Origin of the sequence: Streptomyces sp. NBC_00358 (genome assembly GCF_036099295.1) — a bacterium.
In the GTDB taxonomy this organism is placed as follows: domain Bacteria; phylum Actinomycetota; class Actinomycetes; order Streptomycetales; family Streptomycetaceae; genus Streptomyces.
Genome location: NZ_CP107976.1, coordinates 3,966,681 through 4,021,471 on the forward strand (window position 1 = coordinate 3,966,681; position 54,791 = coordinate 4,021,471).

The 54,791-nt window shown below is 69.9% G+C and carries 63 protein-coding genes (1 of these 63 only partly in view); 9 read left to right on the forward strand and 54 right to left on the reverse strand.

What is annotated here, in order from left to right; all coding sequences use genetic code 11:
* Positions 1-256: 256 nt before the first annotated feature.
* Positions 257-1,009 (reverse strand): polysaccharide deacetylase family protein, encoded by a 753-nt coding sequence (locus tag OHT01_RS16515; protein ID WP_328553924.1) that lies wholly within the window; start codon positions 1,007-1,009, stop codon positions 257-259.
* On the reverse strand, positions 1,006-1,953 hold the full coding sequence (locus tag OHT01_RS16520) for a polysaccharide deacetylase family protein (protein WP_328553925.1): 948 nt from the start codon (positions 1,951-1,953) through the stop codon (positions 1,006-1,008). Before OHT01_RS16520 ends, OHT01_RS16515 begins: the two co-directional genes overlap by 4 nt.
* Positions 1,954-2,044: 91 nt before the next feature.
* On the opposite strand from OHT01_RS16520, the gene OHT01_RS16525 reads away from it, so the two are divergent.
* Complete coding sequence (locus OHT01_RS16525) at positions 2,045-3,241, forward strand: class I SAM-dependent methyltransferase (protein ID WP_328553926.1); 1,197 nt, start codon at positions 2,045-2,047, stop codon at positions 3,239-3,241.
* Between the two features lie 13 nt (positions 3,242-3,254).
* Here OHT01_RS16525 and OHT01_RS16530 read toward each other — a convergent pair whose 3' ends face one another.
* From OHT01_RS16530 to OHT01_RS16565, 8 genes are all read right to left on the reverse strand, one after another.
* On the reverse strand, positions 3,255-5,288 hold the full coding sequence (locus tag OHT01_RS16530) for a cell wall-binding repeat-containing protein (protein ID WP_328553927.1): 2,034 nt from the start codon (positions 5,286-5,288) through the stop codon (positions 3,255-3,257).
* 151 nt (positions 5,289-5,439) lie between these two features.
* A complete protein-coding gene (locus OHT01_RS16535; RefSeq protein ID WP_328553928.1) occupies positions 5,440-6,723 on the reverse strand; it encodes an RNA polymerase sigma factor in 1,284 nt (427 codons plus the stop codon).
* A gap of 82 nt (positions 6,724-6,805) precedes the next feature.
* Positions 6,806-7,162: a YciI family protein gene (locus OHT01_RS16540; protein WP_328553929.1), complete on the reverse strand. Its 357-nt coding sequence runs from the start codon at positions 7,160-7,162 to the stop codon at positions 6,806-6,808.
* 168 nt (positions 7,163-7,330) lie between these two features.
* On the reverse strand, positions 7,331-7,909 hold the full coding sequence (locus OHT01_RS16545; protein WP_328553930.1) for a Uma2 family endonuclease: 579 nt from the start codon (positions 7,907-7,909) through the stop codon (positions 7,331-7,333).
* Between the two features lie 59 nt (positions 7,910-7,968).
* A complete protein-coding gene (locus OHT01_RS16550; RefSeq protein ID WP_328553931.1) occupies positions 7,969-8,835 on the reverse strand; it encodes a hypothetical protein in 867 nt (288 codons plus the stop codon).
* Positions 8,836-9,118: 283 nt separating this feature from the next.
* The gene (locus OHT01_RS16555; RefSeq protein ID WP_443043530.1) at positions 9,119-10,180 is read right to left on the reverse strand and encodes an LCP family protein; all 1,062 of its coding nucleotides are present in this window, start codon (positions 10,178-10,180) and stop codon (positions 9,119-9,121) included.
* Positions 10,181-10,335: 155 nt separating this feature from the next.
* Positions 10,336-11,715, reverse strand: a complete 1,380-nt coding sequence (locus OHT01_RS16560; protein WP_328553932.1) for an endo-1,4-beta-xylanase — start codon at positions 11,713-11,715, stop codon at positions 10,336-10,338.
* A 389-nt stretch (positions 11,716-12,104) separates the two neighbouring features.
* A complete protein-coding gene (locus OHT01_RS16565) occupies positions 12,105-13,133 on the reverse strand; it encodes a LacI family DNA-binding transcriptional regulator (protein WP_328553933.1) in 1,029 nt (342 codons plus the stop codon).
* Positions 13,134-13,271: 138 nt separating this feature from the next.
* Here OHT01_RS16565 and OHT01_RS16570 point away from each other — a divergent pair, with 138 nt between their 5' ends.
* The 4 genes from OHT01_RS16570 to OHT01_RS16585 are packed head-to-tail and all read left to right on the forward strand — an operon-like array spanning position 13,272 to position 18,751.
* Positions 13,272-14,579, forward strand: coding sequence for an ABC transporter substrate-binding protein (locus OHT01_RS16570; RefSeq protein ID WP_328553934.1), 1,308 nt, complete (start codon positions 13,272-13,274; stop codon positions 14,577-14,579).
* Positions 14,576-15,490, forward strand: coding sequence for a carbohydrate ABC transporter permease (locus OHT01_RS16575; protein ID WP_443043407.1), 915 nt, complete (start codon positions 14,576-14,578; stop codon positions 15,488-15,490). The genes OHT01_RS16570 and OHT01_RS16575 overlap by 4 nt, the downstream gene beginning before the upstream one ends.
* 4 nt (positions 15,491-15,494) lie before the next feature.
* Positions 15,495-16,394: a carbohydrate ABC transporter permease gene (locus OHT01_RS16580; RefSeq protein WP_328553935.1), complete on the forward strand. Its 900-nt coding sequence runs from the start codon at positions 15,495-15,497 to the stop codon at positions 16,392-16,394.
* 50 nt (positions 16,395-16,444) lie between these two features.
* A complete protein-coding gene (locus tag OHT01_RS16585; RefSeq protein ID WP_328553936.1) occupies positions 16,445-18,751 on the forward strand; it encodes a glycoside hydrolase family 3 N-terminal domain-containing protein in 2,307 nt (768 codons plus the stop codon).
* A 167-nt stretch (positions 18,752-18,918) separates the two neighbouring features.
* Here the strand turns inward: OHT01_RS16585 and OHT01_RS16590 are convergent, their stop codons facing one another.
* Genes OHT01_RS16590 through tsaB form a run of 4 tightly spaced genes read right to left on the reverse strand, consistent with a single transcriptional unit; the run spans position 18,919 to position 21,425 of the window.
* The gene (locus tag OHT01_RS16590) at positions 18,919-19,176 is read right to left on the reverse strand and encodes a hypothetical protein (RefSeq protein WP_328553937.1); all 258 of its coding nucleotides are present in this window, start codon (positions 19,174-19,176) and stop codon (positions 18,919-18,921) included.
* Positions 19,173-20,288, reverse strand: coding sequence for a tRNA (adenosine(37)-N6)-threonylcarbamoyltransferase complex transferase subunit TsaD (gene tsaD, locus OHT01_RS16595; RefSeq protein ID WP_328553938.1), 1,116 nt, complete (start codon positions 20,286-20,288; stop codon positions 19,173-19,175). The genes OHT01_RS16590 and tsaD overlap by 4 nt, the downstream gene beginning before the upstream one ends.
* Complete coding sequence (gene rimI / locus OHT01_RS16600) at positions 20,281-20,754, reverse strand: ribosomal protein S18-alanine N-acetyltransferase (RefSeq protein ID WP_328558148.1); 474 nt, start codon at positions 20,752-20,754, stop codon at positions 20,281-20,283. The genes tsaD and rimI overlap by 8 nt, the downstream gene beginning before the upstream one ends.
* Before the next feature lie 17 nt (positions 20,755-20,771).
* Positions 20,772-21,425 (reverse strand): tRNA (adenosine(37)-N6)-threonylcarbamoyltransferase complex dimerization subunit type 1 TsaB, encoded by a 654-nt coding sequence (tsaB, locus tag OHT01_RS16605; protein WP_328553939.1) that lies wholly within the window; start codon positions 21,423-21,425, stop codon positions 20,772-20,774.
* A gap of 110 nt (positions 21,426-21,535) precedes the next feature.
* On the opposite strand from tsaB, the gene OHT01_RS16610 reads away from it, so the two are divergent.
* Positions 21,536-22,090, forward strand: a complete 555-nt coding sequence (locus OHT01_RS16610; RefSeq protein ID WP_328553940.1) for a hypothetical protein — start codon at positions 21,536-21,538, stop codon at positions 22,088-22,090.
* Positions 22,091-22,535: 445 nt separating this feature from the next.
* Here the strand turns inward: OHT01_RS16610 and tsaE are convergent, their stop codons facing one another.
* The 7 genes from tsaE to glmS all read right to left on the reverse strand — a co-directional run bounded on the left by tsaE (position 22,536) and on the right by glmS (position 31,264).
* A complete protein-coding gene (gene tsaE / locus OHT01_RS16620; protein WP_328553942.1) occupies positions 22,536-23,069 on the reverse strand; it encodes a tRNA (adenosine(37)-N6)-threonylcarbamoyltransferase complex ATPase subunit type 1 TsaE in 534 nt (177 codons plus the stop codon).
* Complete coding sequence (locus tag OHT01_RS16625) at positions 23,035-24,270, reverse strand: alpha/beta fold hydrolase (protein WP_328553943.1); 1,236 nt, start codon at positions 24,268-24,270, stop codon at positions 23,035-23,037. The genes tsaE and OHT01_RS16625 overlap by 35 nt, the downstream gene beginning before the upstream one ends.
* A 218-nt stretch (positions 24,271-24,488) precedes the next feature.
* Complete coding sequence (gene alr / locus OHT01_RS16630; protein WP_328553944.1) at positions 24,489-25,661, reverse strand: alanine racemase; 1,173 nt, start codon at positions 25,659-25,661, stop codon at positions 24,489-24,491.
* A gap of 126 nt (positions 25,662-25,787) precedes the next feature.
* The gene (locus tag OHT01_RS16635) at positions 25,788-26,879 is read right to left on the reverse strand and encodes a L,D-transpeptidase family protein (protein ID WP_328553945.1); all 1,092 of its coding nucleotides are present in this window, start codon (positions 26,877-26,879) and stop codon (positions 25,788-25,790) included.
* A 124-nt stretch (positions 26,880-27,003) separates the two neighbouring features.
* Positions 27,004-28,434 (reverse strand): NAD(P)H-hydrate dehydratase, encoded by a 1,431-nt coding sequence (locus OHT01_RS16640; RefSeq protein ID WP_328553946.1) that lies wholly within the window; start codon positions 28,432-28,434, stop codon positions 27,004-27,006.
* A 557-nt stretch (positions 28,435-28,991) separates the two neighbouring features.
* Positions 28,992-29,363, reverse strand: a complete 372-nt coding sequence (locus OHT01_RS16645; protein ID WP_261705347.1) for a holo-ACP synthase — start codon at positions 29,361-29,363, stop codon at positions 28,992-28,994.
* A gap of 53 nt (positions 29,364-29,416) precedes the next feature.
* Positions 29,417-31,264, reverse strand: a complete 1,848-nt coding sequence (gene glmS, locus OHT01_RS16650; RefSeq protein WP_328553947.1) for a glutamine--fructose-6-phosphate transaminase (isomerizing) — start codon at positions 31,262-31,264, stop codon at positions 29,417-29,419.
* 168 nt (positions 31,265-31,432) lie between these two features.
* On the opposite strand from glmS, the gene coaA reads away from it, so the two are divergent.
* Together coaA and OHT01_RS16660 are read left to right on the forward strand one after the other, a co-directional pair.
* A complete protein-coding gene (gene coaA / locus OHT01_RS16655) occupies positions 31,433-32,422 on the forward strand; it encodes a type I pantothenate kinase (RefSeq protein ID WP_328553948.1) in 990 nt (329 codons plus the stop codon).
* A gap of 42 nt (positions 32,423-32,464) precedes the next feature.
* Positions 32,465-33,418: a DUF389 domain-containing protein gene (locus OHT01_RS16660; protein ID WP_328553949.1), complete on the forward strand. Its 954-nt coding sequence runs from the start codon at positions 32,465-32,467 to the stop codon at positions 33,416-33,418.
* A gap of 87 nt (positions 33,419-33,505) precedes the next feature.
* Here the strand turns inward: OHT01_RS16660 and glmM are convergent, their stop codons facing one another.
* From glmM to OHT01_RS16680, 4 genes are all read right to left on the reverse strand, one after another.
* Positions 33,506-34,864, reverse strand: coding sequence for a phosphoglucosamine mutase (gene glmM, locus OHT01_RS16665; RefSeq protein ID WP_328553950.1), 1,359 nt, complete (start codon positions 34,862-34,864; stop codon positions 33,506-33,508).
* A gap of 189 nt (positions 34,865-35,053) precedes the next feature.
* Positions 35,054-35,548, reverse strand: a complete 495-nt coding sequence (gene rpsI / locus OHT01_RS16670) for a 30S ribosomal protein S9 (RefSeq protein WP_328553951.1) — start codon at positions 35,546-35,548, stop codon at positions 35,054-35,056.
* Positions 35,549-35,590: 42 nt separating this feature from the next.
* Positions 35,591-36,034 (reverse strand): 50S ribosomal protein L13, encoded by a 444-nt coding sequence (gene rplM / locus OHT01_RS16675; protein WP_037626954.1) that lies wholly within the window; start codon positions 36,032-36,034, stop codon positions 35,591-35,593.
* A 223-nt stretch (positions 36,035-36,257) separates the two neighbouring features.
* Positions 36,258-37,454, reverse strand: a complete 1,197-nt coding sequence (locus OHT01_RS16680) for a glycosyltransferase family 87 protein (protein ID WP_328553952.1) — start codon at positions 37,452-37,454, stop codon at positions 36,258-36,260.
* A gap of 74 nt (positions 37,455-37,528) precedes the next feature.
* Between OHT01_RS16680 and OHT01_RS16685 the strand changes: the two genes are divergently transcribed.
* On the forward strand, positions 37,529-38,416 hold the full coding sequence (locus OHT01_RS16685) for a hypothetical protein (RefSeq protein ID WP_328553953.1): 888 nt from the start codon (positions 37,529-37,531) through the stop codon (positions 38,414-38,416).
* Positions 38,417-38,722: 306 nt separating this feature from the next.
* Here OHT01_RS16685 and truA read toward each other — a convergent pair whose 3' ends face one another.
* The 29 genes from truA to rplD all read right to left on the reverse strand — a co-directional run.
* The gene (truA, locus tag OHT01_RS16690) at positions 38,723-39,589 is read right to left on the reverse strand and encodes a tRNA pseudouridine(38-40) synthase TruA (protein WP_328553954.1); all 867 of its coding nucleotides are present in this window, start codon (positions 39,587-39,589) and stop codon (positions 38,723-38,725) included.
* 92 nt (positions 39,590-39,681) lie between these two features.
* Positions 39,682-40,179: a 50S ribosomal protein L17 gene (rplQ, locus tag OHT01_RS16695; protein ID WP_266761767.1), complete on the reverse strand. Its 498-nt coding sequence runs from the start codon at positions 40,177-40,179 to the stop codon at positions 39,682-39,684.
* A 126-nt stretch (positions 40,180-40,305) separates the two neighbouring features.
* A complete protein-coding gene (locus tag OHT01_RS16700) occupies positions 40,306-41,328 on the reverse strand; it encodes a DNA-directed RNA polymerase subunit alpha (RefSeq protein WP_003966937.1) in 1,023 nt (340 codons plus the stop codon).
* A gap of 178 nt (positions 41,329-41,506) precedes the next feature.
* Positions 41,507-41,911: a 30S ribosomal protein S11 gene (rpsK, locus tag OHT01_RS16705; RefSeq protein ID WP_006376016.1), complete on the reverse strand. Its 405-nt coding sequence runs from the start codon at positions 41,909-41,911 to the stop codon at positions 41,507-41,509.
* Between the two features lie 69 nt (positions 41,912-41,980).
* On the reverse strand, positions 41,981-42,361 hold the full coding sequence (rpsM, locus tag OHT01_RS16710) for a 30S ribosomal protein S13 (protein WP_081218901.1): 381 nt from the start codon (positions 42,359-42,361) through the stop codon (positions 41,981-41,983).
* A 217-nt stretch (positions 42,362-42,578) separates the two neighbouring features.
* Complete coding sequence (gene rpmJ, locus OHT01_RS16715; RefSeq protein ID WP_003998809.1) at positions 42,579-42,692, reverse strand: 50S ribosomal protein L36; 114 nt, start codon at positions 42,690-42,692, stop codon at positions 42,579-42,581.
* Positions 42,693-42,760: 68 nt separating this feature from the next.
* On the reverse strand, positions 42,761-42,982 hold the full coding sequence (gene infA, locus OHT01_RS16720) for a translation initiation factor IF-1 (protein WP_003948620.1): 222 nt from the start codon (positions 42,980-42,982) through the stop codon (positions 42,761-42,763).
* Between the two features lie 291 nt (positions 42,983-43,273).
* Entirely contained in the window at positions 43,274-44,113 is an 840-nt protein-coding gene (map, locus tag OHT01_RS16725; RefSeq protein ID WP_328553955.1) for a type I methionyl aminopeptidase, read from the reverse strand.
* A gap of 221 nt (positions 44,114-44,334) precedes the next feature.
* Positions 44,335-44,991 carry an adenylate kinase gene (locus OHT01_RS16730; RefSeq protein WP_328553956.1) on the reverse strand — a complete coding sequence of 219 codons (657 nt, stop codon included), beginning with the start codon at positions 44,989-44,991 and terminating at the stop codon, positions 44,335-44,337.
* The gene (gene secY, locus OHT01_RS16735; RefSeq protein ID WP_328553957.1) at positions 44,991-46,304 is read right to left on the reverse strand and encodes a preprotein translocase subunit SecY; all 1,314 of its coding nucleotides are present in this window, start codon (positions 46,302-46,304) and stop codon (positions 44,991-44,993) included. Before secY ends, OHT01_RS16730 begins: the two co-directional genes overlap by 1 nt.
* A 244-nt stretch (positions 46,305-46,548) precedes the next feature.
* On the reverse strand, positions 46,549-47,004 hold the full coding sequence (rplO, locus tag OHT01_RS16740) for a 50S ribosomal protein L15 (protein WP_189190330.1): 456 nt from the start codon (positions 47,002-47,004) through the stop codon (positions 46,549-46,551).
* 2 nt (positions 47,005-47,006) lie between these two features.
* Entirely contained in the window at positions 47,007-47,189 is a 183-nt protein-coding gene (rpmD, locus tag OHT01_RS16745; protein WP_055553514.1) for a 50S ribosomal protein L30, read from the reverse strand.
* The gene (rpsE, locus tag OHT01_RS16750) at positions 47,189-47,794 is read right to left on the reverse strand and encodes a 30S ribosomal protein S5 (protein ID WP_006376045.1); all 606 of its coding nucleotides are present in this window, start codon (positions 47,792-47,794) and stop codon (positions 47,189-47,191) included. Before rpsE ends, rpmD begins: the two co-directional genes overlap by 1 nt.
* Before the next feature lie 66 nt (positions 47,795-47,860).
* A complete protein-coding gene (rplR, locus tag OHT01_RS16755; RefSeq protein WP_060901491.1) occupies positions 47,861-48,244 on the reverse strand; it encodes a 50S ribosomal protein L18 in 384 nt (127 codons plus the stop codon).
* Positions 48,245-48,247: 3 nt separating this feature from the next.
* Entirely contained in the window at positions 48,248-48,787 is a 540-nt protein-coding gene (gene rplF, locus OHT01_RS16760) for a 50S ribosomal protein L6 (RefSeq protein WP_328553958.1), read from the reverse strand.
* 24 nt (positions 48,788-48,811) lie between these two features.
* Entirely contained in the window at positions 48,812-49,210 is a 399-nt protein-coding gene (rpsH, locus tag OHT01_RS16765; protein ID WP_190037509.1) for a 30S ribosomal protein S8, read from the reverse strand.
* Between the two features lie 210 nt (positions 49,211-49,420).
* A complete protein-coding gene (locus tag OHT01_RS16770; RefSeq protein ID WP_003948630.1) occupies positions 49,421-49,606 on the reverse strand; it encodes a type Z 30S ribosomal protein S14 in 186 nt (61 codons plus the stop codon).
* A gap of 5 nt (positions 49,607-49,611) precedes the next feature.
* The gene (gene rplE / locus OHT01_RS16775) at positions 49,612-50,169 is read right to left on the reverse strand and encodes a 50S ribosomal protein L5 (RefSeq protein WP_328553959.1); all 558 of its coding nucleotides are present in this window, start codon (positions 50,167-50,169) and stop codon (positions 49,612-49,614) included.
* Positions 50,169-50,492: a 50S ribosomal protein L24 gene (gene rplX / locus OHT01_RS16780; protein WP_007494760.1), complete on the reverse strand. Its 324-nt coding sequence runs from the start codon at positions 50,490-50,492 to the stop codon at positions 50,169-50,171. The genes rplE and rplX overlap by 1 nt, the downstream gene beginning before the upstream one ends.
* A 2-nt stretch (positions 50,493-50,494) precedes the next feature.
* Positions 50,495-50,863 carry a 50S ribosomal protein L14 gene (gene rplN / locus OHT01_RS16785; protein ID WP_003998823.1) on the reverse strand — a complete coding sequence of 123 codons (369 nt, stop codon included), beginning with the start codon at positions 50,861-50,863 and terminating at the stop codon, positions 50,495-50,497.
* A gap of 119 nt (positions 50,864-50,982) precedes the next feature.
* A complete protein-coding gene (gene rpsQ, locus OHT01_RS16790) occupies positions 50,983-51,267 on the reverse strand; it encodes a 30S ribosomal protein S17 (RefSeq protein ID WP_037626988.1) in 285 nt (94 codons plus the stop codon).
* Entirely contained in the window at positions 51,267-51,491 is a 225-nt protein-coding gene (gene rpmC / locus OHT01_RS16795; RefSeq protein WP_003998824.1) for a 50S ribosomal protein L29, read from the reverse strand. The genes rpsQ and rpmC overlap by 1 nt, the downstream gene beginning before the upstream one ends.
* A complete protein-coding gene (gene rplP / locus OHT01_RS16800) occupies positions 51,491-51,910 on the reverse strand; it encodes a 50S ribosomal protein L16 (protein WP_099500627.1) in 420 nt (139 codons plus the stop codon). The genes rpmC and rplP overlap by 1 nt, the downstream gene beginning before the upstream one ends.
* Before the next feature lie 5 nt (positions 51,911-51,915).
* The gene (rpsC, locus tag OHT01_RS16805) at positions 51,916-52,764 is read right to left on the reverse strand and encodes a 30S ribosomal protein S3 (protein ID WP_328553960.1); all 849 of its coding nucleotides are present in this window, start codon (positions 52,762-52,764) and stop codon (positions 51,916-51,918) included.
* On the reverse strand, positions 52,764-53,111 hold the full coding sequence (gene rplV / locus OHT01_RS16810; protein ID WP_006604878.1) for a 50S ribosomal protein L22: 348 nt from the start codon (positions 53,109-53,111) through the stop codon (positions 52,764-52,766). Before rplV ends, rpsC begins: the two co-directional genes overlap by 1 nt.
* Before the next feature lie 42 nt (positions 53,112-53,153).
* Complete coding sequence (gene rpsS / locus OHT01_RS16815; protein ID WP_024755409.1) at positions 53,154-53,435, reverse strand: 30S ribosomal protein S19; 282 nt, start codon at positions 53,433-53,435, stop codon at positions 53,154-53,156.
* 12 nt (positions 53,436-53,447) lie between these two features.
* On the reverse strand, positions 53,448-54,284 hold the full coding sequence (gene rplB, locus OHT01_RS16820) for a 50S ribosomal protein L2 (protein WP_153289116.1): 837 nt from the start codon (positions 54,282-54,284) through the stop codon (positions 53,448-53,450).
* 39 nt (positions 54,285-54,323) lie between these two features.
* Positions 54,324-54,740 carry a 50S ribosomal protein L23 gene (rplW, locus tag OHT01_RS16825; protein ID WP_037626998.1) on the reverse strand — a complete coding sequence of 139 codons (417 nt, stop codon included), beginning with the start codon at positions 54,738-54,740 and terminating at the stop codon, positions 54,324-54,326.
* A protein-coding gene (gene rplD / locus OHT01_RS16830) for a 50S ribosomal protein L4 (RefSeq protein WP_037627000.1) crosses the window boundary here: on the reverse strand, positions 54,740-54,791 show its 3' end. It continues 605 nt past the right edge of the window; 52 of the gene's 657 nt are visible here — the last part of the coding sequence; its start codon lies off the right edge, out of view; its stop codon occupies positions 54,740-54,742. Before rplD ends, rplW begins: the two co-directional genes overlap by 1 nt.

Consider the following 54,791-nt stretch of genomic DNA (forward strand, 5'->3'; position numbering starts at 1 on the left):
ACCTCCCCCTTCGGAGATCTCACGGGGTTAACTGTCTGAGGTGGCGACCAGGTGGATCCGTCGTCGCGGGTGCCGGATCTGCCTGTCGCTATTGGCACTCTCCAGGGGGGAGTGCCAGACCTGAGACTATGACTGCGATTAGCACTCGGTCAAGCGGAGTGCCAAAGGCGTCGGCGTGGCGCGGCCCGAACGGCCCCTGGAGATCCTTGAAGATCCCCGTGGATCGCTGTCGATCGCTGTAGATCGCTGTACATCCCTAGAGGTAGTTCTCCAGCCGTGCCGGAGTGAAGCCCTCGGACTGGATCCGCCGCAGCAGCCGGAGCGTGGCGTTCGTGAGGTCGGGTCGGCCGAAGCCGACGAGGATGTCTCCCGGCCGCAGCGGGTGGGCGTCCGCCGCCCGGCCGAGGACGAGCGCGGCGACCCCGCAGTCGGCGGCGGCGCGCAGGGTGGTCTCGTCGTACCGGCCGTAGGGGGGCCGCAGCAGCCGGGGCCGGATGCCGAAGCGCCGTCTGAGCTTGTCCTGTTGTCCGCAGATCTCGGCGTGCTGGCCGGCGTAGGGCAGCCCGCGCAGCGAGGCGTGGTCGAGGGTGTGGTTCTGGACGCTCGCGCCGACCGCGCGCAGCCGGGCGAAGTGCCCGTACCCCGGACCGGCGACCGTGTCCGTGAGGAACATGCTGACCGGGAGCCGTAGTTCGCGGACCATGTCGACGAACCGCGGATCGCGCTCCACCTCGTCGTCGTACGTAAGGAAGACCACCTTGTCGCGGGTGCGCACCTGGTCGACGACGATCGGCAGTCCCGGACCCGCGGTGCGCGCGGCGGTCCGGGCGGGCGCCTTCGGCGCCGGGGCGAGCGGGCTGGCCAGACCCCAGCGGCGGTACGCGGATTCCCGCGGGTGCACCCGCTGGGCCGCCTTCTTGCCGAGCCGCTCGATGGGGTCGACGGACTGCGCGCAGCCGCTGAGCAGCACCGCCACGAGCAGCCCGGCGACCGGCACCCGCACCCTCACAGGTAGTCCTCCAGGCGCGCGACCGCGTACCCCTTGGCCGTGACCGTCCTGAGGAAGCGGCGGACCATGTCGGCCATGGTGCCGTTCCACTCCTTGCGGCCCTGGAAGTGGGTGAGGACGATGTCGCCGGGATGCAGGTCCTGGTCCTCCTCGCGGTATTCCCAGTGGTCGACGAAGACCTCCTCGTCCCAGATGGGCGCGTACCTGATGCCGCAGGACTTCGCGGCGCGCAGGGTGTCCTGGTCGTAGTTGCCGTACGGCGGCCGGAAGACGGTCGGGCGCCTGCCGAACTGCTTCTCCATCACGTCCTGCATGCCGCAGATCTCGTGCCTCTGCCGCTCGTAGGAGAGTGCGGGCAGGTAGGGGTGGTGCAGGGTGTGGTTGTCGAGGGTGATGCCGCGGTCGCGCATCCTCCGGAAGTACCCGTAGTCGTCCTTGACGAGGAAGTCGCTGAGGAAGGCGGTGTACGGGATCTTCAGGTCGCTCATCATCCGCAGGAACGCGGGGTCCTTCTCTGAGCCGTCGTCGACCGTGAGGAAGACGACCTTGTCCTTGGTGGGGACGGTCGTGAAGACCGGCGGCAGCCCCAGTTCCTTCTGGTCGTCGACCTCGAACCCCTTGCGTGCCTCGATGACCGGCTTCCTGGCGGGCGGCGCCGGGGGTGTCAGCGGCACCTCGGCCAGCCCCCAGCGCCTGGCGACGGCGGCGCGCCGGGCCTGTGCGAGGCGGAGCCGGGAGGCGTACCCGGCGAGGGCGCGGGCGGGGGGTGCCTGGAGTCCGGCCTGCGGGCCGTGGGCCGGCTTGGCCGCGTCGGAGCCGGGGCCGGAGGCGGAGCCGGTCTCGGCACAGCCGGAGACGAGAAGGGCGAGGGCGAGCACGCCGACTCCCCAGCGCGCACCGGCCCCGTTTGCGCCGTTTTTATCATTTTGTCGTACGGGTCGCATGGGCCCGGATCCTCCCAGGTCACCGCCCTCGCGAGGGCCCCGACACCGCCGCCGGAAGCACACCGTCCACCGACTGGCCCACAATGGCCGGGTGAACGACGTCTCCTTCGCCCCCCTCCTCACCGCCGAGGGCCGCGCCCTGCTCGACGAGGTCCGCGCCACCGAACCGGCACAGGAACTGGCCGTCGCCACCCGGCTGCGCCGCGAGCACCCCGCCGAACTGGTCTCGGCGGCCCTCGGACAGGCACGGCTGCGGCAACGCGCGGTGGCGAAGTTCGGCGCCGAGGACGCCGGACGCATGTTCTTCACCCCGAACGGGGTCGAGCAGTCCACCCGGACGAGCGTGGCGGAGCACCGCGCCGAGCGGCTGCGCGCGCTGGGGGTCCGCTCCGTCGCCGACCTCTGCTGCGGCATCGGCGGCGACGCCATCGCGCTGGCCCGCGCCGGAATCCGCGTCCTCGCCGTCGACCGCGATCCGCTGACGGTCGCCGCCGCCCGCGCGAACGCCGACGCGCTCGGGCTCACGGACCTCATCGAGGTGCGCGAGACGGATGTGACGCAGGTGGACACCTCGTCGTACGACGCGGTCTTCGTGGACCCGGCACGCCGGGGCGGCCGGGGCCGGATCTTCGACCCGGAGGCGTACTCGCCGCCGCTGTCCTGGGCCGTCGGCGCGGCCCTGAAGGCTCCGGTCGCCGCCCTGAAGATCGCCCCCGGCATCCCGCACGAGGCGATCCCCGCCGAGGCCGAGGCCGAGTGGATCTCGGACGGCGGGGACGTGAAGGAAGCGGTGCTGTGGTTCGGCACGGAACCGGGCCTGGTGCGCGCCACCCTCCTGCCGGGCCCGCGTGAGCTGCGCGGACGCGGGCTGCCCGATCCGGCGGTCAGGGCGGTCGGACGCTATCTGTACGAACCGGACGGCGCCGTCATCCGCGCGCACCTGGTCGCCGAGGTGGCCGAGGACCTGGACGGCGGGCTGGTCGACGAGACGATCGCGTATGTCACGGCGGACGAACTGCGCCCGACACCGTTCGCCTCCGCCTACGAGATCACCGATCAACTCCACTTCAACGTAAAGAAGTTGAAGGCGCTGCTGCGGGAGCGGGAAGTCGGCGTGCTGACCGTCAAGAAGCGCGGGTCGGCCGTCGAGCCGGAGGAACTGCGGCGCAAGGTGAAACCGCAGGGCCCCCGGTCCGCGACGGTGTTCCTGACCCGGGTGGCGGGGGCCCCGACCATGCTGGTGGGGGCCCCCGCCCAGCCGCCCACCGCCGCCGGCGGCGGGTGCTGAGCAACCCGGTGGTCTACTGCTGGTGACGGGTGCTGAGCGCGCCCAGGTCCGGCCCGTCCAGAGGCCGCGCCGCCGTGCCGGGGTGCGCCACAGGGGCGCCCGCGACCGATCCCGCCGATCCGGTCGAGGAGAACGAAGTCGCCGTCGGCATCAGGCCGTTGTAGTACGGCGTGTACGTCCACTGGCTGCTGCTCGCGCTGACCGCCGCGCCCGCGGAGTTCAGCGCCGTCGTCGACACCGAGCCGGTGCCGCCGAAGACCGCCACACCGTTGATGTTGGCGGCGCCCTGGACCAGGTAGGACTTGGTCTCGGAGGAGAGGGTGGCGACATCCGTCCACAGCATCGGGCCGAAGACGTTCATCGCGGCCGCGGCCGAGGTGCCACCGCGCCAACTGTCGGTGGAGGCCAGGGCCACGCTGCCCGGACCGCCCCACCAGAACCGCGCGAGGAGAGCCGCGTTGCCCGCGTTGGTGCTCGCCACGATCGGGTAGTACGTGTACGACGACGGCCAGTGCGAGAACGACGTGTGCGTCAGCGCGTACTTCGCCGAGCCGCCGACCGGGATCATGTAGGTGTCGCGCGGGTCCAGGCTGTTGAGGTACGCCTTCACGGACGAGGTCAGCGTGTTGCCGTCGTTCAGCACGACGACCGTCTTGCCGCTCGTCCCGTTCGCACCCGCGGCCGACGCGGCGGCGAGCGCCGAGTGGTAGTCGGTGCCGGTCGCGATGAAGACGTAGTCAGGCGCGCTGGTGATGGACTTCGCGACGGCGACCGAGGTCGAGTAGCGCGAGGTGCCGGCCAGCCGCTTCGGGGTGAAGCCGAGCGCGGTGATCTTCGTCGAGAGGGCGCTGCCGAGGATCGACGTACCGCCGACGAGGTAGACCGGGGCGCCGGGCTTGAGGACCCGCTTCAGCTCCGCCTGCACGGACGAGGAGACCGAGGTCGCGGACGTCAGCAGGACCGGCCCGTGCTTCTTGCCCGCGAGGGCGGGGGCGGTCAACGCGTACGACTGGCTGTCCTGGGAGACCAGCACGGCGGACGAGGCGTTCATCAGGCCCGGCTCGCTCTTGCCGACCGTGTTCCAGGTCCAGCGGGACGCGGCGATGTTGCTGGCGTTGACGTCGGCGCCCCAGACCCGGGAGACGGTGTTCTTGCGCAGCGGCTGCCAGGCGGGCGAATAGCCGCCCCAGGGGAAGGGCTGGCCCTCCGTCACCGCGTCCGCGGTGATCGTCAGGACGACGTTGCTCTCCTGACGGCCGCCGCTGGTGGGCCGGTTGAAGTGCACGACGAGCCGGTTGCTCGCAGGCGCCCAGGAGGGGGTGTCGTAGTCCCCGGCGTCATTGGTCAGACGCCGCTCGCCGGTGCCGTCGGTGTTGATCGAGAAGAGCTGGCGGTGACCGTCGACGGTGCGGACGAACGCGACCTTGGTGCCGTCGGGCGAGACGGCGGGCGAGCCGCCCGCGGCGAGCGTGGTCTCCGTCTTGGTGGTGGCGTTGTAGAGCACGACCGACGGCGTGGTGGTGGTGCACCCGGTTCCGTTGCGCTGGAAGACCAGGAACTTTCCGGTCGCGTCCCCGCTCGGCACGCGGTCGCAGCCGCCGGCGGCCAGCAGCCGGACCGGGGTGCCGCCGCCGGCCAGGACGGCGTACAGCTTCTTGGACGCGGAGTAGACGATCTCGCGGCCGTAGGCCCAGTACGTGGGGTGGGACGCCATGGCGCCGTCCTCGATCCCGTCGTAGACCGTCGTCTTGGTGCCGCCCGTGACACTGATGGTCTGCACGACACCGGCCGACTCGAAGACCACCCGGCTGCCGTCGGGTGACCAGGCGGGCGACTGGTCGTCGGAGCCGTTCGAGACACGCTTCTCGTCGTTGCCGTCGACGTCCACCGACATGATGCCGTCGCCGGACACGGCGATCCTGCCGTCGGCGGCCGGCCACCCGGTGACGTCGGCCGACGCCCCCGGTGCCAGGGCTGTCGCGGTGCCGGCGGCCAGGGCCGTCGCCGCGGTGAGCGCCACGAGTCTGTGGCGCGCGAAGATCTTCAAGGGTGTACCCCCCAGGGTAGGTGCGATGGCTGCCGGACCACGCCTCTCGGGGGCCTACGGGTGAACGGAGAGCGTTCTTCCCGTGTACGGCAGCGGCGCCACTGTAAGCCCTTGCTGATCACGTTGGGAACGGGGTTGCCGAACGGGAATCTCACGAACCCCGCAGCTCACGGGCCCGTGCCAGCAGCAGCTCCCGCTCCCGCTCGTTGCGCGCCAGCGAGGCCGCCCGCTCGAACTCGGCCCGCGCCTGCGCCGTACGTCCCAGCCGGGCGAGCAGGTCACCCCGCACGCTCGGCAGCAAGTGGTAGTCGCGCAGCGCGGGTTCACCGGCGAGGGCGTCCACGATCTCCAGGGCGGGACCGGGTCCGTCGGCCATGGAGACGGCCACGGCACGGTTCAGCTCGACGACCGGAGACGGGGTGCGGGCCGCCAGCAGGCCGTACAGGGTGGCGATCCGCCGCCAGTCCGTGTCCTCGTAGGCGTAGGCCTGCGCGTGGCAGGCGGCGATGGCGGCCTGGAGGGCGTACGGCCCCGGGCTGCCGGCGGCGACGGCGTTGGCGCGGCCCAGCGCGGTGAAGCCCCGGCGGATCAGCATGCGATTCCAGCGGCGGCGGTTCTGGTCCTTCAGGAGGACCGGTTCTCCCCCGGGCCCGGTGCGGGCGGACGCCCGGGACTCCTGGAGTTCCAGCAGGGCGGCGAGCCCGTGCACCTCGGGCTCCTTGGGCATCAGCTCGGCGAGCACCCGGGCCAGCCGGAGCGCGTCCTCGCACAGCGCCGGACGGAGCAGGTCGTCGCCCGCCGTGGCCGCGTACCCCTCGTTGAAGACGAGGTAGATGACCTCCAGGACGGACCCGAGCCGGGCCTCGCGGTCAGGACCGTACGGCACCTCGAAGGCGACCCCCTTCGTCGCCAGCGTCCGCTTGGCCCGCACGATGCGCTGGGCGATCGTCGGCTCCGGGACGAGGAAGGCGCGGGCGATCTCGGACGTCGTCAGGCCGCCGAGGAGCCGCAGCGTGAGCGCGATGCGGGCCTCGGCGGACAGGACGGGATGGCAGGCGGTGAAGACCAGGCGCAGCAGGTCGTCGTCGATGTCGTCCGGGTCGGAGGGTTCGTCGATGTGGTGCGGAGCCGACAGCGAGAGGTCCCGCCCGACCTCCTCCAGCTTGCGCGCGTAGCGCTCCCGGCGGCGTACGAGGTCGATCGCCCGGTGCTTGGCGGTGGCCGTCAGCCAGGCGCCCGGGTTGTCCGGCACGCCGTCCCGCGGCCACTGCTCCAGCGCCGCGACCAGGGCGTCCTGGGCCAGTTCCTCGGCGATGCCGACGTCCAGGACGATCCGGGCGACGCGCGCGATGACGCGGGGCGACTCGATACGGAAGATGGTCTCGACGGCCGTGTCGACGCCGCCGGCGGGGGTTCGGCCGGGCTGCTGTTCCACAGCTCACCATCAGACACCCGCGGCGGCGTCAGACCAAGGAGACCGCTCAGGCCGGAAAGAACGCTGGGTCCGACAAGACCGCTCAGCTCCCGGCGATCTCCCGCACCTCGCAGGTGACCGTCCAGAACTCCTCGTGCGTCTTCAGGAACCGCTTGGTCCACTCCACGGCCTCGGCCATGTCCTTGCACTGCATGATCGCGTAGCCGCCGACGACCTCCTTGGACTCGGTGAAGGGCCCGTCGGTGACGGACAGCTGCCCGCCCGACCAGTGGACGCGCTTGCCCTGCGCGGTGGGCGTCAGGCCGTCGGTCTCCAGCATGACGCCCGCCTTGGTGATCTCCTCGATGAGCTCGCCCATCCGCTGCATCAGCTCGGGGCTGGGACCATCGGCGGGCGCGGTGCTCTCGTCGATCTGGACCAGCGAAAGATAGCGGGGCATGGTGACTCCTCGTGTCTTCGGTGCCTCGGAGGCGGGGCTTCTCCCTGCCTCTCACCCGTGCGTCGAACGGGAGACACCTGCTTCGACACGGTCCCCGGATTTCTTTCATTTCCTTCCCCGGCGGGTCCAGACGGATCAATCGAGGGAATAGGGAATCGGGGATTCGGGTCAGTCGGCGAAGTCCTTGAGCTTCTGTGTGTCCAGCGTGAACCCGACCGGATCCGGCAGCTCGATCACCGCTCCGAACGCCCGGGTGGTGAGCGAGCGGTAGACGCCGCCCTCGGGGTCGCAGTGCACGGTCACGCTGCCCGCGTCCCGGTCGACTAGGAGGTAGACGGGGATGCCGGCGCCCGCGTATCCGTCGGGCTTCTCGATCCGGTCACGCCGGTCGGTGTCCCGGTCGCGCGAGGTGACCTCGACGACCATCAGGACACCCGAGGGCTCGGACCACTCGCCCTTTCCGGCGAAGTACTCCTCGGGCGCCAGCGCTCCGTCCGGCCGGGCCCGCCCATTGCGGTACGCCTGGACTTGGAGACCTTGTTCCGGGAAGAGGAAGAGGTCGGGGCGGTACTGCATGCACCGCTTGAGGAGCCAGGCAACGATCTGAGCGTGATTGCCGTCCGGCATGGGCTTGACCCCGATCTTTCCGTTCAGGAATTCCAGCCGCGCCGACTCGGGCGCGTGACGAGCGAGCTCCTCGAACTCCTCGACGAGCATCTGGGGCTGGTCGGACGTGCTGGGGGTCATAGCGTCGCCTCCTCCCCTCCATCCTGCCCCGGTCACGGGCGGACCGTGCTGCAAGGTCGTCATGTGCCTGCTCCCTTCTCGGTTTCCTCCGTGCGGGTCCCGGTACGGAGAGCGGCGCGCAGCCGTCCGACATGGGCGCGCACCTCATGCGCCGCGAGAGCGGGCCGCCCGCCCCGGCACACCCCGCACAACCCGCCCCGCAGCTCGACACCGTCCCCGCCGGGCTCCCCGCACGCCGTGCAGACCACCTCGTAGCGGAGCGCCGGTGGCTGCGGCTCGGGTCGCGGCGGCAGCTTGGCGAGCAGCCGGGCTCGTACGAAGGCGTAGGCGTGCGCCACACGCTCCGGGAGCCCCGACGTCAGCGCCTGGACGAGCTGCGGCTCCCCCGCGCCCCGCGCGAACCACTCGGCGGCCTCCCCCTCCAGTGCCGCGCACTCCCCCGCCGACAGCGTCAGGCGGGCGTCGATCCGGCCGAGCCGTGCCAGCACGCCGTACGCCGTCGAGCGCGCCGCCCGCGCCGGGGGCCGCTCGGTCACGGGCGTCTCCCCGGCGAGGAAGGCGTTCCACCAGGCGTCGTCGTGCGCGGTGCGCGAGAAGAAGGTGTGCCAGACCCAGCGGGGGCAGCCGTCGACGGTGACGGGGCGGCGCACCCTGCGCAAATGGCCCGCCGCGGAAAGGTTGTTGAGGGCGGTGGAGAGGGCGCACTGGCCGTACGGGAGGTGCTTGGCGAGGGTCTTGATGGAGAGGTCCGACTCGTCGGCGAGCCGGTCGATGTACGTCGCGATCGATGCCTCGCGAGTGGGCAGATGTACGAAGTCCCGACCCGTACGTGGGGTTTGGCCGGGCGCCGACCGTTTTCCGTACCCCGGATTGGCGAGGGGATGGGCGGACGGGCGCGGGGCAGCACTAAGCTGGCTTACAGCCATGGATCGAGCCTCATTCGGTCTTCGTGGCCAGACCCCCGCGTGGTGCGCCTAACACCCGTGGGGGTCGATGCTTTCGCGGCGCACGCTACACGTCCGCCACACTCCGCCGCGACCCGATCACGAAAAGTCATATCCCCTGGCCCGGACGGCACTTCGGCCGTCGGTAAGGGAGGGTGGGTGGGTTGAGCCTCCCACCCATTCCATACAAAAGAGGCTCGAATCCCGGGCCCCGAAGCTCAAGTCCCGCGGACCGTCGCCCAGTGGTTTCCACCGCGTCCGGGCGTCACTTCAGCGAGGCCCACAGATCGCTCGCCTCCGGCTCGTTCGCGATCACCCTGTTGTGGTCCGAGGGAGCCGCCACCACCGGCATCATCACCGTCTTCACCTCGTCCGAGGAGAGGGACTTGAGACTCTGACCGAGTTTCATCAGCTCGCCGAGCGAGTCGAGGCCGGTGTCCGTCGTCAGGCTGCCGGTCACCGCGTTCGCGACGTCGTAGAGCTTGGCCGGGTCGGTGAGCAGGCCCGCCGATGAGATCTGCGTCAACAGCGCCTTGACGAGCTTCTGTTGGAGACCTATGCGGCCCAGGTCGCTGCCGTCGCCTATGCCGTGCCGGGTGCGGGCGAGTGCCAGCGCCCGGGTGCCGCCCAGGTGGTGCGTGCCCGCCTTCAGGTGCAGATGGCTCTTGCTGTCGTCGATGTTCTCGTCCGTGGTGACCGTGACACCGCCGAGGGCGTCCACCAGTTTCGCGAAGCCGGAGAAGTCGATCTCGATGTAGTGGTCCATGCGGACGTCGGTCATGGACTCGACCGTCTTCACCGCGCAGACCGGGCCGCCGATCGAATAGGCGCTGTTGAACATCGCGTTGTACGCCACCGCCGTCGTCCCCCCGGAGGAGGTGGGGCAGGCCGGCCGGGTCACCAGGGTGTCCCGGGGGATGCTCACCACGGTCGCCCGGGTGCGCCCCGCGTCGATGTGCACGACCATCGCCGTGTCGGAACGGGCACCCGAACTGTCGCCGCCGCCGAGCTTCGCGTTCGCCTTGCCGCTGCGCGAGTCGGAGCCGAGGACCAGGATGTTCAGGGCACCGCTGGGAAGCGGGGAGGGGGAGGCCGAGGCGGACGCCGGGGCCGAGGGCGTCACCACCGCCTTCGCCGGGCGGTCGTCGCCGAGCGCGCTGTTGATGTCGACGCTCTTGATGTTCTGGTTCAGATGCCAGTAGGCCCAGCCCGCCGTGCCGACGCCCAGTACCAGTGCTCCCGCCAGGGTGAGGCCGACGGCCTTCAGTACCCGCGACCGCCGGCCCACCGGACCGACCCCGACCCCGACCCCGTCCCCGACCCCGATGTCCTTGTGTCCCGTCACAGGGAGGAACGTAAGTCCGAATTATTAGGAGACTGTTAGGGAAAGAGGCGCGAAACGAATTTCTTCGGAAACTCTCACGCTTCTCAGACCGGCCTCAGCCCCGCTTCGGCCCGACACCGGCTGGCCTCGGCCCGAGCTCAGCCCAACGTCACCGTGGGCACCGGATTGCTCCCGCTCCAGGAGGCGTTGAACCCGAACGTCACCGAACCGCCGTCCGGGACGGTCCCGTTGTAGGAGGCGTTGGCGCAGGACACCGCCGTGCCGGTCTGGGTGCAGGTCGCGTTCCAGGCCTGGGTGATCTGCTGGCCCGCGCCGTACGTCCAGTTCACCTTCCACAACGCCAGCGCGGCCCCCGAGCACTCGATGCGCACCTGTCCCGTGAAGCCCGTGTTCCACTGGCTCTGGACGCTGTAGGTCACCGTGCACGCGCCGGTGGGCGGTGGCGTCGAGGTTCCGCCGCCGAGCGAGGCCGCGATGGCGTTGTACGCGGGTTTGGGCACGTAGTTCTCGTCGTACGGTGTCGCCGCGCCGTAGCCCGAGAAGACGTCCGGGATCCAGGAGTCGGAGTCGGTGAAGCCCCAGACGGTCACCCCGTAGCAGCGGGTCACCGCGACACAGGCGTCGAAGACCGCCTTGTAGTCGGCGGCCTGCTGCGCCAGTTTGGTGCTGTCGGACGGGAGTTGCATCCGGATGTCCAGCTCCGTGATCGCGACGTCGACACCGAGGTCGGCGAAGCGCTGGATGTTCTGCTGGAGGGTGCCGGGGACCTGGCCGACGATGAGGTGGGCCTGGAGGCCGACGCCGTCGATCGGGACACCGCGCGCCTTCAGGGACTTGACCAGGTTGTAGAGGGCGGTGCTCTTCGCGTTGACGCCCTCGACGTTGTAGTCGTTGATGTAGAGCTTGGCGTTCGGGTCGGCGGCGTGCACCCAGGTCAGTGCCTGGGCGATGTAGTCGGCGCCGAGGCCGTTGTACCAGAGGGTCGAACGGTAGGTGCCGTCCTCGTTGAAGGGCTCGTTGACCACGTCCCAGGCGGCCAGCTTCCCCTTGTAGCGGGTGACTTCGGTGGTGATGTGGTCCTGGAGCAGGCCGCTCAGCTCGGCGGTCGTCCAGGTGCCGTTCGTCAGCCAGCTCGGGTTCTGGCTGTGCCAGACCAGGGTGTGACCGCGCACCTGCTGGTTGTGGGCCTGCGCGAACGCGACGATCTGGTCGGCCTCGGACCAGTTGAAGGTGCCCCGGGTGGGCTCTACGGTGCCCCATTTCATGGCGTTGCCCGGCGTCAGCGAGTTGAACTGGGACCCGGCGATGTCGCCGTAGGTCCCGGTCAGCTTGGAGCCGGTGACCGCGGTGCCGATGACCTTGCCCTTGGCTGCCGCGAGGTCGCGCAGCGGGGCGTCGGCGGCGTGTGCCGTCGTACCGGCCGCGAGCAGGGCGCCCACCGTCACGACTCCCGCGAACAGGGCGGCGACGCGGCGGGATAAGGGACGGGTCGAGGAGCGGGTTCGGGAGGTTCTCATTGCGGGTGCCTCCGAAAGTTTCGGCTGTACAACCGATTGACTTCGGAGGAGTGTGGAGGCGGATGCCTCACCCGTCAATACGGGCCCCCGGCCAACTTCGGACCGATCCGGTCTCACGCCACACCCCCGTCCCACGCCCCCGGCCGGGGCCGAAAGGCCGAACGGCCACCGCGAAGCACCCGCGGCCGGCAGCCCACGGAAGGGGCCGTGCCGGTACATCACATGCCCGCAGGCCGGACGGATCAGAGCCGACCCGCACCTCGCGACGCCGCCGGGATCCGTTCGGATGCGGGCGGATGTACCGGCAGGGCCCCGACCCACCCACCGGACCCGGACCCGGACCCGGCGGCGCCGGTGCAGCGCGATCGCGACCGCCGGGACACCCGGTCTCACGCCGGAGGCGCCCCCGTGCTGCTGCGCACGACCAGGCTCGTCGCCAGTTCCATCCTCGTCCCGGCCGACGGCCTCTCCTGGCGGCTCAGGTCGAGCACCAGCTTCGCCGCCGCCTCGGCCATCTCGGTCAGCGGCTGCCGTACGGTCGTCAGCGGCGGCCCCACCCACCGCGCCACCGGCAGATCGTCGAAGCCGACGACGCTCAGGTCCTCGGGAATGCGCAGCCCCAGCTCGCGGGCCGCCTCGTAGAGACCTAGCGCCTGGAGGTCGTTGCCGGCGAAGACGGCCGTGGGCCGGTCGGGGCGGCGCAGCAGCTCCAGGCCGATGCGGTAGCCGGCCTCGTGGTGGAAGTCCCCGGCGAGGATCAGCGAGGGGTCGACGGGCAGTCCGGCCGTCTCCAGCGCCGCCCGGTAGCCGTCGACCCGCGCGCGGCTGCACATCATCCGGGACGGCCCGCTGATGGCGCCGATCCGGGTGTGGCCGAGTTCGACGAGGTGACGGGTGGCGGCGAGGCCGCCCTGCCAGTTGGTGGCGCCGATGGAGGGCACGTCGACGCCCGGGTCGCCCGCCGGGTCCATCACCACGAAGGGGATGGATCTGCTGGTCAGCAGGGCGCGCTGGGAGTCGTCGAGGCCCGAGAGGACGAGGACCACGCCGTGCGGGCGGCGGGCGGCGACCTGGTCGGCCCAGGTCCGGCCGGGGGTGAGCCGCCCGGCGGACTCGGAGAGCACCACGCTGAGGCCGGCGTCCCGGGCGACGTTCTCCACGCCCCGGATGACCTCCATGGCCCAGGCGCTCTCCAGTTCGTGGAAGACCAGGTCGATCAGCGGCGAGCGGGAAGCCTCGGCCCGCCGGCGGCGGTAGCCGTACGCGTGCAGCAGCTCCTCGACGCGGGACCGGGTCGCGGGGGCGACGTCGGCGCGGCCGTTGAGGACCTTCGAAACAGTCGGAGCCGATACACCGGCCTCCCGGGCGATCTCGGCCAGCGTCGCCGTCTGTGCTTCTGCGGACTTCCCAGGCTTCATGCGGGCGATCGTATCTCTGCGCGACCCCTTGACGGACCCACCGGATCGTCTTACGTTCCCGGAACATTCGAAAAATGACTCGAAACATTCGCGATGGATCATCGGCGATCCTTCGCGCCTACCGAGAGGTGCCGTCCTATGGAGTCCCACAGCAGACGTTGGTTCCTCGGCGCGGGCACGGCCGCCCTGGCCTCTGTCGGCGGGCTCACCGCCTGCGGGTCCGGCAGCGGCTCGGGCTCCGACGGGACGCTCACCGCGTTCGTCTACGGGGACGACGCGGCGAAGATCCAGGTCAAGTCCGTCAACCGGTTCAACGCGTCGGCCGCGGCGAAGAAGGCCAAGGGCACGATCAAGCTCCAGAAGGTGCCCGCCACCGACTACCCGGCCAAGCTGCGCACGGCGATGGGTTCGCCCAACGCTCCCGACGTGTTCTTCAACTGGGGCGGCGGCTCCATCAAGGCCTACCGGGAGGCCGGCCAGCTCGTCGACCTGACCGACGTCATCACGTCCGACCCGGTGCTCAAGAGCGGCTTCCTGTCGTCGGTGCTGGCGGCGGGCGGACTGGACGGCAAGAACTACGGCGTGCCGATGCGCGGCATGCAGCCCGTGATCCTCTTCTACAACAAGACCGTCTTCGCGGAGCAGAAGCTCCAGCCGCCCACCACCTGGGACCAGTTGCTGGACATCAACACCAAGCTGAAGAAGGCGAACATCACCCCGTTCGCCCTGGGCGGCGCGGACATCTGGCCCGAACTCATGTGGCTGGAGTACCTGGTCGACCGGATCGGCGGCCCCCAGGTCTTCGAGAAGATCAAGAACGGTGACGCCTCCGCCTGGGGCGACCCGGCCGTCCTCAAGGCCGCCCAGACGGTCAAGCAACTGATCGACGACGGCGCCTTCGGCAAGGGCTACAGCTCGGTGGGGTACGGCAACGGCGGCGCTCCCGCGGTCTTCGCCAAGGGCAAGGCGGCGATGCATCTGATGGGTTCGTGGGAGTACTCCACGCAGCTCGGCAAGTTCCCCGACTTCGCCAAGAAGAACATGGGCTGGTGCGCCTTCCCGCAGATCGAGGGCGGCGCCGGCGACATCCGCAACGTGGTCGGCAACCCCACCAACTACTGGTCGGTGAACGCCCACACCTCCAACAAGGACGCGGCGATCGCCTTCCTGCGGGACTCCGCCTCCCTGGCGTACACCAAGGAGCTCATAGCCAACGGCGACGTCCCGGCCACCTCGAACGCGGCGACCCTCCTGGACGCCTCGCCGAACCCGGAGTTCGCCAAGTTCCAGTACGAGATGGTGCAGAAGGCCCCCGCGTTCACGCTGAGCTGGGACCAGGCGGTCGACCCGAACGTGGCGACGCCGATGCTCACCGAGGTCAACAAGCTGTTCGTGGGCAAGTCCTCGCCGACGCAGTTCGTGTCGGCGCTCAAGGAGCTGAAGTGAGCGTCACGCAGGTCAAGGGCGGCCCGCGGAACGACGCGGGCCGCCCCCGCTCCGCCCGGCGCAACAGGGCCGGCCGCCCCAGCGCGGCGCTGGCCGTCCCCGGCGTGCTGTTCTTCGCGTTCTTCGCCATCGCCCCGATGCTCCTCGCCTTCTACCTGTCGTTCACCAAGTGGAACGGCCTGGGCGACCCGCAGCCGACCGGTCTGGCCAACTGGCGCAAGCTGCTGGGCGACGAACGGCTGACCCAGTCGCTGACGGTCACCGTCGCGCTGACCGTGGTGAGCTGGGCGTTCCAGACGGTGATCTCGCTGCTGCTGGGCGTCTGGGCGGCGGGCAGGCAGCGCAACCGCGCGGTGCTCTCGGCGATCTTCTTCGTGCCGTTCCTGCTGTCGTCGACGGCGATCTCGCTGCTGTTCTACGCCCTGCTGGACCCGAACTTCGGCATCATCCACCGGGACACCCTCGGCACGACCAGCGGCGCGTTCCTCGCGATCGTGTTCGTCGGCGGCTGGCAGTTCATCCCCTTCCACACCCTGATCTACCAGGGCGGGGCGCGGCAGATCCCCGAGGTGCTCTACCAGGCGGCGGCGATCGACGGGGCCGGGCGCCTGCGGCAGTTCTTCTCGATCACGCTGCCGCAGTTGCGCAACACGGCGACGACATCAGGGGTGTTGATGGTCGTCGGTTCGCTGACGTACTTCGAGACGGTCCTGATCCTCACCCAGGGCGGTCCGGGCACCGACACGGCGATCCTGCCGTACCTGATGTACGAAGCCGGCTTCAAGAGCTACGACTTCGGCTACGCGAGCGCCGTCGCCTCCTTCCTGGTGCTCGCCGCGACCGCGTTGTCCCTGCTGATGGTGAAGCTGTCCGGCTTCGGCGCGATGCGCAGCACCCGGGAAGGAATGTGACGACATGTCACACGACACATTGCCCCGTCCCGTGAGGACGGACTCCGCCCCGGCCGCCGAGCGGCCCCCGAGCCGCCGCCGGCACTGGTCCAGGCGCGCCAACCCGCTCGCCGGGGCCGGCACGCTGGTCTGGCTGGCCGTCGTGATCATCCCGATCTACGCGATGATCTCGGCCTCGCTCACCCACCAGGACGAGGCGCTGGGCCACAACGCCCTGAAGCCGCCGTCCCATCCGACCCTGGACAACTACAGCACCGTCCTGAACAACGGCTTCGGTCACCTGCTGTGGAACACCGTGCTCGCGGCGGCCGGGGTCGTCCTGATCGTCCTGGTGCTGTGCGTCCCGCTGTCCTACGTGGCCGTGCGGACCCGCAGCGTCTGGTCGGGGGCCGCGTTCCGGCTGTTCCTGCTGGGCGTGGCGATCCCGGCGCAGGCCGTCGTGGTGCCGCTCTACCTGATGATCGCCAAGCTGAACCTGTACGACAGCCTGCTCGCGATCGTCCTGCCGACGGCCGCGTTCGCCATGCCGGTGTCGGTGCTGATCCTCACCGGCACGCTGCGGGACATCTCGGAGGAGATGTACGAGGCGATGGCACTGGACGGCGCGTCCACCACCCGGATGCTGTTCCAGCTCGTCATCCCGATGTCCAAGGGCGGCATCAGCACCGTCGTCATCTACTCGGCGCTCCAGGCCTGGAACGGCTTCCTCTTCCCGTTGATCTTCACCCAGTCCGACGGGCCACGGGTGCTGACCCTCGGCCTGTTCGACTACGTGAGCGAGTTCGGCGTGAACATTCCCGCGATCCTCGCCTCGGTCGTCCTCTCCGGTGTCCCGATCTTCATCGTGTACCTGGTGGCCCGCCGATCGCTGGTCGGCGGCCTCATGGGTGTGGGCGGCAAGTGAACGTGTACGACCAGGGGCGCCCGAACCCCCCTTTCCCCGACAGGAGTTCCATGACCACCCCTCCCTGGCGCGACCCCGCCCTGCCCGCCGCGACCCGCGTCGACGACCTGCTCTCCAGGATGACCCTGGAGGAGAAGACCGCCCAGCTCTACGGCGTGTGGGTCGGCGCCGCCACGGACGGCGGCGGAGTCGCCCCGCTCCAGAGCGAGATGGCCTCCTCGTACGACTGGGACGAGCTGATCACCCGCGGGCTCGGCCAGCTCACCCGCTCCTTCGGCACCGCCCCCGTGGACCCGGCGCTGGGCGCGCAGGCCCTTGCCCGCGCCCAGCGCCGGATCGCCGAGGCGGGCCGCTTCGGCATTCCGGCGGTCGCCCATGAGGAGTGCCTGGCGGGCTTCACGGCCTGGCAGGCGACGGCGTACCCGGTCCCGCTGTCCTGGGGCGCCACGTTCGACCCGGAGCTGGTGGAGGAGCTGGGCCGGCGCATCGGCGACGACCTGCGCTCGGTCGGCGTCCACCAGGGCCTCGCCCCGGTCCTGGACGTGGTCCGCGACCTGCGCTGGGGCCGGGTGGAGGAGACGATCGGCGAGGACCCGTACCTGGTCGGCACCGTCGCCACCGCCTATGTGCGGGGCCTGGAGTCGGCCGGGATCGTGGCCACGCTCAAGCACTTCGCCGGGTACGCGGCCTCCGCGGGCGCCCGGAACCTGGCGCCGGTGCGGGCCGGAGTGCGCGAGCTCTCCGACATCACCCTGCCGCCGTTCGAGATGGCACTGCGCGAGGGCGGCGCCCGCTCGGTGATGGCCGCCTACAACGACACGGACGGCGTCCCCGCGTCGGCCGACCCGTACCTGCTGACCGAGCTGCTGCGCGACCAGTGGGGCTTCACCGGCACGGTGGTCTCGGACTACTTCGGTGTCGGCTTCCTCCAGAGCCTGCACCGGGTGGCCGGCAGCGAGGCCGAGGCCGCGCACAAGGCGCTGGAGGCCGGCATCGATGTCGAGCTGCCCACGCTGAAGTGCTACGGCGAGCCGCTGGTGGCCGCCGTCCGCGCGGGCACCGTCCCCGAGTCGCTGATCGACCGGTCGGCCCGCCGGGTGCTGCTCCAGAAGTGCGAACTCGGCCTGCTGGACGAGGACTGGCGCCCGGAGACCGGCCGCCCCGTCGACCTGGACTCCGCGGCCAACCGGGCACTCGCCCGCAGGCTCGCCGAGGAGTCGGTGATCCTGCTGGACAACGCGGACGGCGTGCTGCCGCTGGCCCCGGACACCCGCATCGCGGTGATCGGCCCGCGCGCGGACGACCCCCTGGCGATGCTCGGCTGCTACTCGTTCCCCTCGCACGTGCTCACGCACCACCCCGAGGTCCCGACCGGCGTGGACATACCGACCGTGCTCGACGCGCTGCGCGCCGAACTGCCGGACGCCAAGGTGACGTTCGCGCGGGGCTGCGGGGTCTCGGAACCGGACCGGTCCGGTTTCGAGGAGGCGGTGGCACGGGCCGCCGAGGCCGACGTGTGCGTGGCGGTGCTCGGCGACCGGGCCGGGCTGTTCGGCCGGGGCACCTCGGGCGAGGGCTGCGACGTGGCCGACCTCGGCCTGCCGGGAGTGCAGGGCGAACTGCTCGACGCGCTGGTCGCCACGGGCGTGCCGGTGGTCCTGGTGCTGCTCACCGGCCGCCCCTACGCGCTGGGCCGCTGGCAGGACCGTCTCGGCGGCATCGTCCAGGCGTTCTTCCCGGGCGAGGAGGGCGGGCCCGCGGTGGCGGGCGTGCTGTGCGGCCGGGTCGGCCCGTCGGGCCGGCTGCCGGTGAGCGTGCCGCGCGATCCGGGCGGCCAGCCGTGGACGTACCTCCAGCCGCCACTGGGCCTGAAGGGCGAGGTCAGCAACCTGGACCCGACGCCGCTGTACCCGTTCGGCCACGGCCTCTCGTACACGTCCTTCGACTGGGAGCCGGACGAGACGCCCGGGGCCGAGATCGGCACCGACGGCGCGTACGACGTGTCGGTGACCGTCCGCAACACCGGTGAGCGCGCGGGTGCCGAGGTCGTCCAGCTCTACCTGCACGACCCGGTGGCCTCGGTGACCCGCCCGGACGTGCGGCTGATCGGCTACCGGCGGCTGGACCTGGCACCGGGCGAGGCCCGCCGGGTGACCTTCCGCTTCCACGCGGACCTCTCGGCGTTCACCGACCGCACCGGCAGCCGGATCGTCGAACCGGGCGCCCTGGAACTGCGGCTCGCCGCCTCCAGCGCGGACACGCGCCACACGGCCCGGCTGAACCTGACGGGTCCGGTACGGCGGTTGGGCACGGACCGCCGCATGCGCTGCGAGACGGAGGTCACGCGGGTGTCCTGATCCGACGGAGGACGCTCCGGGGGGCCGGTCGCCGGGTGAGACCCGGCGACCGGCCCTCGGGGCGTCCAGCCCCCGCATCCGACCCGCGCCCCGGGCGGCGGGACCCACCGGTGGTCAGCCGCTGGGGCGGCGGGACCCACCGGTGCCCGTCGGCCGAAGGGCGGCGGTCAGTCGGGGTGGACCGACTCGAAGCGCCACCTGTGCACCGCCCGGGACACCAAGTCCCCGTCGGGCTCCGGCAGTTCGGGCAGTTCCGCGTCGTAGTCCGCGTCCCACCAGGTGATGACGAGGACCCGGTCCTGGGGTGCCCGCAGGATCTCGCGCCGCACCGGGTTCCCCGGGAGTTCCTGCCCCCGCACCCAGGCGAGCAGTTCCTCGCCCCGGCCGGCGACGGCCCGTGCCTCCCACATCAGCGCGACGGTCACGGGTAGAGGTTCTCCTTCGCGACCTCGTGCACGTGATCGTGCGAGTGCGCATGCGTGTGCGTGTGCGCGCGCCCCGGCACGTGCGGGTCCGTCACCGGCAGCGAGGAGTCCGCCGACAGGTCCCAGTCGGAGGCGGCCCGGTTGCGGGCGACCATCTCGGCGCCCAGCGCGGCGACCATCGCGCCGTTGTCCGTGCACAGCTTCGGGCGCGGCACCCTGAGCCGGATCCCGGCGGCCTCGCAGCGCTCCTGGGCCAGCACGCGCAGCCGCGAGTTCGCGGCCACGCCGCCGCCGATCATGAGGTGGTCGACGCCCTCGTCCTTGCACGCGCGGACGGCCTTGCGGGTGAGCACGTCCACCACGGCCTCCTGGAAGGACGCGGCCACATCGCGCACCGGCACGTCCTCCCCCGCCGCCCGCTTGGCCTCGATCCAGCGGGCCACGGAGGTCTTCAGACCGGAGAAGGAGAAGTCGTAGGCCGGATCGCGCGGCCCGGTGAGTCCGCGCGGGAACGCGATCGCCTTCGGGTCGCCCTCCTTCGCGTACCGGTCGATGACCGGGCCGCCCGGGAAGCCGAGGTTCAGCACCCGCGCGATCTTGTCGAAGGCCTCGCCGGCCGCGTCGTCGATGGTCGCGCCCATCGGCCGTACGTCGGAGGTGATGTCGGTGGACAGCAGCAGCGAAGAGTGGCCGCCCGAGACCAGCAGGGCCATCGTCGGCTCCGGCAGCGCCCCGTGTTCCAACTGGTCCACGCAGATGTGGGAGGCGAGGTGGTTGACGCCGTAGAGCGGCTTGCCCAGCGCGTACGCGTACGCCTTCGCGGCCGAGACCCCGACGAGCAGCGCCCCGGCGAGCCCGGGTCCGGCGGTGACGGCGATGCCGTCCAGGTCCCCGGCCGACACCCCCGCGTCCTTCAGCGCCCGCTGGATGGTCGGGACCATCGCCTCCAGGTGCGCCCGGGACGCGACCTCCGGCACGACTCCGCCGAAGCGCGCGTGCTCGTCGACGCTCGACGCGATCGCGTCCGCGAGCAGGGTGTGCCCGCGGACGATGCCGACACCGGTCTCGTCGCAGGAGGTCTCGATGCCGAGGACGAGTGGTTCGTCAGCCATGGGTCTCTGTTCCTTGTACGGAGGTCGACGGGTCGTGCAGACGCATCACCAGGGCGTCCACGTTCCCCGGCTGGTAGTAGCCGCGCCGGAAGCCGATCGGCTCGAAGCCGAAGCGCTCGTACAGCTTCTGCGCGCGGACGTTGTCCACGCGGCATTCGAGCATCACCTCGGCGCAGTCGAAGGCGCTCGCGGCCCGCAGCAGTTCGGTGAGCAGCAGGCCGCCGAGGCCGGTGCCCCACTGGTCCCGTCGCACCGCGATGGTCTGCACGTCGCCCAGGTCTCCCTGGGCGGCGAGCCCCGCGTACCCGACGAGCCGGTCGCCTTCGCAGGCGACCAGATAGCGCCGGGTCGCCTGCGGCCCGCGGGAGTGGGCCAGTTCGGACCAGAACATGCCCCGGGACCAGGCGTCCACGGGGAAGAGTTCCTTCTCCAGCTCCAGGACGGGATCGATGTCCCACCAGCGCATCTCGCGCAGCACGACGGTCACTTGGGGGTGACCACCTTGTAGTTCTTGGGCACCTGGGCGTCCGGGCGGCGCAGGTACAGCGGCCGGGGCGGCTCCGGTTCCTCTCCGGCGGCCAGCCTCTCGGCGGCCAGGGAGGCGAGCGCGGCGGCCGAGACGTACTCGGGTGCGCGGGCGTCCGTGAAGGTGTCGGGGTACAGGAGCGCGCCCGCGCCGACGGCGGGCAGCGCGGTGACCGTCCCGTCGATCTCGGCGGGGCGGTCCACGGCGGGCTCCGACAGCCGGGTACGGCGGTCGGCGTACCGCGCCCAGTAGACCTCCTTGCGCCGGGCGTCCGTGGCGACGACGAAGGGACCCTCCACGTCGGCCGCGTACGCGAGCCCGTCGAGGGTGCACACACCGTGCACGGGCACGCCGAGCGCGAGTCCGAAGGTGTCGGCGGTCATGAGGCCGACGCGCAGCCCCGTGTACGGGCCGGGGCCGACGCCCACGACGATGCCGGTGACGGCGTCCAGCTTGAGGCCTGCCTCGGTGAGCACCCGGTCGACGGCCGGCAGCAGCAGCTCCCCGTGCCGGCGCGCGTCCACCTGGCTCGACGAGGCGATGACGGACGTGCCGTCGTGCAGGGCGACGGTCACGGCGGGGGTGGCGGTATCCAGAGCGAGCAAGAGCACGCAAACAGCGTACGGCGCCGGAGCCTGACGTAAGGCCGCCCGAGAATCCCGTCCCCCGGCTGCTACCGTCACAGCAAGGATGTACGAAGGTCGAGAGGTGGGCACACAAGGTGGCTAGGAGCAGCTCGGGAATCGTGGCCGGGCTCACCGTGGCGGCGATCGCGGCAGTCGGCTTCCTGGCCGTCCAGGCGTCCGCGAACGTTCCGGACACCCTGGGCAAGCCGAGCAATACCGTGTCGACCACGCCCACCACCCCCAAGGCGCCCCACGCCAAGAAGGACCCGGCCGCGCTGCCGGCCCCGTCCGGCAGCGGTGTGCGGGTCGTCTACTCGACCCGCGAGGACCGTGTCTGGCTGGTCGGCGCGGGCAACAAGGTGAAGCGCACCTTCAAGGTCACCCCCGGCACGGTCGACCCGGGCGCCGGCACCTACGCCGTCACGTCGCGGACGGGCGCGGCCTCCGGGTCCGACGGCACGCAGATCGAGCACGTCGTACGGTTCACGCTGGTCAACGGCATCGCGATCGGCTTCAGCGCCGCGCTGGACGGCTCCACGGACGCTCCCGACCCGGAGAAGAAGCTCGGCGGCATCCGCGCCTCGCGCGCCGACGGCGACGCCATGTGGGCGTTCGCGACCGTGGGCGCGAAGGTCGTCGTCGTCCAGTAGACGGCACCCTGCCGCACCCGGGTCCGGGCGGCCGGTCGAGCCCGGGAACCGGAACCGGCCTTCCGGCCCCGCGCCGGCCTCAGGCGGCCTTGCGGGGGCGTTCCGCGGCGCTCGGCTCGCTCAGGGGCGCGCGGGGCGGCCTGGACACCGCCTCCGCCGCGGCGCACGCCGCCAGGAGGTCCCTCATCGACACCCCGGCCATCGCGCGCGGCACGGCCGGCACGTCATGTTCTGAAGCCGGCACTGCAGCCGACTCTGATGCCGACATGGACGCCTCCTCAGGCTTCGGGGGCAACCGTTGTTAGGTAGACCTAACTACGTACTGATGTCCATGTGACCACGGCCGGGACGCCGAACGCAATATTTTGCCGACGTCCTGTCGGAAACGTTGGCCGAATGTACGAGCTGAGAGCGTCCGCGCCGCGAAAACCCCCGGTGTCCGCCGTCAGGCCGCGAGCACGGTCAGATCGGCCGCGGCCCAGCGCCGCCCGAGTCCCGTGACCGTCACGTGCCGCACCTCGTCGGTGGTGTCCCCGACGGCCCGGTGGATGACGATGTGCAGCCGGTCGTCGGTCAGTTCCTCGACCTTGCCCTCGCCCCATTCCACGACGATCACGGAGTCGGAGAGCGAGACGTCGAGGTCCAGGTCCTCCATCTCGTCGAGCCCGCCGCCGAGGCGGTACGCGTCCACGTGGACGAGCGGCGGTCCGTCGCCGAGGGAGGGGTGCACGCGGGCGATGACGAAGGTCGGCGAGGTGACCGCACCGCGGACGCCGAGCCCCTCACCGAGTCCGCGGCTCAGCGTGGTCTTGCCCGCGCCCAGCTCGCCGTTCAGCATCACGAGATCGCCCGCGCGCAGCAGCTTGGCCAGCCTGCGGCCCAACTCCTGCATCTGTTCGGGAGAGTTGACGGTGATCTGCGCGCCGACGCCGTCCTGGGCGGGCTCAGCCGGGTTGTGCGCTGCTGCTGGTGCTTCCATAGCCACCCACGGTAGCGCCTGCCGGCACGGCCCCCGCGCGCACCAGAAGGTCGGCGAGGCGGTCTATGACGACCTCGGGATGCTCCAGCATGACCAGGTGTCCCGCGTCGGGGACGAGCACCAGTTCCGCGTCCGGCAGCAGGTCGGCGATGGCCTCGCTGTGCTCGCTCGGCGTCACCAGGTCCTTGACCCCGGCGAGGACGAGCACGGGCATCCCGGTGAAACGGGCGAGCGCGGCGGTCTTGTCGTGCTCGGTGAACGCCGGGTAGAACTCGGCGACCACGTCGATCGGCGTGCTCTCGATCATCCGCTCGGCGAACCGTTCGATGGCCGGGTCGACGTCCCGGCTCGCGAACGAGTACCGCTTGATGACCCCGGCGAACAGGTCGGCCGTGGCCCGTCGTCCCCGCTCCACCAGGGCGGCCTGCTGACCGAGCGCCTTCAGCACCCCGGGGAGGACCCGGCGCACGGCGGCGACGCCCGCGACGGGCAGCCCGAAGTTGACCTCGCCGAGCCGCCCCGACGACGTACCCACCAGGGCGACGGCGACGACCCGCTCGCGGATCAGCTCGGGGAACTGCTCGGCGAGCGCCATCACGGTCATGCCGCCCATGGAGTGCCCGACGAGCACGATCGGACCCTCGGGCACCGCCGCCTCTATGACGGCCAGCAGGTCGCGGCCGAGCTGGTCGATGGTGAGCGGCGTCCGGTCCTCCAACTGGGCGACACCCCGCCCGGACCGCCCGTGGCTGCGCTGGTCCCAATGGACCGTGCGCACGACACCGCGCAGCGCGGCACGCTGGAAGTGCCAGGAGTCCTGGTTGAGGCAGTAGCCGTGGCTGAAGACGACGGTGACGGGAGCGGGGGCCTTGCGGCCGAAGAGCCGGCGCCGGCGCGGGGCGAGCGAGGCCTCCGGCTCGACCTCGTCGACCTCGTAGTACAGCTCGGTGCCGTCGTCGGAGTACGCCTTGCCGGGGGTGCCGCGCAGCGAGCCGTACGGGCCGGTCGAGTCGAGGGCGAGGCGCGCCTTCTTGCGCATGCCCCGGCCGACCGTGAGCCGCTCGATCGCGACTCCGGCCGCGGCGCCCGCCGCGACCACGCCTATCGCGGCGCCGGCGACTCCGGCCTTGCGCCAGTTCCCGGCGGAGGCGACGGCCGCCGAGGCCGCGCTCACGACGGCCTCCGCGCTGCTCTCACTCACGTCCCGCTCCTCTTCGCTCCGGCTGTCGGCTCTCGGCTGTCCGTGGTGGACTCTCGGCTGTGCGTCGTGGGGTTGTGGTCACGTCGTGCGGTTGTACCTCGTGCGGTTGTACGTCGTGGGCCTGTGGCTGTGCGCGCGCGTCCTGCCGGCTCCCGCCCGCCGTGGGCCACCCGCCCCGCCGGGCGGACGCGGCCCGCACACTCTTCCGCCAAAGGGTGTTACCCGCCTTGTTCCTCTTTCACATTCACGTAGACGCGGGGAACGCGGGTTCCGATGCGCGTGACGATCTCGTACGCGATCGTGCCCGCCGCGCGCGCCCAGTCCTCGGCGGTGGGCTCACCGCCGTCGCCGGGCCCGAACAGCACCGCCCGCGCTCCGGGCTCTGGCTCGTCGCCACCGAGGTCGACGACGAACTGGTCCATGGCGACCCGGCCCGCGACCGTACGCCACTTGCCGCCGACCAGGACCGGGCCGGTGCCCGAGGCGTGCCGCGGGATGCCGTCCGCGTAACCGACCGGGACCAGTCCGAGGGTGGTCTCGCCGGGGGTGACGTAGTGGTGGCCGTAGCTCACGCCGTGGCCCGCAGGAGCGTGCTTCACCAGCGAGAGCGACGCGCTGAGCGTCATCACCGGGCGCAGTCCGAGGTCGGCGGGGGTGCCGAGCTCGGGGCTCGGCGAGATCCCGTAGACCGCGATCCCGGTCCGTACGAGGTCGAAGTGGCTCTCGGGGAGGGTCAGCGTCGCGGGCGAGTTGGCGATGTGCCGCACCTCGGGGCGCACGCCCTGTGCCTCGGCGTACGCCACCATCTCGCGGAAGAGGGTGAGCTGGGCCTGGATCGAGGGGTGCCCCGGCTCGTCGGCGCAGGCGAAGTGCGACCAGAGCCCGGTGACGGTGATCAGTCCGCGCGCCTCGGCGCCCATGGCCTCGGCGACGAGCTCCGGCCAGTCGGCGGGCTGGCAGCCGCCGCGTCCGAGACCGGTGTCGGCCTTGAGCTGCACCCGGGCGGGCGCGCCGACGGCCTCGGCGGCCGCCGTGACCTCCCGCAGCGCCCACATCCCGCTGACCGACACGTCGATATCGGCCTCGATGGCCTCGGCCCAGGGGCCGCCCGGGGTCCAGAGCCAGCACATGACGCGCCCCGGCAGACCCGCCGCCCGCAGGGCGAGGGCCTCCTCCGGAGTGGCCGTGCCGAGCCAGGTGGCGCCCGCCTCGCGCGCCGCGCGGGCACACGGGACCGCGCCGTGGCCGTACGCGTCGGACTTGACCACGGCCATCACGGCCGCGGTCGGCGCGTGGGCGCGCAAGGTCCGCACGTTGGCCCGCAGGGCGGCCAGATCGATCTCGGCGCGGGCGCGCAGGGGTGCCGTCCGCGGGTGTGCTGTCTCTGTCATCGCGCCCCAGTGTCTCAGAGGCGTACGACAGCCTTCCGGCACCGGTCCCCCGGGACGGACCCGGGGGACGGTCCGGGCCCGCCCCGGAGACGGCTCGGGACGGTGCCGCGGCCGGTGCCACAGCCCCTAGCTACCGGGCCGGCGGCCCCACACGTAGACGTGATCGCGCGTTCTGAGCACCTTCCAGAGCCCGCGGGCGTCGGCGAGCCGCAGATTCACGCAGCCCATCGAACCGCCGACCGTGCGGATACTGCCGCGGACGGCGTGGAAGGCCTGCCCGCCGCTGAAGAACTGGGCGTACGGCATGGGGGAGTTGTACAGGGTCGACCAGTGGTTCCGGTGCCTCCAGTAGATCCTGAACCAACCGGTCCTGGTGGGGTGCCTGACCCCGCCGCTGCGCATCGGTACCGGCCCGTACAGAATCCTGCCGCGCTGCTGCACCCAGGTGAGCCCGTGGGTGAGGTCGACGCAGGCGATCCGGTACGAGCGGTCCGGGCAGCCACGGGTGGCGTGCGGGGCGCTCCGGGCGGCCAGTATCCGCATGCGCGCCCAGGTCGCCGGTCCGGCGATGCCGGTGACCGGCTCGATGCCGTGCTTCTTCTGGAAGGCGCGGATGGCACGGCAGTCGGCCGCCGACTGCTTCCCGTCCGCCTTGAGCCTCAGCCACCGCTCCGCCTGCCGCTGGTACGGCCCCCGGCGCCCGCCGCGGCACGCCGAGGACGGACGGGTGCCCGCTCTACGGGACCCCGACGCGGGACGGGTACGCCCGTCACCCGCCACCGTCGCCGGACGGGTACGCCCGTCACCGAACGTCAACGTCGGACGGGTGCCGGCGTCACCGAAGGGCTCGGCCGTGCCCCGCGCACCCTCCCTGTCGGTGAACTCGTCCAGCGCCGGTGGCGGCTTGTCCCGGCCCCTGGGCCCGCACCGGCGGGCCGCGTCCTCGCCGCTCCACGCCGGGATCTTCACCGCTCCGCGGCATCCGGACCCGGCGGCTCCCCGCCGCTCCGCGCCGAACTCCGGGCGCTCCGCGCCGACCCGGCCCGGCGTACCGCCCAGCCACCGCGGGTGCGGTCCCCTCGCCTCACCGGGCACCGGCACGCCGACGAACCCGGAGGCGGACAGCGGCGGCGCCGCGGCGGCCGTCCCCACGGGCACGGCCGCCACGATCGCCAGCAGTACCGCGATCCCCCGACACACCTTTCTTCTGCTCATCATGCGAACAGCCATACGCAACAACGCGCGGCCCCCGGGTGAGCCGCGCGGAAAGAGTCCCCCGATCTGTGCAACGCACCCACGACCGGCTCCCGCCCCGTCCGTGGGCGGGGCGGGCGGGGCCGGGTCAGGTGGTTGTGTCGCGCCAGGCCTCTGGGATGGCCGCTGCCACGTCGTGCGCCCCGGCGGGCGCGCCGTCCGCCGCGAAGCGCCCGGCGAGTCCGTGCAGATAGGCGGCGACACTCCCCGCGTCGAGCGCGGAGAGCCCCGACGCCAGCAGCGACCCCGCCAGACCCGACAGCACGTCCCCGCTGCCCGCGGTGGCCAGCCACGCCGTCCCCGTGGCGTTGACGCGCACCGCACCGCCCTCGGGATCGGCGACCAGTGTCGTCGCCCCCTTGAGCAGCACGGTCGCCCCGTAGAGCCCCGCGAGCTCCCGTACGGAAGCGAGCCGGGCCGCCTCCACCGCCTCCCGGGCGACCCCGAGCAACGCGGCGGCCTCCCCGGCGTGCGGGGTCATCAGCGTCGGCGCACTGCGGGCCCGCACGGCACCCCGCTCGGCGAGCCGCAGCCCGTCCGCGTCCACCAGCACCGGCACGTCCGCGTCCAGCACCTCCGCGACCGCCGAGGCGTCGTCCCCGGCTCCGGGACCCACCACCCAGGCCTGCACCCGGCCCGCCTTCGAGGGCCCCTTGTCGGACACCAGCGTCTCGGGAAAGCGGGCGACGACGGTGTCCGCGGCCGGCCCTACGTAGCGCACCGCACCGGCCCCGCCCCGCAGCGCCCCGGACACGGCGAGCACCGCGGCTCCGGGGTAGCGGGCGGACCCCGCGGCGATGCCGACGACCCCGCGCCGGTACTTGTCGCTCTCCGCCCCCGGCCACGGCAGCCGGGCCGCTACATCCGCGTGCTGGAGGGCTTCCAGATCGGCCGGGTCCGGCAGGTCGAGCCCGATGTCGACGAGGCGAACCGAACCGGCGTACCCGCGCGCCGGTTCGACGAGCAGCCCCGGCTTGTGGGTGCCGAAGGTGACGGTGAGGTCGGCGCGGACGGCGGCGCCGAGCACCTCTCCGGTGTCCGCCTCGACCCCGCTCGGCAGATCGACGGCGACGACGGCGGCACGGGACGCGTGGGCGAGTTCGGCGAGCCGCGCGGCCTCCGGCCGCAGGCCGCCCTTGCCGCCGATCCCGACGATGCCGTCGACGACGAGATCGGCCCGCCGCACGAGGGGTTCGGCGGCACCGAGCCCGGCCGAGACGCCACCGGCGCGCAGCAGGGCCGCCAGCCCCCCGGAGTGGGTCCGTGCGGGGGCGAGCAGCAGCGCGGTGACGCCGGCGCCGCGCCGGGCGAGGCGTGCCCCCGCGTAGAGGGCGTCGCCGCCGTTGTCCCCGCTGCCGACCAGCAGCACCACCCGGCGGCCGTACACCCGGCCCAGCAGGTCCGCGCAGGCGGCGGCCAGCCCGGCGGCCGCCCGCTGCATCAACGCCCCTTCGGGGAGCCGTGCCATCAGCTCCCGCTCGGCGGCCCTCACGGTCTCCACGCTGTACGCAGTACGCATGCTGCCGAGTCTCCCCCACCGGCACGCGCCATGCGTCCCGTCCAGGACACCTCCCGCCCAGGACGCCTCCGGGACGGGACGCCTCCGGACGGTTGCGCCCTCCAGCGCGGGTGGAGCGGGGAAAACGGGGTGAAGCGGGAGCGGCACCGCCGAACCGGCCCCGCCGCCTCGTCGCCCACTCGCCCACTCGCCAGCTCGCCCGCTCGCGCATCGGCGGCCCCTGCCGCCCCCGGCATCCAGCCGGACGACCGCCGTCGGACCCGGGCCACGGGCGGGGCACTTCGTGATGCCCGCGCTCCAGGAAGCACACCGGACCACCGGGACGGGCAGGACGGACGGGACGGGTGGGACGGCCGCGACTGCCGGACCTACCGGACCTGCCGGGACGGCCGGACCTGCCAGACCTGCCGGGACGGCCGGGACCACCAGACCTGCCAGACCTGCCGGGACGGCCAGGACCACCGGACCTGCCGGGACGGCCAGGGCCACCGGACGCCGGCCCCGGACTGCCGGACGCCGGTCCCGAGCCGCCGACCGTCGGCCCCGGGCCGCCCCGGCTATCCCTCCGCCACCACCACCGCCGAAGCCACCCCGGCGTCGTGGCTGAGCGACACATGCCAGGAGCGCACGCCCAGTTCGGCCGCCCGGGCCGCCACCGTGCCCTTCACGCGCAGCCGCGGCTGGCCGCTGTCCTCGACGAAGACCTCGGCGTCCGTCCAGTGCAGTCCCGCCGGGGCTCCCAGCGCCTTGGCTAGCGCCTCCTTCGCGGCGAACCGGGCCGCGAGCGAGGCGATGCCCCGCCGGTCGCCGCTGGGCAGCAGCAACTCACGCTCCACGAAAAGGCGTTCGGCCAGCCCGGGTGTCCGCTCAAGCGACGCCCGGAACCGGTCGATCTCCGCCACGTCGATACCGACCCCGATGATGCTCATGACGAGCACCCTAGAGGGCCGGGCCGCGCCGCTGCCTCACGCGGCGGCGGCGCTCACTCCACCGTCACCGACTTCGCCAGGTTGCGCGGCTGGTCCACCTCGTTGCCGCGGGCCGTCGCCAGTTCGCAGGCGAACACCTGCAGGGGGACCGTCGACACCAGCGGCTGGAGGAGGGTGGGCGTGGCGGGGATGCGGATGAGGTGGTCGGCGTACGGGACGACCGCCTCGTCGCCCTCCTCCGCGATGACGATGGTGCGGGCGCCCCGGGCCCGGATCTCCTGGATGTTGGAGACGATCTTGTCGTGCAGGACCGAGCGCCCGCGCGGCGACGGCGCCACGACGACCACCGGCATGTCCTCCTCGATCAGTGCGATCGGACCGTGCTTCAGCTCGCCCGCCGCGAAGCCCTCGGCGTGCATGTACGCCAACTCCTTGAGTTTCAGGGCGCCTTCGAGCGCGACTGGATAACCGACGTGCCGTCCGAGGAACAGGACCGTGTCCTTGTGGGCGAGGGAGCGCGCGAGTTCCCGTACCGGCTCCATGGTCTCCAGGACCCGCTCGACCTCGCGGGAGATGCGGGACAGCTCCCGGATCACGGCCTGGATCTCGTCGCCCCACTTGGTGCCGCGCACCTGGCCCAGGTACAGCGCCACCAGGTAGCAGGCCACGAGCTGGGTGAGGAAGGCCTTGGTGGAGGCGACGGCGACCTCGGGGCCCGCGTGCGTGTAGAGCACCGCGTCGGACTCGCGGGGGATCGTCGAGCCGTTGGTGTTGCAGATCGCCAGCACTCTGGCGCCCTGCTCACGGGCGTGCCGCAGTGCCATCAGCGTGTCCATGGTCTCGCCGGACTGCGAGATCGCGATGACGAGCGTCTGCCGGTCCAGGATCGGGTCCCGGTAGCGGAACTCGCTGGCCAGCTCCACCTCGCACGGGATGCGCGTCCAGTGCTCGATGGCGTACTTGGCGATCAGCCCGGCGTGGAAGGCGGTGCCGCAGGCGACGATGACGACCTTGTCGGCCTCGCGCAGGGCCCTGACCGGGATGCGCACCTCGTCGAGCGTCAGCGACCCGGCCGCGTCGATCCGGCCCAGCAGGGTGTCGGCGACCGCCTTGGGCTGCTCGGCGATCTCCTTGAGCATGAAGTAGTCGTAGCCGCCCTTCTCCGCCGCCGACGCGTCCCAGTCGACGTGGTACGAGCGGACCTCGGCGGGGCGGCCGTCGAACCCGGTGACGGTGACCCCGTCCCGGCGCAGTTCGACGACCTGGTCCTGCCCCAGTTCGATCGCGGAGCGGGTGTGGGCGATGAACGCGGCGACGTCCGAGGCGAGAAAGGCCTCGCCGTCCCCGACGCCGACGACCAGTGGCGAGTTCCGGCGTGCCCCCACGACCACGTCAGGGTCGTCGGCGACCACCGCGACCAGCGTGAACGCGCCCTCCAGGCGTCGGCACACCAGCCGCATCGCCTCCGCCAGGTCCGCGCACGAGGAGAACTCCTCGGCGAGCAGATGCGCGACCACCTCGGTGTCCGTCTCGGAGGTCAGGTCGTGGCCTCGTTCGGCGAGCTCGGAGCGGAGCAGGGCGAAGTTCTCGATGATCCCGTTGTGGACGACGGCGACCCGGCCCGCGTTGTCGAGATGCGGATGGGCGTTGGCGTCCGTGGGTCCCCCGTGGGTGGCCCAGCGGGTGTGGCCGATCCCGGTCGTTCCGGCCGGCAGCGGCCGGCTGCCGAGCTCCTTCTCCAGGTTGACCAGTTTCCCGGCCCTCTTCGCGACGGCGAGCCCCCCGTCCGCCAGGACGGCGACACCCGCCGAGTCGTATCCCCGGTACTCGAGTCGCTTCAGTCCGGCCATCACCACGTCGAGCGCCGACTGCGACCCCACATAACCCACGATTCCGCACATGGCGGCAGCGTACGGTCCATCACCCGCCCGAATCAGGCCGACCGTGCCCGATATCGGAAATTCTGGCCGCCCTTCCCGGCGGTCGACCGGACCCCGGGACCCGTCCCGGGTCACCCGGCGTGACGGACCCCACCCCCCATCCTGTCCATACTCCCGTAACAATGGACTGTGATCTCTCCGGTCTCCTCGTTGCCGCGGAGCGCCCACCGGTCAAAGCCGGAGGCGACTCCCTACGTCGACCTCACCCGTGCCGAGTGGAGCGCGCTGCGCGAAAAGACGCCGCTCCCGCTGAACGCCGCGGAGGTCGAGAAGCTGCGCGGTCTGGGCGATGTCATCGACCTCGACGAGGTGCGGGACATCTATCTGCCGCTGTCCAGACTCCTGAATCTGTACGTCGGCGCCACGGACCGGCTCAGAGGCGCCCTGAACACCTTCCTCGGCGAGAAGGGTTCGCAGTCCGGGACCCCGTTCGTCATAGGTGTCGCGGGTTCCGTGGCCGTCGGCAAGTCCACCGTCGCCCGCCTGCTCCAGGCGCTGCTGTCCCGCTGGCCGGAGCACCCCCGCGTGGAACTGGTCACCACGGACGGGTTCCTGCTCCCCACCAAGGAGCTCGAAGCGCGCGGAATGATGTCCCGCAAGGGCTTCCCCGAGTCGTACGACCGCCGGGCGCTGACCCGGTTCGTCGCCGACATCAAGGCGGGCAAGGACGAGGTGACGGCGCCGGTCTACTCGCATCTGATCTACGACATCGTGCCCGGCGAGCGGCTCACCGTCCGCCGCCCCGACATCCTCATCGTCGAGGGCCTGAACGTGCTCCAGCCGGCGCTGCCCGGCAAGGACGGCCGCACCCGGGTCGGCCTCGCGGACTACTTCGACTTCAGTGTGTACGTCGACGCCCGCCCCGAGGACATCGAGCGCTGGTACCTGAACCGCTTCGGCAAGCTGCGCGCGACGGCCTTCCAGAAGCCCGACTCGTACTTCCGCAAGTACACCCAGGTCTCGGAGGAGGAGGCACTCGACTACGCCCGCACGACCTGGCGCACCATCAACAAGCCGAACCTGCTGGAGAACGTGGCCCCCACCCGCGGCCGGGCGACCCTCGTCGTGCGCAAGGGCCCGGACCACAAGGTGCAGCGGCTGAGTCTGCGCAAGCTGTAGACCCCCGGGACCGGCCCCGGCACGTGCGGCTACTGTGCGGCCATGCTGCACCTCCGCCTGATCACTCCCCCCGACCGGACCGACGACGTCGTCGGCCTCATCGAGCGCACGGTCGGCACCGCTCACCTCGTGGTGCTCCCCGGCGCTGCTCGCAGTCCGGTGGGGGACGTGGTGATGTGCGACGTCGCCCGCGAGGCGGGTGACGAGCTCATCGGCGGGCTGCGGGAGATGGGGATCGACCGCACGGGCTCGATCGCGGTCGAGGACATCGACCTGTCCCTGTCGAAGCGGGCCGACAAGGCCGAGGAGGAGGCTCCGGGCGAGGGCGTCGACGCGGTGCTCTGGGAGCACCTGGAGGAGGCCACGCACGAGGAGTCCACGCTGTCGGTCACCTACGTCGCCTTCATCACGATCGCCACGATGATCGCGGCCTGCGGTGTGGTGCTCGACAACGCGGTGCTGATCGTGGGCGCCATGGCGGTGGGGCCGGAGTTCGGCCCGCTGGCCGGGCTGTGCACGGCGATCGTGCAGCGGGGGCGGCGCCTTGCCCTGCGCTCCCTGACGGCGCTGCTGGCCGGTTTCGCGATCGCCATGGCGATGACGGTCCTCTTCAGCCTGTTCATGGACGGGGTGGGACTGTTCAGCGAGGCGAAACTGGAGGGGCCGCGCCCCAACACCGGGTTCGTCTACGCCCCGGACTGGTTCTCCTTCGTCGTCGCGGTGCTCGCGGGCGCCGCCGGCATGCTGTCGCTGACCTCGGCGAAGTCCGGGGCCCTGGTCGGTGTGGCGATCTCCGTGACGACGGTCCCGGCCGCCGCGAACGCCGCGGTGGCCCTGAGCTACGGCGACATGGGCCAGACCTGGGGCTCCACCAAGCAGTTGCTGTTCAACCTGCTCGGCATCGTGGTCGCCGGCACACTCACGCTGATGGCCCAGAAATGGTTCTGGGCGATGCAGCGCAGGCGCCGGGTCGTCCGGCCGGAACCCGCCCGGTAGCGGACCGCCCCGCGGTACCCGCCGCTCCCAGCAGTGAGGCCCGGCTCCCCCTGGGGGTGCCGGGCCTCACGTATTCAGGCGGAGGGACTAGCCGAGCGCCGACTTGACGGCGTCGGCGAGGCGGGCGGCCACCGACCGGGCATGGTCGATGTCGGCGGCCTCGACCATGACGCGGACGAGCGGCTCGGTTCCGGAGGGGCGCAGCAGCACCCGTCCGGTGGTGCCGAGTTCGCGCTCCGCGTCGGCCACGGCGGCCGCCAGCTCGGCGGAGGAGTTCACCCGCGAGCGGTCGACGTCGGGCACGTTGATGAGGACCTGCGGCAGCCGCTCCATGACCGAGGCGAGGTCCCGGAGCGTACGGCCGGTCTGGGCGACCCGGGCGGCGAGCAGCAGGCCGGTGAGCGTGCCGTCGCCGGTGGTGGCGTGGTCGAGGATGATGACATGGCCGGACTGCTCGCCGCCGAGGGCGTAGCCGTGCCGCTTCATCTCCTCCAGCACGTAGCGGTCACCGACCCCCGTCTGGACGAAGGCGAGCCCCTCGCGCTCCATGGCGAGCTTGAACCCCAGGTTGGACATGACCGTCGCGACAACGGTGTCGGAGCGCAGTGCGGAACGCTCCCGCATCGCCAGCGCGAGAACGGCCAGGATCTGGTCGCCGTCGATCTCGTCGCCCGTGTGGTCCACGGCGAGGCAGCGGTCGGCGTCGCCGTCGTGCGCGATGCCGAGGTCGGCCCCGTGCTCGACGACGGCGGCCTTGAGGAGCTCCAGGTGGGTGGAGCCGCAACCGTCGTTGATGTTGAGCCCGTCGGGCTCCGCGCCGATCGTGATGATCTCGGCACCGGCCCGCGCGAAGGCCTCGGGCGAGACCCGGGCGGCCGCGCCGTGCGCCTCGTCGAGGACGACCTTCAGACCGTCGAGGCGGTTCGGGAGAACGCCCATGAGGTGGGCGACGTACTGGTCGAAGCCCTGGTCGTAGGAGTTCACCCGGCCGACGCCGGAGCCGGTCGGGCGGTCCCAGGGAGCGCCGGTGCGGTGCTCCTCGTAGACGCCCTCGATCCGGTCCTCCAGTTCGTCGGCGAGCTTGTGCCCGCCGCGGGCGAAGAACTTGATGCCGTTGTCGGGCATGGCGTTGTGGCTGGCGGAGAGCATCACACCGAGGTCGGCGCCCAGTACGCCGGTGAGATGGGCCACCGCCGGGGTGGGCAGCACACCGACACGCAGGACGTCCACACCGGCGCTGGCGAGGCCGGCGACCACGGCGGCCTCCAGGAACTCCCCGGACGCGCGCGGATCCCGCCCGACCACCGCGACGGGCCGGTGACCTGCGAACGTGCCCGCCTCGGCGAGTACGTGCGCCGCCGCGACCGAGAGGCCGAGCGCGAGCTCGGCCGTCAGATCCGCGTTGGCGACACCGCGCACGCCGTCCGTGCCGAAGAGTCGTCCCACTTGTCCTCCTGAGAAAAGCTGCAGAGTACGGAAGTCCCCCGAAGGATACGGAGTCATCCGATCACATGAGCCTTTGAGCACCTTGTGCCGTTATACGCCCAACCACTGTGATAAACGAACGCCCCGGCTGCACTGCAGCCGGGGCGTTCGGAGCTACGCGTACTGACGCGCAGAAGCAAGCAGCGAAGATTAACGCTTGCTGTACTGCGGCGCCTCGACCGCACGGTCGTCGCGCTTGAGGAAGCCGGCCTTCTTGAGGGCGCCGCGGTTGTTGTCCACGTCGGCCTCGTTCAGCGCACGGGCCACGCCGAGGCGCAGGGCACCGGCCTGACCGGAGACACCGCCACCCGAGATACGGGCGACGACGTCGTAGCGGTTGTCGAGTTCGAGCACCTTGAAGGGCTCGTTGACTTCCTGCTGGTGCACCTTGTTGGGGAAGTAGTCCTCAAGGGTGCGACCGTTGATCTTCCACTTGCCGGTGCCCGGGACGATCCGGACGCGGGCGATGGCGTTCTTGCGACGGCCCAGGCCGGCGGCCGGCTGCGGGTCGCCGAAGCGGCCCGCGAGCGACTCGGAGGTGTACTCGCCCTCGACGGGCACCTCGGACTCGCTGGTGTAGCTCTCGATGTCGACAAGCTCGGTCTCAGTCTCTTCGACCGGCTGCTCAACGGTGGTCTCGGCCACGATTCTCCTCAGATTCTTTTTCGTCTTAGGGGGTGGCCGGAACTACTGCGCGACCTGGGTGATCTCGAACGGGACCGGCTGCTGAGCAGCGTGCGGGTGGTTCTCGCCCGCGTAGACCTTCAGCTTCGAGAGCACCTGACGGCCCAGGGTGTTCTTGGGAACCATGCCCCTGATGGCCTTCTCGACGGCCTTCTCGGGGTTCTTCGCCAGCAGCTCGTCGTAACGGACGGAGCGCAGACCACCCGGGTAACCGGAGTGGCGGTACGCCAGCTTCTGGGTCTTCTTGTTGCCGGAGAGGTGCACCTTGTCGGCGTTGATGATGATGACGAAGTCACCAGCGTCGACGTGGGGGGCGTAGATCGGCTTGTGCTTGCCGCGCAGAATGTTCGCAGCAGTGGTCGCCAGACGGCCCAGGACGACATCCTGGGCGTCGATGACGTACCACTGGCGAGTGATGTCGCCGGGCTTGGGGCTGTACGTACGCACGGTCGTAGCCTTCGCTTCTTCAGTGAGTGGGTCCTGACATGGCCACCACGGACGATCACGACAGCCCTGACCGCACTGCGGTGACGCATACCGCGTGCAGATCGCTGGTCATCAGCCCCGGTGGACCGGTGTAAGGGCCCCTCACGTGAGAATGAGCAAGCCAATACACATAACGAACTGCAAGCTTACCCGCGGTGCCCCGGAAGGGTCAAAACGCGAGTGCTCACCCCGTCGTGGCCCGTCGTTCCTGTCGCGGAGCGACGAGATGGTCGGGGCCGCCGAGCGGCAGATGCCGGGGACGCCGGAGCGCCACCGATGCAGTCAATACACACAGGGTAAAGCAGTCCCGGAAGGAACGCCGGGTCACCGGCTCCAGCCAGGGCCAGTCGGCACCGGGCACCTGCGGCACCAGAGCGAGCCAGAACCAGGGCTCCCGGGCCGCGGAACCGGGGTACGGCAGCCCCGCGAGCAGCAGCGGCACCACGACGAGCAGATAGTGGTCGTACGACGGTCTGGACACCAGGAACGCCGACAGCATCAGCAGCACCGCGGTCTCAACAAGCCGCAGGGGCCCGGGAACTCCGCGAGACCAGCGCCGGTACGCGGCCACGACCCCGGCCGCCGCAGCCGCGCCCGCGAGCGGGACCGCGACCCAGGACGGCACCCCGAGCCGCGGCAGCACCGCCACCGGAGAAGCCTCGTAAAGGCGTACGAATCGATCATGGCCGCGCAACAGGAACGGCAGCGTCCGTGTGACGAACACCGCAGGATCCGGCATCAGCAGCGCCGCCCCGCCGGACGCCAGGGCGGGGACCAGGACCACCGCGGCCAGCGCGCGCCACCGGCGCTCGAAGAGGAAGAGCAGCACCACCGGCGCGAGCAACGGCTTGAGGGCGAGGGCCACCCCGACGACGACACCCGCCCACCCCCAGCGCTCCCGGGCGGCCAGCAGCAGGGCCAGGGGCAGTGCCGCGGCGGCGGTCACCGTCCAGTTGCCGAGCGACACCAGATGCCCGAAGGGCGCGAAACCGAGCGCGAGCCCGGCGGGGCCGAGCACCCCGAGGCGGCTGCGCCAGGGGACCCCGTGGATCCGCAGGGCGCACGCCCAGCCCGCCACCAGCAGGACGGTCACCGTCAGCGGGACCAGTACCCGCAGCGCGGACGCCGGGAGCAGCGTCTGCGGCGCCGCGGCCAGCACCGCGCTCGGAAGATAGAGGAAATGCCGGTCGGCGTACGGCGAGCCGCCGGCCAGCCACGTACGTGCCGCCCGCACCACGATCGCGTTGTCCATGCCGCCCGCCGAGGACGCGCGCGCGACGCCCACGACGTGCGCGCAGAGCACCACGCAGGACACCGCCCACGCGTGCCAGGAAGCACGACGTACCAACCACCCGGAGATGTCACTTTTGCCCGTGCGCATTCAGATCACGCTAGGGGCTCAAGTGCCCGGTGGAGCGGACCGGCACCCCCCAACGCCCGTCTAAGATGCGGCGCATGAGTTATGGGCAGGGTGGGCAGGGGCAGCCCCCGTGGGACCCCTGGAAGCCGGGGTCTCAGCAACAGCCTCAGTGGGGCAATCAGCGGTCCGGCGGGAATCCCGACTGGGCCGCAATGGCAGAGGCTTCCGAAACACGCAACAGGCGCCGCAAAGTGCTGTTCACCGTGGGCGGGGCGTTGGCCACCGTCGCGGTGGGCGCCGCCGTGGCCATGGCCGTCGCCAACGCGAACGGGAACAACCAGGCGGGGAACCAGCCGTCCAAACTGCCCGCCAGCGCGGACATCCCTGGCTCCACGACACCGGCGCCGTCCTTCGCGCCGACCTCGGCTCCGCCGCCGCTGGATCCGAAGCAGTTCATATCCAGCGCGCAGAAGGACACCGCGCCGCTGAGCCCGGACATCCTCTTCCCCGGTACGCAGCTCACCATGGGCGACCGCGTCTACCGCAAGGGTCCGACGGCCGACACGAAGAAATGCGCCTCGGCCGCCAAGGGCACGCTGCCGCCGGTCCTCAACAAGGACGGCTGCACCCGCTTCATGCGCGTCACCTACGTCAAGGACGGGGTGGCGGTGACGGTCGGCGTCGCGGTCTTCGACACCGAGGCCCAAGCGAGCAAGGCCAAGGCGGACGCGGACAACAAGAGCATCATCGCCTCGCTCTCGGGCAACGGCATCAAACCGTTCTGCGACTCGGCCGTCTGCCGTTCGACCACCAACTCCTACGGTCGTTACGCCTACTTCACCCTCGCCGGCTTCACCGCCGGCAAGGACGTGACGACGAAGGACACCAAGGTGTTCACCACCGGCGACGATCTCGCGGAGTTCGCCTTCCGCCAGATCAGCAGGCGTGGCCAGGCCCAGGCCTCCGCGGCGGCCAACCAGTAGCGGCTCCGGGCGGCGGCCACGGCCGCCGCCCCCGTACCGCACACGGCAGTTGAGGCGTTCACCGCCGAAGCCGCGCTCCCCGCCGAGGCGTTCACCGGCGAGGTGCCCAACCGGCGGGCCCGGCGGGTGCTAGGGCGTGTTTCGAAAGTAGCGTCGTCCGCCCGGAGGGCGGGGCTCGCGGCGTCTGGTGCGGTGCATCGCAAGGCGGAGGGTCGTCCGCGTACTGGGCGTACTCGGGCGATCCCGACAACGCGGCGAGGGGCCGTGCCAGGCGTCGCGAGCCAGACGGGACTTTCGAAACACGCCCTAGCAGCCCGCGCATCCGGCGGCTCCCGGCAACGTCCGCTTGTTCCGGGCCTCCAAGCTCCGCGCGGCCAGCAACTCGTCCGCGGGGTAACCGACTTCTTCGAGCGTCAGCCCGTGCGGCCGTACGACATGGACGGCCGAGTCCCGTACGCCGGCGGCGAGCACCTTCCCCGGCCAGTCGGGACCGCGGTGCCCGTCCCCCACGAACAGCAGGGCGCCGATCAGCGACCGGACCATGTTGTGGCAGAAGGCGTCGGCCCGCACGGTGGCGGTGATGACACCGTCCGCCCCGCGCACCAGGCTCAGTTGCTGAAGCGTACGGATGGTCGTCGCACCCTCGCGCTTCTTGCAGTAGGCGGCGAAGTCGTGCTCCCCCAGCAGCCGCCCGGCCGCCTCGTTCATGGCGTCCACGTCCAACGGCCAGTCGTGCCACAGGACATGACTGCGCAGCAGCGGGTCGACCCCGCCGGGTTCGTCGGTGACGCGGTAGGCGTAGCGCCGCCAGACCGCCGAGAAGCGGGCGTTGAAGCCCGTCGGCGCCTCGGTGAGCGACCACACCCGCACGTCCTTGGCGAGCCGCCCGGCCAGCCGCTTCAGCAGCTTCTCCCGGTGCTCGGCCCACAACTCCTCGGGGAGGTCGACGTGGGCCACCTGGCCGCGCGCGTGCACCCCTGCGTCGGTCCGCCCGGCCACGGTGAGCTCGTACGTCGTGTCCTTGGTCCGCGTCACCGTCCGCAGCGCGTCCTCGATCTCCCCCTGGACGGTCCTGCGTCCGCCGGCCTGCTTGGCCCACCCGGAGAACTCGCTCCCGTCGTACGACAGGTCCAACCGCACCCGCACGAACCCGGGCTCCGCTTCGTCACTCACACCTAGATCCTCTCAAGCCCGGGTTCCTCCCCGGAAACGCGAAAGCGGGCCCGCCCCCGAAGGGACGGACCCGCTCACAGCAAGGCAGTGCCTCAGGCGTCCTTCGACTCCTCGGCGGGAGCCTCGGCGGCGTCCTCGACCTTGGTGTCCTCGACCTTGGCCGGGGCCTCGGTCTCCTTGACGGCACGCTTGGTGGCCGCCTCGGCCTCACCGGTGGCCTGCTGGGCCACGGTCAGGGCCTCCACCAGCTCGATGACAGCCATGGGCGCGTTGTCGCCACGACGGTTACCGATCTTGGTGATACGGGTGTAGCCACCCGGGCGGTTCTCGTAACGCGGGCCGATCTCGGTGAAGAGCGTGTGCACGATGCTCTTGTCCGTGATCACCGAGAGCACCTGACGGCGGTTGTGAAGGTCACCCTTCTTCGCCTTGGTGACCAGACGCTCCGCGTAGGGACGCAGGCGACGGGCCTTGGCCTCGGTGGTGGTGATGCGGCCGTGCTCGAAGAGCGACTTCGCGAGGTTCGCGAGGAGCAGCTTCTCGTGCGCGGCGCTGCCGCCCAGACGGGCACCCTTGGCGGGCTTCGGCATGGTTTCTCCTAGGTGTCTGCCCCGGCCGTATCAGGTACCGGGGACAGTGTCCGAGCGGGCGATTGCCCGTCGAAGATCCGGGGTCCCGAAGGACCCCGGAGGACGGAAGCCGTCCCAGTACCGGGATCAGTACTGCTCGGTCTCCACGAAACCCGCGTCCGCGTCGTCGTCGGCGCCGAAGGCGTCGGCGGCGGCGGTCGGGTCGAATCCGGGCGGGCTGTCCTTGAGGGCCAGGCCCATGCCGGCCAGCTTCGCCTTGACCTCGTCGATGGACTTCGCACCGAAGTTGCGGATGTCCAGGAGGTCGGCCTCGGAGCGGGCGACGAGCTCACCCACGGAGTGGATGCCCTCACGCTTGAGGCAGTTGTACGACCGAACGGTGAGCTCCAGCTCCTCGATCGGCAGGGCGAGATCAGCGGCGAGGGCGGCGTCCGTGGGGGACGGGCCCATGTCGATGCCCTCGGCGTCGATGTTGAGCTCGCGGGCCAGACCGAACAGCTCGACCAGGGTCTTACCGGCCGACGCCATGGCGTCACGGGGACGCATGGCCTGCTTGGTCTCGACGTCGACGATCAGCTTGTCGAAGTCGGTGCGCTGCTCGACACGGGTCGCCTCGACCTTGTACGTGACCTTCAGCACCGGCGAGTAGATCGAGTCGACCGGGATGCGCCCGATCTCCTGACCGACCTGCTTGTTCTGGACGGCGGAGACGTAGCCGCGACCGCGCTCGACGGTCAGCTCCATCTCCAGCTTGCCCTTGCCGTTGAGCGTGGCGAGGACGAGGTCGGGGTTGTGGACCTCGACACCGGCCGGGGGCGCGATGTCGGCGGCGGTGACCAGACCCGGGCCCTGCTTGCGCAGGTACATCACGACCGGCTCGTCGTGCTCCGAGGAGACGACGAGCTGCTTGATGTTGAGGATCAGGTCGGTGACGTCCTCCTTGACGCCCGGCACGGTGGTGAACTCGTGCAGGACACCGTCGATGCGGATGCTGGTGACAGCAGCGCCGGGGATCGACGAGAGGAGGGTGCGGCGCAGGGAGTTGCCGAGGGTGTAGCCGAAGCCCGGCTCCAGCGGCTCGATCACGAACCGGGAGCGGAATTCGTCGACGACCTCTTCGGTCAACGAGGGACGCTGAGCGATCAGCATGTGGTGATCAGATCCTTCTTTCGTGGACGCCCGCTATTTGACGCCCGACGGAACCGCGCCTCACAAGAGGCCGGGTACAGCAAGGGTACGGGCGATACGGCCCTTTTACGGAGCCGTACCGCCCGGAAACCTCGAACCAGCACAGGGCCGTCGAGAACGACGACCGAGCGGCCGTGCGTCAGACGCGGCGGCGCTTCGGCGGACGGCAGCCGTTGTGCGGGGTGGGGGTGACGTCCTGGATCGAGCCGACCTCGAGGCCAGTGGCCTGGAGGGAGCGGATCGCGGTCTCGCGACCGGAGCCCGGGCCCTTCACGAAGACGTCAACCTTGCGCATGCCGTGCTCCTGCGCGCGACGGGCAGCCGACTCGGCGGCCATCTGCGCGGCGAAGGGGGTGGACTTGCGCGAGCCCTTGAAGCCGACGTGGCCGGCGGAGGCCCAGGAGATCACGTTGCCCGCGGGGTCCGTGATCGAGACGATCGTGTTGTTGAACGTGCTCTTGATGTGAGCGTGCCCGTGAGCGACGTTCTTCTTTTCCTTGCGGCGCACCTTCTTGGCAGCGCCCTGACGACCCTTGGGGGGCATCTATTTCTCCTACGGGGAGGTGGTCGGTCCTACAGCGAAGACCGCTGATGAAGCGTTGTCCGCTGAGGACTACTTCTTGCCCGGCTTCTTCTTGCCGGCGATCGCGCGACGCGGGCCCTTGCGGGTACGAGCGTTCGTGCTGGTGCGCTGACCGTGCACGGGCAGGCCACGACGGTGGCGGATGCCCTGGTAGCAGCCGATCTCGATCTTGCGGCGAATGTCGCCCTGGATCTCGCGACGGAGGTCACCCTCGGTCTTGATGTTGGCGTCCACGTACTCGCGGATCTTGACCAGCTCCTCCTCGGAGAGGTCACGAACGCGCGTGTTGGGGTTCACGCCAGTCTCGGCCAGCGTCAGCTGGGAAAGGGTCCGGCCGATGCCGAACACGTAGGTGAGGGCGACCTCCACGCGCTTTTCGCGCGGGATGTCAACACCGGAAACGCGTGCCATTCAATGGCTCCAGTTGTCGTTCGGAGGTCTTCCGCAGAACCGGATCCCGCCCGCCGTCGTCCTCCGACCCGAGGGGTCGAGGATTCGGTACGAACCGGGTCCCCGGCCTCCGACCGGGGGTGTCAGGCCTGATGAGACTCAGCCCTGGATCCTGCGTATGAACATGTACTGCTGCGTCGCGCGAAGTATCTGCGGGTGCAGAAGGTGCGGTCGTGCGTCAGCCCTGGCGCTGCTTGTGGCGCGGGTTTTCGCAGATGACCATGACCCGACCGTGACGGCGGATCACCCTGCACTTGTCGCAGATCTTCTTGACGCTCGGCTTGACCTTCATTAGGTGAGGTTCTCCGGGTCAGTGCCACCCCCCGCGCCCCGGAACCGGGACACGGAGCAAGGCAAGATCTACTTGTAGCGGTAGACGATCCGGCCGCGCGTCAGGTCGTACGGAGACAACTCCACCACGACCCGGTCGTCAGGGAGGATGCGGATGTAGTGCATGCGCATCTTGCCGCTGATGTGCGCCAGGACCTGGTGGCCGTTCTGGAGCTCTACCTTGAACATGGCGTTCGGGAGAGACTCGACGACAGTGCCCTCGATCTCGATGGCACCTTGCTTCTTGGCCACGCTTTGCCCTTCGAATCGACTACCTTGATCGACTTCGCGCGAGCGCATGCAGACATGCGGGTGCACGAGAGCCGACGAGTCAGTCTACGTCAGGGCCCCCGGAAAGACGAATTCGCCTCCGGCTCCTTCACCACTCATGACGATGCCCCACCCGTACGCGCGGTATGCGCGAGGGGCGGGGCCGACCGATTGCACGGTTGTCGAGGAAAGGAAGCGGACGGAAAAGCGCCGCATATATCGAACGCGAGATCGATTTCAAGGGATCTCGCGAACGCGGTTGCGGGCGGCGCTTCAGCCCGCGAGGGGGTCGGGTGCCGCCGTGACGCCGTACTCGGCGAGCTTCGCCCTGCCGCAGTCGGGTGCGGTGAGGACCAGCGGCCCCTCCGCCGTCAGCGCCACGGAGTGCTCCCAGTGCGAGGACCAGGTCCCGTCCGTGGTGATCACGGTCCAGTCGTCCTCCAGCACGTCCGTGCGCGGCGTGCCGAGCGACACCATCGGCTCGATCGCGAGGCAGAACCCGGGGACCAGCTTCGGTCCCTTCCCCCGCTTGCGCTCGACGTAGTTCAGCAGGTGCGGGTCCATGTGCATCTCGGTGCCGATGCCGTGGCCGCCGTAGTCCTCGATGATCCCGTACTTGCCGCCGCCCGGCTTCGGCTGCCGGCGGATGTAGGTCTCGATGGCCCGGGAGACGTCCACCAGGCGGTTGCCCACCTTCATGGCCGCGATACCCGCCCACATCGACTCCTCGGTCACCCGGGAGAGCTCGATCAGCTCCGGCGCGTGGCCGGTGCCCACGAACGCCGTGAACGCCGCGTCGCCGTGCCAGCCGTCCACGATCGCGCCGGCGTCGATGGAGATGATGTCGCCGTCCTTCAGGACGGTCTTGTCGTCCGGGATGCCATGCACGACGACCTCGTTGGCCGAGGTGCAGATCGTCGCGGGGAAACCGCCGTACCCGAGGAAGTTCGACTTGGCGCCGTGCTCCGCGAGCACCTTGCGGGCGACCTCGTCCAGGTCCCGCGTGGTCGCACCGGGCACCGCCGCTTCCCGCGTGGCCGCATGGATCGCCGCGACGACCAGCCCCGCCTCACGCATCTTGGCGATCTGCTCGGGGGTCTTGATCTGCACCATGGTGGCTGCGGCCTTTCTGGACCGGGACTACGGACTGCTCCAACGATACGGGGGACTGGACCGACCCCGCCCGGGATCCTGGACCACGCCTCGCGCGGGGCCCTCGCCCCGCTCCCCTCATACGTCGGCCGCGGCACCCGGTGAGGGTGCCGCGGCCGACGCGACGTACTGCTTCACGCACCCCGCGATACGCGTGTACCGCGGAGCCGGTCCCGCACGGACTAGGCGTCCTCGCGGGACAGCGCCTCCATCGCGCGCGCCGTGACCTCTTCCACCTTGCCCAGAGCCAGGATCGTGACGACCAGGCCCTGCGCCTTGTAGTAGTCGATGATCGGCTCGGTCTGCGTGTGGTAGACCTCCAGCCGCGTCCGGACCGTGTCCTCGGAGTCGTCGTCGCGCTGGTACAGCTCGCCGCCGCAGACGTCACAGACGCCTTCCTGCTTCGGCGTCTTGTACGACACGTGGAAGACGTGCGCCGAGTCGTTGCGGCAGATGCGACGGCCCGCGATACGGCGGACCACCTCGTCCTCGGGGACCTCCAGGTCCAGCACCGCGTCCAGCTTCATGCCCTCGGAGCTCAGCATCTCGTCGAGCGCCTCGGCCTGCGAGACGTTGCGCGGGAAGCCGTCGAGCAGGAAGCCGTTCTCCGCGTCGGGCTGCTCCATGCGGTCCTTGGCCATGGCGATGGTGACCTCGTCCGGTACCAGTTCGCCCTTGTCCATGTAGGACTTCGCCAGCTTGCCGAGCTCCGTCTGCCGCGAGATGTTGGCACGGAACAGGTCGCCCGTTGAGATGTGCGGGATCCCCAGATTCTTGGCGAGGAACGCGGCCTGCGTTCCCTTCCCGGCACCGGGCGGCCCGACGAGGACGATTCGCATCAGCGGAGGAACCCTTCGTAATTGCGCTGCTGAAGCTGACTCTCGATCTGCTTCACAGTCTCCAGGCCGACACCCACGATGATCAGGATGCTGGTACCGCCGAAGGGGAAGTTCTGGTTCGCATTGAAACCAACCAACGCCACTGTCGGTACGAGAGCGATGATCCCCAGATACAGCGAACCCGGCCAGGTGATCCGGTTGAGTACGTAACTGAGGTACTCAGCCGTCGGCCGACCAGCCCGGATGCCCGGGATGAAGCCACCATACTTCTTCATGTTGTCGGCTACTTCCTCGGGGTTGAACGAGATCGCCACGTAGAAGAACGCGAAGAAAACGATCAGAAGGAAGTACATCGCGATGTAAACCGGGTGGTCACCCTTGGTCAGGTTCTGCGTGACCCACGTTTTCCACCCGGAGTTGCTCTTCGAGAACTGGGCGATCAGGCTCGGAATGTAGAGCAGCGACGAGGCGAAGATGACAGGGATCACACCTGCCTGGTTGACCTTCAGCGGAATGTAGGTCGAAGTGCCGCCGTAGGAACGGCGACCGATCATGCGCTTCGCGTACTGGACCGGAATCCGGCGCTGCGCCTGCTCGACGAAGACCACCAGGCCGACCATGCACAGTCCGACCGCGATGACCGTGCCGAACTCGATCCAGCCACCGGCCAGCTTGCCCTGGATCTTGACGGTCCACAGCGCGCTCGGGAAGGTCGCGGCGATCGAGATGAACATGAGGATCGACATGCCGTTGCCGATGCCGCGGTCGGTGATGAGCTCACCGAGCCACATGACGACGCAGGTACCGGCGGTCATCGTGATGACCATCGTGATGGTGGTGAAGATGGACTGGTCCGGGACGATCTGGTTCGCCACGGGGCAGCCCGAGAAGAGGGCGCCGCTGCGGGCGGTGGCCACCAGGCCGGTGCCCTGCAGGATGGCGAGGGCGACCGTCAGATAACGGGTGTACTGCGTGATCTTCGCCGTCCCGGCCGAGCCCTCCTTCTTGAGGGCTTCCAGTCGGGGGATGACCACGGTGAGCAGCTGAAGAATGATGCTCGCCGTGATGTACGGCATGATGCCCAGCGCGAAGATGGTGATCTGCAGCAACGCGCCACCACTGAACATGTTGATCAGGCTGAACAGCCCGCGGTTCGTGTCTGCCATGTTCATGCACGACTGGACGTTCTTGTAGTCCACGCCGGGGATCGGAATGTGGGTACCGACCCGGTAGACCACGATGATGCCGAGCGTGAAGAGCAGCTTCTTGCGCAGGTCGGGCGTCCTGAACGCCCGGGCGAACGCGGTGAGCACGGTGCCTCCTGCGACCCCCGCGCTACTGCGTCAGAGGTGACGGTCTTGAGGTTCGACGGATGACTGACAGCTAACCAACAGTCAAAGCCCGCCCGGAGTTCCCGTAAGGCACGCCGGACGAAAATTAACAGTGCAGGCCACCTTACCGGCGACACTGCCCCCCTAGGAACGACCAACCGGGGATGCCCCTTTTGTGGGGCATCCCCGGTCGGGATCGTTCAGGTCATCGAGACGCCTGATGAAATCAGACGAGCTCGGTGACGGTACCGCCGGCGGCGGTGATCTTCTCCTTGGCGGAGCCGGAGACGGCGTCGACCGTCACCTGCAGCGCCACGGAGATCTCGCCCTGGCCGAGGACCTTGACGAGGCTGTTCTTGCGAACGGCACCCTTGGCGACGAGACCCTCGACGGTGACCTCGCCACCCTCCGGGTACAGCGCGCCCAGCTTGTCGAGGTTCACGACCTGGAACTCGGTCTTGAACGGGTTGCGGAAGCCCTTCAGCTTCGGAAGACGCATGTGGAGGGGCATCTGGCCACCCTCGAAGCGCTCCGGAACCTGGTAGCGGGCCTTCGTGCCCTTGGTACCACGACCAGCCGTCTTACCCTTCGACGCCTCACCACGACCGACACGGGTCTTCGCGGTCTTGGCGCCCGGGGCGGGACGGAGGTTGTGGATCTTGAGCGGGTTGTTTTCCGCCATGATCAGTCGACCTCCTCGACCGTCACGAGGTGGCGGACGGTGTGAACCATTCCGCGGAACTCGGGGCGGTCCTCCTTGACGACCTGCGTGTTGATGCCCTTGAGACCAAGGGAACGCAGGGTGTCACGGTGGTTCTGCTTGCTGCCGATGTACGACTTCGTCTGCGTGACCTTGAGGCGAGCCATTACGCACCCGCCCCGGCACGTGCACGAAGGAGAGCCGCGGGGGCGACGTCCTCGAGGGGCAGACCACGGCGAGCCGCGATCTCCTCGGGACGCTGCAGGCCCTTGAGGGCCGCCACGGTCGCGTGCACGATGTTGATCGCGTTGGAAGAACCGAGCGACTTCGACAGGATGTCGTGAACGCCGGCGCACTCCAGGACAGCTCGCACCGGGCCACCGGCGATAACGCCGGTACCGGGGGAGGCAGGCTTGAGCAGGACGACGCCCGCGGCCTTCTCGCCCGTGATCGGGTGCGGGATGGTGCCCTGGATACGGGGGACCTTGAAGAAGTGCTTCTTGGCCTCTTCAACACCCTTGGCGATCGCGGCCGGCACCTCCTTGGCCTTGCCGTAACCGACACCGACGGTGCCGTCACCATCGCCTACCACGACAAGCGCGGTGAAGCTGAAGCGACGACCACCCTTCACAACCTTGGCGACGCGGTTGATCGCGACAACGCGCTCAACGTACGCGGTCTTCTCGGCGGCAGCAGCGCCGCCGTCACGGCCCTTCCGGTCCCGCCGCTCGCCGCCACCGGCACCGCTTCCACGGCGCTGGGGTCCAGCCATTGGATTACCTCTCTCTTTTTCCGCTAGCTACGCAGCGACAATCAAGTCGCTAGCGCGACGGGCGACTCAGAACTTGAGTCCGGCTTCGCGGGCGGCGTCCGCCAGGGCGGCGATGCGCCCGGCGTACTGGTTGCCACCACGGTCGAATACGACAGCCTCGACACCGGCGGCCTTGGCGCGCTCGGCGACCAGGGCGCCGACCGACTTCGCCTGAGCCGACTTGTCGGCCTCGCCACCGCGGATCGTGGTGTCCAGGGTCGACGCCGACGCGAGGGTGTGACCCTTAACGTCGTCGATGACCTGGGCCACGATGTGACGGTTGGAGCGCGTCACGACCAGGCGCGGACGCTCAGCCGTACCCGAGATGTGCTTACGGATCCGGATGTGACGACGCTTGATGGCAGCACGCTTGTAAGCGTCGCCCTTAGCAATCTTGACACCGTATGCCATGGCTTACTTACCCGCCTTTCCGACCTTGCGCCGGACGACTTCGCCCTCGTACTTGACGCCCTTGGCCTTGTACGGGTCGGGCTTGCGCAGCTTGCGGATGTTGGCCGCAACCTCGCCGACCTTCTGCTTGTCGATTCCCTCGACCGAGAAGTGCGTCGGGTTCTCGACCTTGAACGAGATGCCCTCGGGCGCCTCGACCGTGATCGAGTGGCTGTAGCCGAGCGAGAACTCCAGGTTGGAGCCCTTCGCCAGGACGCGGTAACCGACACCGCTGATTTCGAGCTTCTTCACGTAACCCGTGGTCACGCCGGTGATCATGTTCGCCACCAGCGTGCGGGACAGGCCGTGGAGGGCCTTGTTCTGACGCTCGTCGTTCGGGCGGGTGACGTTCAGAACGCCGTCCTCGCCCTTAGCGATATCGATCGGCGCCGCAATGGTGTGAGAGAGGGTGCCCTTGGGACCCTTCACCGCAACCGTACGGCCGTCGATGGTGACGTCCACGCCGGCGGGAACCGTGATGGGGAGCTTGCCAATACGCGACATAGCTGTTTCCTCCGTTCCCTTCCGCTACCAGACGTAGGCGAGAACTTCTCCGCCTACGCCCTTCTTGCCGGCCTGCTTGTCGGTGAGGAGACCGTGCGACGTGGAGATGATCGCCACGCCGAGGCCGCCAAGCACCTTGGGCAGGGAGGTGGACTTCGCGTAAACCCGGAGACCGGGCTTGGAGATCCGCTTGATGCCCGCGATGGAGCGCTCACGGTTCGGGCCGAACTTCAGCTCGAGAACGAGGTTCTTGCCGACCTCGGCGTCCTCGACCTTCCAGCCCGTGATGAAGCCCTCCTGCTGGAGGATCTCCGCGATGTGCGACTTGATCTTGCTGTGCGGCATACCCACGGTGTCGTGGTACGCCGAGTTCGCGTTACGCAGACGCGTCAGCATGTCCGCGATCGGATCAGTCATGGTCATGAATTGGCCTTCGGCCTCTCTCGCCGGGGTTTCCTGTATGCGCCATCCCTCTCCCCACTCATGGGCGGGACGGGTGCGGTGCGGGGACCTACGGCGTAGTAAGTCGTCTGGGCGTCAGGCGCCCAACCCTCCTAGCCTAAGCCATGGAGAGGTGGGCACCTGACAGAGCCCTTTACTTACCGAGAGTCCTGGATCCCTGAATTACAGGGACTACCAGGAGCTCTTGGTTACGCCCGGCAGCTCGCCACGGTGAGCCATCTCACGAAGGCAGACGCGGCACAGGCCGAACTTGCGGTACACGGAGTGCGGACGACCGCAGCGCTGGCAGCGCGTGTAGCCACGCACACCGAACTTGGGCTTACGAGCAGCCTTGGCAATCAGAGCCTTCTTCGCCATCTCGCTTACGCCTCCTTGAAGGGGAAGCCGAGGTGACGAAGGAGCGCGCGGCCCTCAGCGTCGTTGGTCGCCGTGGTCACCACGGTGATGTCCATACCCCGGGTGCGGTCGATCTTGTCCTGGTCGATCTCGTGGAACATGACCTGCTCCGTGAGACCGAAGGTGTAGTTGCCACGGCCGTCGAACTGCTTGGGGGACAGACCACGGAAGTCGCGGATGCGCGGAAGCGCGAGCGACAGGGTGCGGTCCAGGAACTCCCACATGCGGTCGCCACGGAGCGTGACGTGGGCACCGATCGGCTGACCCTCACGCAGCTTGAACTGCGCGATGGACTTGCGGGCCTTGGTGACGGCCGGCTTCTGACCGGTGATCGTGGTGAGGTCGCGAATCGCGCCGTCCATCAGCTTGGAGTCGCGGGCGGCGTCGCCCACACCCATGTTGACCACAATCTTGACGAGGCCCGGGGTCTGCATGACGTTCTCGTAGGAGAACTCTTCCTGCAGCTTGCCCGCGATCTCCTCGCGGTACTTCGTCTTGAGACGCGGAGTCGTGGTGGTAGCCATCAGATGTCCTCACCCGTCCGCTTGGCAACGCGGATCTTGTTGCCCTCGTCGTCGAAGCGGTAACCGACGCGCGTGACGACCTTGTTGCCGTCCTTCTCAACGACCAGCTGGACGTTGGAGACGTGGACGGGCGCCTCGGTCGTGACGATGCCACCGGCCTGCGAACCCTTGGCGGTCGGTCCGGCCTTCGTGTGCTTCTTGACCCGGTTGACACCCTCGACCAGGACGCGCTCGTCGCGCGGGTAAGCGGCAATGACCTTGCCCTGCTTGCCCTTGTCCTTACCGGTGATGACCTGAACCAGGTCGCCCTTCTTGATCTTCATGCTTACAGCACCTCCGGCGCGAGCGAGATGATCTTCATGAACTTCTTCTCGCGCAGCTCACGGCCGACGGGGCCGAAGATACGGGTGCCACGAGGGTCGCCGTCGTTCTTCAGAATGACGGCGGCGTTCTCGTCGAAGCGGATGTACGAGCCGTCCGGACGGCGGCGCTCCTTGACGGTGCGAACGATGACAGCCTTGACGACGTCACCCTTCTTCACGTTGCCGCCGGGGATCGCGTCCTTGACGGTGGCGACGATGACGTCACCGATGCCCGCGTAGCGGCGACCGGAGCCACCGAGCACACGGATGCAAAGGATTTCCTTCGCACCAGTGTTGTCGGCGACACGCAGTCGCGACTCCTGCTGGATCACGTCTATCTCCTGTTTGTCTGCCGGTTCCCGGGGCGGGACCGTCTGTGACGGTCCCGCCCCGAGCCTGGCGGAACGAACCTGAGGGGCCCCCAGGAATTTCTTCCAAGGGCCTCAGGAAATTACTTGGCCTTCTCGAGGATCTCGACGATGCGCCAGCGCTTCGTCGAGGACAGCGGCCGGGTCTCCATCAGGAGGACGCGGTCGCCGACGCCGGCGGCGTTCTGCTCGTCGTGGGCCTTGAGCTTGCTGGTACGGCGGATGACCTTGCCGTACAGCGCGTGCTTCACGCGGTCCTCGACGGCGACGACGACGGTCTTGTCCATCTTGTCGCTGACGACCAGACCCTCACGGGTCTTGCGGAAACCGCGGTCGGTCTTCTGCTCAGTCACGTTGCTCTCGCTCATCAGGCGCTCTCCACCGTCTCGATGCCCAGCTCGCGCTCACGCATCAGGGTGTAGATCCGCGCGATGTCCTTGCGGACGGCCTTGAGCCGCCCGTGGTTCTCGAGCTGACCGGTCGCCGCCTGGAAGCGGAGGTTGAACAGCTCTTCCTTGGCTTCGCGGAGCTTCGCGAGAAGCTCCTCGTCACCCAGTTCGCGCAGCTCGGACGCCTTGGTACCGGCCGACATCACGCTTCACCTGCCTCGCGCTTGACGATCCGGCACTTCATCGGCAGCTTGTGGGCTGCGCGAGTGAGGGCCTCACGGGCGATCTTCTCGTTGGGGTAGGACAGTTCGAACATGACCCGGCCCGGGTGCACGTTCGCGACCCACCACTCGGGGGAACCCTTACCGGAACCCATGCGGGTCTCGGCGGGCTTCTTCGTGAGCGGGCGGTCCGGATAGATGTTGATCCAGACCTTGCCGCCACGCTTGATGTGGCGGGTCATCGCGATACGAGCGGCCTCGATCTGGCGGTTCGTCACGTACGCCGGCGTGAGGGCCTGAATGCCGTACTCGCCGAACGAAACCTGCGTACCGCCCTTGGCCTGACCACGGCGCTTCGGGTGGTGCTGCTTGCGGTGCTTGACCCTACGGGGGATCAGCATGTCGGTCAGGCCTCCGTTCCGGTGCTCTCAGCCGGAGCGGCAGCGGCGGCGGGAGCCTCGGCCTTGGGGGCCTCGGCAGCCGGCGCGGACTGCTGCTGCGGCTTGCGGCCGCGGCCGCCACGCTCGCCACCACGGCCACCACCACGGGCCGGGCGGTCGCTCGCGCCGCCGCCACGGGCCGGGCGGTTACCCGCACGGGCAGCGGCGTTCTCGGCGCGGACCTCGGCGATGTTCTTGACGTCGCCCTTGTAGATCCAGACCTTCACACCGATACGGCCGAAGGTCGTCTTGGCCTCGAAGAAGCCGTAGTCGACGTTCGCGCGGAGCGTGTGCAGGGGCACACGGCCCTCGCGGTAGAACTCCGAGCGGGACATCTCGGCGCCGCCGAGGCGGCCACCGCACTGGATCTTGATGCCCTTGGCGCCGGCCTTCATCGTGCCCTGCATGCTCTTACGCATGGCGCGACGGAAGGAGACGCGGGAGGACAGCTGCTCGGCAACGGCCTGGGCAACCAGCTGAGCATCGGTCTCGGGGCTCTTGACCTCGAGGATGTTCAGCTGGACCTGCTTGCCCGTGAGCTTCTCGAGGTCACCGCGGATGCGGTCGGCCTCGGCGCCACGGCGGCCGATGACGATGCCCGGACGCGCGGTGTGGATGTCCACCCGCACGCGGTCACGGGTGCGCTCGATCTCAACCTTCGAGATACCGGCGCGCTCCATGCCGGACGACATCATCCGACGGATGGCGACGTCTTCCTTGACGTAGTCCTTGTACAGCTTGTCGGCGTACCAGCGGGACTTGAAGTCCGTGGTGATGCCGAGCCGGAACCCATGCGGGTTAACCTTCTGGCCCATTACCGGGTTCCTTCCTTGCTGCTGACGACCACGGTGATGTGGCTGGTCCGCTTGCGGATCCGGTAGGCACGGCCCTGGGCACGCGGCCGGAACCGCTTCAGGGTCGGACCCTCGTCGACGTAGGCCTCGGAGATGACGAGGCTGCCGGCGTCGGTGTGGTCGTAGTTGTGTGCGGCGTTGGCAATGGCGCTGTCAAGCACCTTGCCGACCGGCACGCTCGCGGCCTGCGGGGCGAAACGCAGGACCGCCTGAGCCTCCGTGGCATCCATGCCACGGATAAGGTCCACCACTCGGCGGGCCTTCATGGGCGTAACGCGGATGTACCGCGCCTGGGCCCTGGCTTCCATGGTTGTCCTTCCAGTGTCTGTCATGGTCGATTCCACCCCGCGTTAGCGGCGCTTCGACTTCCGGTCGTCCTTGACGTGACCCCGGAAGGTGCGCGTCGGCGAGAACTCGCCGAGCTTGTGGCCGACCATCGACTCGGTGACAAACACCGGGATGTGGGTCTTGCCGTTGTGCACCGCGATCGTGTGGCCGAGCATGGCCGGGATGATCATCGAGCGACGGGACCAGGTCTTGATGACGTTCTTGGTACCGGCTTCGTTCTGTACGTCCACCTTCTTTACAAGGTGTCCGTCGACGAAGGGTCCCTTCTTGAGACTGCGCGGCATCTAAACCCGCTCCTAGCGCTTCTTGTTCGTCTTGCGGCGGCGGACGATGTACTTGTTCGAAGCCTTCTTCGGCGAACGAGTACGACCCTCCTTCTGACCCCACGGGGAGACCGGGTGGCGACCACCGGAGGTCTTGCCCTCACCACCACCGTGCGGGTGGTCAACCGGGTTCATCGCCACACCGCGGACGGACGGGCGAACGCCCAGCCAGCGCTTACGGCCGGCCTTACCCCAGTTGATGTTGCTCTGCTCGGCGTTGCCGACCTCGCCGACCGTGGCGCGGCAGCGCTGGTCGACCAGGCGGATCTCACCGGACGGCATGCGGAGGTGGGCCATGGTGCCCTCCTTCGCGAGCAGCTGCACCGAGGCACCGGCGGAGCGGGCGAACTTGGCGCCGCCACCGGGACGGATCTCGATCGCGTGGATCGTGGTACCGACCGGGATGTTGCGGAGCGCCAGGTTGTTGCCCGGCTTGATGTCGGCCCCGGGACCGTTCTCGACGCGGTCACCCTGCGACAGGTTACGGGGGGCGAGGATGTAGCGCTTCTCGCCGTCCGCGTAGTGAAGCAGCGCGATGCGCGCGGTGCGGTTGGGGTCGTACTCGATGTGCGCGACCTTCGCCGGCACGCCGTCCTTGTCGTGACGACGGAAGTCGATCACTCGGTAGGCGCGCTTGTGTCCGCCACCCTGGTGGCGAACGGTCACACGACCGGAATTGTTACGGCCGCCCTTGCTGTGCAGGGGGCGAACCAGCGACTTCTCCGGCGTGGACCGCGTGACCTCGACGAAGTCGGCGACGCTGGAGCCACGACGGCCCGGCGTAGTCGGCTTGTACTTGCGGATTCCCATTTCTCAGTCCTCGTCCGATATTCGGACCAGGGCACTCCGTTAGGAGGCCTGGCCGAAGATGTCGATACGGTCGCCCTCAGCGAGGGTCACGATCGCGCGCTTGCTGTCGGCACGCTTGCCGAAGCCCGTCTTGGTGCGCTTGCGCTTGCCCTGACGGTTGATCGTGTTGACCCCGGTGACCTTGACCGAGAAGACCGCCTGGACGGCCTGCTTGATCTGGGTCTTGTTGGCCCGCGGGTCCACGACGAAGGTGTACTTGCCCTCGTCGAGCAGCGCGTAGCTCTTCTCCGAGACGACCGGCTTGAGGAGGACGTCACGGGGATCCGTGAAGCTCTTGCTCAGCGGGGTCTCGACGGTGTTCTTGCCTTCGGCCTCGTGGCGCTTCGCCTTGGCGACGCGCGCGGCCTTGGCGGCCTTGGCGGCCTTCGAGGCAATGCTCGGGTGACGCGTAGCCATCAGGCTTCGCTCCCTTCGGTGTCAGCGGCCTGGGGGCCAGACACGAAGGAC

Excerpts from the sequence above, each read along its gene's own strand:
- rplQ (WP_266761767.1), bottom strand. The coding sequence starts at position 40,179 with ATGCCGAAGCCCGCCAAGGGTGCCCGTCTGGGCGGCAGCGCCGCGCAC.
- OHT01_RS16545 (WP_328553930.1), bottom strand. The coding sequence starts at position 7,909 with ATGACCCCCAGCACGTCCGACCAGCCCCAGATGCTCGTCGAGGAGTTC.
- rimI (WP_328558148.1), bottom strand. The coding sequence starts at position 20,754 with ATGCGCTGGTGGGACATCGATCCCGTCCTGGAGCTGGAGAAGGAACTC.
- rpmC (WP_003998824.1), bottom strand. The coding sequence starts at position 51,491 with ATGTCGGCCGGTACCAAGGCGTCCGAGCTGCGCGAACTGGGTGACGAG.
- rplE (WP_328553959.1), bottom strand. The coding sequence starts at position 50,169 with ATGGCTACCACCACGACTCCGCGTCTCAAGACGAAGTACCGCGAGGAG.
- OHT01_RS16560 (WP_328553932.1), bottom strand. The coding sequence starts at position 11,715 with ATGAGAACCTCCCGAACCCGCTCCTCGACCCGTCCCTTATCCCGCCGC.
- OHT01_RS16645 (WP_261705347.1), bottom strand. The coding sequence starts at position 29,363 with ATGAGCATCATCGGGGTCGGTATCGACGTGGCGGAGATCGACCGGTTC.
- rpsS (WP_024755409.1), bottom strand. The coding sequence starts at position 53,435 with ATGCCGCGCAGTCTCAAGAAGGGACCCTTCGTCGACGGACACCTTGTA.
- OHT01_RS16685 (WP_328553953.1), top strand. The coding sequence starts at position 37,529 with ATGAGTTATGGGCAGGGTGGGCAGGGGCAGCCCCCGTGGGACCCCTGG.
- rpsC (WP_328553960.1), bottom strand. The coding sequence starts at position 52,764 with ATGGGCCAGAAGGTTAACCCGCATGGGTTCCGGCTCGGCATCACCACG.
- rplB (WP_153289116.1), bottom strand. The coding sequence starts at position 54,284 with ATGGGAATCCGCAAGTACAAGCCGACTACGCCGGGCCGTCGTGGCTCC.
- OHT01_RS16570 (WP_328553934.1), top strand. The coding sequence starts at position 13,272 with ATGGAGTCCCACAGCAGACGTTGGTTCCTCGGCGCGGGCACGGCCGCC.
- rplO (WP_189190330.1), bottom strand. The coding sequence starts at position 47,004 with ATGGCGGAAAACAACCCGCTCAAGATCCACAACCTCCGTCCCGCCCCG.
- rpsE (WP_006376045.1), bottom strand. The coding sequence starts at position 47,794 with ATGGCTGGACCCCAGCGCCGTGGAAGCGGTGCCGGTGGCGGCGAGCGG.
- rpmD (WP_055553514.1), bottom strand. The coding sequence starts at position 47,189 with ATGGCTCGCCTCAAGGTCACGCAGACGAAGTCGTACATCGGCAGCAAG.
- alr (WP_328553944.1), bottom strand. The coding sequence starts at position 25,661 with ATGACAGAGACAGCACACCCGCGGACGGCACCCCTGCGCGCCCGCGCC.
- OHT01_RS16550 (WP_328553931.1), bottom strand. The coding sequence starts at position 8,835 with ATGGCTGTAAGCCAGCTTAGTGCTGCCCCGCGCCCGTCCGCCCATCCC.
- rpsM (WP_081218901.1), bottom strand. The coding sequence starts at position 42,361 with ATGGCACGCGTTTCCGGTGTTGACATCCCGCGCGAAAAGCGCGTGGAG.
- glmS (WP_328553947.1), bottom strand. The coding sequence starts at position 31,264 with ATGTGCGGAATCGTGGGTTATGTGGGGTCGCAGTCGGCGCTCGACGTG.
- OHT01_RS16520 (WP_328553925.1), bottom strand. The coding sequence starts at position 1,953 with ATGCGACCCGTACGACAAAATGATAAAAACGGCGCAAACGGGGCCGGT.
- tsaE (WP_328553942.1), bottom strand. The coding sequence starts at position 23,069 with ATGGAAGCACCAGCAGCAGCGCACAACCCGGCTGAGCCCGCCCAGGAC.
- rpsH (WP_190037509.1), bottom strand. The coding sequence starts at position 49,210 with ATGACCATGACTGATCCGATCGCGGACATGCTGACGCGTCTGCGTAAC.
- rplR (WP_060901491.1), bottom strand. The coding sequence starts at position 48,244 with ATGGCATACGGTGTCAAGATTGCTAAGGGCGACGCTTACAAGCGTGCT.
- tsaD (WP_328553938.1), bottom strand. The coding sequence starts at position 20,288 with ATGGCTGACGAACCACTCGTCCTCGGCATCGAGACCTCCTGCGACGAG.
- OHT01_RS16640 (WP_328553946.1), bottom strand. The coding sequence starts at position 28,434 with ATGCGTACTGCGTACAGCGTGGAGACCGTGAGGGCCGCCGAGCGGGAG.
- OHT01_RS16635 (WP_328553945.1), bottom strand. The coding sequence starts at position 26,879 with ATGATGAGCAGAAGAAAGGTGTGTCGGGGGATCGCGGTACTGCTGGCG.
- OHT01_RS16580 (WP_328553935.1), top strand. The coding sequence starts at position 15,495 with ATGTCACACGACACATTGCCCCGTCCCGTGAGGACGGACTCCGCCCCG.
- OHT01_RS16730 (WP_328553956.1), bottom strand. The coding sequence starts at position 44,991 with ATGCGAATCGTCCTCGTCGGGCCGCCCGGTGCCGGGAAGGGAACGCAG.
- OHT01_RS16540 (WP_328553929.1), bottom strand. The coding sequence starts at position 7,162 with ATGCCCCGCTATCTTTCGCTGGTCCAGATCGACGAGAGCACCGCGCCC.
- OHT01_RS16585 (WP_328553936.1), top strand. The coding sequence starts at position 16,445 with ATGACCACCCCTCCCTGGCGCGACCCCGCCCTGCCCGCCGCGACCCGC.
- rpsQ (WP_037626988.1), bottom strand. The coding sequence starts at position 51,267 with ATGAGCGAGAGCAACGTGACTGAGCAGAAGACCGACCGCGGTTTCCGC.
- OHT01_RS16565 (WP_328553933.1), bottom strand. The coding sequence starts at position 13,133 with ATGAAGCCTGGGAAGTCCGCAGAAGCACAGACGGCGACGCTGGCCGAG.
- OHT01_RS16770 (WP_003948630.1), bottom strand. The coding sequence starts at position 49,606 with ATGGCGAAGAAGGCTCTGATTGCCAAGGCTGCTCGTAAGCCCAAGTTC.
- rplX (WP_007494760.1), bottom strand. The coding sequence starts at position 50,492 with ATGAAGATCAAGAAGGGCGACCTGGTTCAGGTCATCACCGGTAAGGAC.
- map (WP_328553955.1), bottom strand. The coding sequence starts at position 44,113 with ATGGTGCAGATCAAGACCCCCGAGCAGATCGCCAAGATGCGTGAGGCG.
- rplP (WP_099500627.1), bottom strand. The coding sequence starts at position 51,910 with ATGCTGATCCCCCGTAGGGTCAAGCACCGCAAGCAGCACCACCCGAAG.
- rplF (WP_328553958.1), bottom strand. The coding sequence starts at position 48,787 with ATGTCGCGTATTGGCAAGCTCCCCATCACGGTTCCCGCCGGCGTGGAC.
- rpmJ (WP_003998809.1), bottom strand. The coding sequence starts at position 42,692 with ATGAAGGTCAAGCCGAGCGTCAAGAAGATCTGCGACAAGTGCAGGGTG.
- rpsK (WP_006376016.1), bottom strand. The coding sequence starts at position 41,911 with ATGCCCCCCAAGGGTCGTCAGGGCGCTGCCAAGAAGGTGCGCCGCAAG.
- OHT01_RS16700 (WP_003966937.1), bottom strand. The coding sequence starts at position 41,328 with ATGCTGATCGCTCAGCGTCCCTCGTTGACCGAAGAGGTCGTCGACGAA.
- OHT01_RS16660 (WP_328553949.1), top strand. The coding sequence starts at position 32,465 with ATGCTGCACCTCCGCCTGATCACTCCCCCCGACCGGACCGACGACGTC.
- rplW (WP_037626998.1), bottom strand. The coding sequence starts at position 54,740 with ATGGCTACGCGTCACCCGAGCATTGCCTCGAAGGCCGCCAAGGCCGCC.
- rplV (WP_006604878.1), bottom strand. The coding sequence starts at position 53,111 with ATGGAAGCCAGGGCCCAGGCGCGGTACATCCGCGTTACGCCCATGAAG.
- OHT01_RS16680 (WP_328553952.1), bottom strand. The coding sequence starts at position 37,454 with ATGCGCACGGGCAAAAGTGACATCTCCGGGTGGTTGGTACGTCGTGCT.